The organism is Embleya sp. NPDC005971, from assembly GCF_040629175.1.
Lineage (GTDB): Bacteria > Actinomycetota > Actinomycetes > Streptomycetales > Streptomycetaceae > Embleya.
Map to the genome: position 1 here is coordinate 1 of NZ_JBEXUX010000071.1, position 49,800 is coordinate 49,800.

Genomic DNA, 49,800 nt, shown 5'->3' on the forward strand with positions numbered 1-49,800 from the left:
CTTTGTGCAATTTTTTTGGTGGAGCCGCCCGCGAGTTAAAAAAAAAGTGGCCCCTCGCGAGCCGGCGCCAAAGGCGCCCAATAAAAAGCAGCGCTGCATCGCCGAAAGCCGCCCACCCCGCTCGCTCCGCTCGCGACCCGGCCCAACCGGCCGGGTCGCCCCGCGCCACAGCCCAATCCCTCCCCACCCCCGCGACCCAGCCCACGCGGACCAGTTCCACGCACGCCGCATGCCAAGCCCCCACTCCGCGACCCAGCCCGCCCCCGCCCGTCCCGCCGAATGCCAAGCCCACCCCACCCCTCCCACGACCAGCCCCACGACCCACCCCCACCCCAAATCCCCACTCACCCAAGCCCATTGCACCCCACCCCAACCAACACCCGCCCCACGCCCACAACTCAGGCCAACACCCCCGCCCCACCCCCGCCCCAAACCCCTCCGGCGTACTCCCACCCCCTCCCATCCACCTTCCGGCCGACCCGCCCATAGCCCCCACGGCTGACGTCGCCCCCAACGCCCGTCGATAAATTAGACCGACCAGTCGATCTAATATTCCAATCCACCCATCCGCCCACCCATCCGCCCACCCACCCTCATTGCCATCCCACCCACAGCCCACCACCGGAGACCCAATGAACACCACCCCCACCGGCACCCCCACTTCCACCCCCCGCCACCCCACCCCCCGCCACGCCGCCCACCCCACCCCTCACACCCCCACCCCCCACACCACCCACACCACCACCCACACCACCCCCCACGCCGCCACAGCCCAAGCCCTCACCAAGACCTACGGCCAAGCCGACACCCAAGTCCGCGCCCTCGACAACGTGTCCGTCGGCTTCCGCCGTGGCGAGTTCACCGCGATCATGGGCCCCTCCGGCTCCGGCAAGTCGACGCTGATGCACTGCATGGCGGGTCTCGACCGGATCTCCGGCGGCTCGGTACGGCTGGGTGACGTCGAACTCGCCTCGCTCGACGACACCGCCCTCACCCACCTGCGGCGTGACCGACTCGGCTTCGTCTTCCAGGCGTTCAACCTGCTTCCGACCCTGACCGCCCTGGAGAACATCACCCTGCCGCTGGACATCGCCGGTCGACGGGCCGACCCCGAGTGGTTGGACAAGGTCATCGAGACCGTCGGCTTGGGCCACCGCCTCGACCACCGGCCCGCCCAGTTGTCCGGCGGCCAACAACAGCGCGTCGCCTGTGCCCGTGCCCTGGTCGGACGGCCCGAGATCATCTTCGCGGACGAACCGACCGGCAACCTCGACTCGCATTCGGGCACCGAGGTCCTCGAATTCCTGCGCGCCTCGGTCACCGAGGCCGGTCAGACCATCGTGATGGTGACCCACGACGCCGTCGCCGCCTCCTACGCCGACCGCGTCCTGTTCCTCGCCGACGGGCGCATCGTCGACGACATGCCCGCACCCACCACCGACCGGGTGCTGGAACGCATGCGCGCGTTCAACCGCAAGCCGACCACCCCCACCGCCACCACCTCCGTCCCCACCAAACCCGCCATCACCCCCGCTACGACCACCCCCGCCACGACCACCCCGGATCCCACCACTCCCACCGCCTCCTCCCTCCCCCTCTGAAGGACCCGACCGTGCTTCGCACTTCCCTACGCAACCTCGTCGCCTACAAGGTGCGTCTCGCCCTCACCGCGCTCGCGGTCGTCTTCGGCGTGGCGTTCGTGGCGGCCGTCCTGGTCTTCGGCGACACCCTCAAGCAGGCCATGACCGAGGCCGCGCTGCGTGATCACCGCGGTATCGCGGTCGACGTCCGCGGTACCAAGCACGCCGTCGAACACCTCCAGATACCGCCCCTGGACGAACCGCTCGCGGCCAAGCTGCGCGCGCTGCCGGGCGCCGCGTCGGTCACCGGTCACGTCACCGGCTTCACCGCCGTCGTCGACCGCGACGGCAAACTCGTCCGGAAGAAGGCGAATGCGACCGGCACCAACGCCGTACCCGGCCGCGACGGCAAGGACCCCCGCTACACACTGACCGCAGGCCGGCTGCCCGCCAAGGCGGGCGAGGTGGCGCTCGACGACGCGACCGCCAAGGCCGCCGGTTACCGGGTCGGAGACCGGATCCGGATCGTCGCCCGCGGGCCCGTCCTGGAGCAGACCGTCGTCGGCGTCTTCGGTACGGACAGCGCCGCCGTCGAGGCCGGCGGCTCGCTCACCCTCCTCGACACCGCCACCGCGCAGGGGCTCTACCTGGAGCCCGGCGTCTACGGCGAACTGCGCCTGAACGCGAAACCCGGGACCACGCAGGAACAACTGCGCGCCGCGGCGGCCCCGTTGGTCCCCTCCGGTGCCGAAGCCCTGACCGGCGACACACTGCGCCGAGACGACCGGGACAAGGTGCAGAAGGAGATCGCGTCGCTGCGCACGCTGCTCCTGGTCTTCGCGGGCATCGCGCTGTTCGTCGGCAGCTTCATCATCGCCAACACCTTCGCCATGCTCGTTGCCCAACGCACCCGCGAACTGGCCCTGTTGCGCGCCATCGGCGCCACCCGCGAGCAGGTGACCCGCTCGGTGATGTTCGAGGCCCTCGCGGTCGGCGTGGTCGCCGGACTCGCCGGATTCGTGATCGGCATCGGACTCGCGGTCGGCCTGCGCGGCATCCTCAACAACATCGGCGCCGACCTCACCCCGGGACCGACCGTCGTCACCGGCGCGACCGCCCTGTGGAGCCTGGCCGTCGGCATCGGCGTCACCCTGCTCGCCGCCTGGCTGCCGGTACGCCGAGCCGCCAAGATCCCGCCCGTCGCGGCGCTGCGCACGAACCTGCCGACCGGCGCCGCAAGTCTGCGTCGTCGTAACATCGCCGGCGTCCTGACCGTCGTGCTCGGCGGGATCGTGCTGCTCGCGGGCATCAAGGGCTCGGCGACCGGCAACGCCAAGGTGTTCACCGTGATGGGCGGCGCGGGAATCGTCCTGGTCGGCATCATCGTGCTCACCCCGCTCATCGCCACGCCGGCGGTGCGGCTGTTCGGCGCGCTGCTGCAACGCGTGCATCCGGTCGAGGGCCGGCTCGCGTACCAGAACGCGGCCCGCAACCCGCGGCGCACGGCCGCCACCGCATCCGCCCTGATGATCGGCATGGTGCTGGTGACCTCGTTGACCATCTTCGGCACGTCGCTCAAACAACTCGTGGACCGCACCCTGTCGAAGGGCATCACCGCCGAGTTCGTGCTCAGTTCGTCCTCCGACGGGCAGACGCTCACCCCGGAGATCGCCGCCACGGTCGCCAAGGTGCCGGGTGTCACCGCCGTCAGTCCGGTCCGCTCGGCGCAGGTGAGCGTCGACGGCAAGGAACACCAACTCACCGCCGTCGACCCGGCGAGCGCGTTCTCGGTGCTCACGACCAGGTTCACCCAGGGCGGCCCGCAATCCCTGGCGACGGGACTGCTGGTGTCGAAGCAGACCGCCGACGACCGCAAGTGGCGCGTCGGGACGCCGGTTTCGGTCACCTTCCCGGACGGGCGGCAGAGCCGGCTGTCGATCGGCGGCATCTACGACGAGGCGCCGCTGCTCGGTGGCCTCACGGTGTCGTTGCAGACGCTGACGCCGCATGTCGACGTCGTCGGCGACGACTTCGTACTCGCGAAGGTCGCGCCGCAGCAGCGGGACACGATGCGCGACACGCTCCGCAAGGCGGTCGGCAACAGCCCGGCGATCAACGTGCAGACGGCGAAGGAGGTCCGCAAGGACTTCAACAAGCTCTTCGACATCATGCTCAACATCGTCTACGGGCTGTTGTCGATGGCGATCGTCATCGCGGTGCTCGGCGTGGTCAACACGCTGGCCATGTCCGTCTTCGAACGTACCCGCGAGATCGGCATGATGCGTGCCATCGGGCTGGACCGGCGGCGCACCCGACGGGTGATCCGCCTGGAGTCCCTGATCATCTCGCTCTTCGGCGGCCTCCTGGGTGTGGTCCTGGGTCTGCTCGCCGGGGTCGGCGGGGTCAAGGGCATGGCCCGCTCCACGAAGGACCTGACCGTGGTGATTCCGTGGGACCGGGTGCTCGTCTTCCTGGTCCTCGCCGCGATCGTCGGTGTGCTGGCGGCGGCCTGGCCGGCCCGGCGCGCGGCCAGGCTCGACGTGCTCACCGCGCTGCGTACCGATTAGCCGGGCATCCGACCGGCGGTCCCGGCCGCGCCGTCCACGCGACCGGGACCGCCTCCCCGCATGTCATGACCCGACTGACGCCGACAGGCGGAACGACCGTGCTGCGCTGTGCCGTTCCTCGCCGAGTGCCGGTTGCCCACCAACGGCCGAGCGCCGGTCGTCCACCATCGGCCAAGTGCCGGTCGTCCACCAGCCATCGAGTCCCCGGTCGTCCACCAGCGGCCGAGTGCCGGTCATCTACCAGAGGTTGCTGCCCGGCACCGGGGGCACCGGGATTCGGTCGAGGACGGTGCGGAGTGCGGAGGCCAGGCGTGGGTCGAAGGCGTCCGCCAGGTTGGCCAGGTTGCGAGCCTGCCCCGGGTCCAGGTCGACCCGCCAGGGTCGGCCGGGCGGCGGCACGCAGCGGGCGATCGCCACCCGCAGGGCGGTGTCCGGGCCGGACTCCGCCCAGATCTTGGCTTGGGTGACGCTCTGCGGGATCGGCGAGCCCGCCTCGATGGTGACGCCGATGGTGCGGTGGTGGAGCCGGGCGGCGGCCTGCGTCTCGACGTCGAAGTGCCCACGGCACCAGGACGGACAACCTTCACGCAGGATGGGTTCGATCGGATGATCCGACATGATTTCCCTGTTCGGGCACGATGCCGCGTGCCCCGAGCGGCCCCCCGCCGTGTCGGCATGGACAGGATACGAGTGCCGGGCCCGCCCGGGAAGCCTCTCGGCTCGGGTGGATCGGGCACATACGTGAGTTGCGGGGTGCGGGCGGACGCGAAAGCGTTCGCCCGGCTCACGCTCGGGGCAGTTTCGCGACCACCGCGGCGCCGAGTCGGTCGGTGGTGGCGCACAGTTGCTCCCGGGGTTGCGCCGCGTAGACCTCGATCTGGACGAGTTCCACGATCGGGTGGGCGGCGTTGGGATATGTGCGATGCACGACACGGATCGTGCACAGGTCCCGGTCCGCTTCGCCGGGTGTCACGAACGCCCGGCGGTCCGCGATTGTTTGCGGTCGGCCGATGTCGGCCGGGAGCGGCTCGCGTTGGTAGAAGCGCAGGATGATCGCGGTCTTGTCGACGGTGCTGTGCCATCGGCATTTCCAGTCGCCGAAACCGGCGTTGGGGTGTTGGGCGTCGATCGTGGGCATCCGGGCGAGCGCGGCCGGATCGAGCAGCGCGCACGCGTCGAGTCGGATCAACGAGGCGTCCCTCGGCGCGGACGGGCGTCGGGGGATGGGACCGCGACCGAGCACGTCGATCGCGTGCGTGGTGACGGCGTCGGCCATGCCGCACAGGTCGACCGGCTCGCTCGCCAGGTTCGAGATGGTCACCTTGACCACGTAGCCGTCGGGGAGTCGGAGGATCCGGGGGCACTCCCGCGCGTCGTCGGCCCCTTCGATCAAGGTGATGTCACCGATGCGCCGGGTGCGCAGTTGTGGGCCCAACTCCTGGCCGCCCTCGGTGAACGACAGCTCCGCGTCGGCCACGCGCCGGTCCTCGGCGCCGTGTACGAGCAGGTCGCAGCGCCGGAAGCCGCCGAGCGCCGAGTCCAGCACGGTCCGGCCGAAGCGGGTCAGGGAGGCGGGATCGAGCAGCGCGCACGGATCGACGGTGCGTTCGTCGCCGACAAGGATCGTTCGGGCGGCGGCCGGCGTGGGCGCCGGTTTCGGGTCGATGAGCGGCGACCAGGCGAGAACTCCCACCGTGACCAGTGTCGTTGCCCCGACCACGAGCGGCCACGGCCGTCTCGACGACTGCGGGCGCCGGCGCGGAATGGGCAGGAACCGGAACGGCGGCCGGACGCCCGAGGTGGTGTCGGCGGCCGGCATCGGCGTGCCGAAGTCGGTCACCGGCCCGGGGACGATCCCGGTTCGCGGCCACGGCGTGGTCGTGTCGTGCGGCGAGGTCAGGGCGCGCAGTCTGGCTGCCACGTCGGCCGGCCCGGGCCGACGCCCGGGTCGTACCCGTAGCAATTCTTGCAGCAGCTCGCTCAGTTCCCCGGAGGCGACGGGTTTGTCGATGCGGCCTTCGCGGGCCCGACGCCATTGTGTGCGCGGGTCGTCGGCGCTGCCGTATGGCCCCTGCCCTTCGAGGACGGCGAACAACGACGCGCCGAGCGAGAACATGTCCGAGGCTCGACCGACTTCCCGGCCTCGGGCCACCTCGGGTGCGAGGTAGCCGGGCTTTCCGTGCAGGGCCCGGTCCCGGGGCCCGGTACCCGCCGCTCCCAACGCCCGCGAGATGCCGAAGTCGGCCAGCTTGCCCGTCCCGTCCACGGTCACCAGGATGTTCTCCGGCGTCACGTCCCCGTGCACGACGGAATGCGCGTGTACCTCCCGCAACGCCTCCGCGATCTGCCACCCGATCGACGCGACCCACGCGGGCGTCGGGCGTTGCCCGGGCCGCGCCATGCACTGCCCGAGGCTGCGTGATTCGACGTATTCCATCACCAGCCACCACGTATCGTGCTCGACCACCAGGTCGAACACCGTGACGATGTACGGACTGTCGAAGCTCGCCGCGATGGCCGCCTCGTCCCGGAGTCGTCGCACGCTCTGCGGATCGTTGACCCGCGCGCACTTGATCGCCACCGGGCGCCGCAACAACTCGTCCCACGCCCGCCAGACGATGCCCATTCCGCCGGCACCGATCCGTGCCAGGAGGCGATACCGGCCATTCCCCACTGTTTCGACACCCACCACGGGCAACCCCTGTCCCACCCTGTGCGGTTTCTTCGACACGGAGCGTACTCGCGCACTCGCGGGCCGGTGCCGCGGTTGACGGATGTGCACCCCGAAGTGCCGCCGTTCGTCACCCCCCGCACCGCACCGCACCGCACCGCACCGCACGACAGGGCACGGCACCGGATCGGAGCCTCGGCGTCGGATGATCGGTTGCAGCAGGTGAGCCCGCTGATCCGAGCCACCCGGACGGGGTTGTCGCCGGCGCTTGGGTTGCGACGGCCGGCGAGTGGGCGAAGAGTTGGTCCTGTCGATACGTGTGCACCGTTGAGTCCTGGTCTCCGGTGAACGTGCGCCGCCTCAGTGGCAGAGCCGAGCCGACAACGGCACATCAGCCCCTCGGAACACACCTGGAATGACCATGTCCAAAACCGCGCGACGACAGATCTCCCGCGTCCTGGGTACCTCCTGCCTGGCGGCCGCCCTCGCGTTGCCCACCGCTGCGGCCGCCGCGGCGGCCACGCAGGCTCCCGCCCGACAGCACACGACCGGTGTGCCCGCCCAGACCCCGCCACCGCCGCCGCCGCCGTACAAGCCGCCCGCGTCGGAGCCGAACAGCCCCGCGCCCAACACGCCCAAACCGGTGCAGCCGAACACCCCGAACACCCCGGCGTCCCCAGGTTCGCAGGCGCCGAAGTCACCCGGCACGCCGAGTTCGGGTGGGTCGAGCGGGCCCGCCACCGGGTCGCCCTCGAAGTCCCAGGCGCCCACTCAGAGCCCGGCGCCGGCGGACGCCAAGAAGGAGGCGGAGGCGAAGATCGCGGCGTTGAACGTACCGGAGGACGTGAAACAGAAGCTCAGAGACGGGTTGAACAAGGCGTTGAACGCCATTCAGGACCCGAAGACCCCAGCGGCGGACAAGGCTCAGTACACCCGCATCGTGAACGAGATCAACAACACGCTGAAGGTGATCCAGAGTCCGACGACGTCGCCGGCGGACAAGGCGACCTACACGAAGCTGGTTCGGGGCATCAACGAGGCGGTCCGGCTGAGTCAGGATCCGAAGGTCCCACCGGCGGACCGGGCGGTCTACCGGAAGCTCGCGGACGAGCTGGCCATAGCCACGAGGGCTCTGCAGAATCCGACGCTGCCGCCGGACCAGAAGGCGTTCAACACGAAGGTCCTGGAGGCGATCAGCGACGGGCTGCTGGCCATCCAGAATCCGACGACGGCGCCGAAGAAGAAGGAGGACGTGGCGCAGGTGCAGAGGGCCCTGCAGGAGAGCAGCGAGGCGCTGCGCACGATTCAGGACCCGAACGCGCCGCAGCAGGCGAAGGACGCGGCCAAGAAGACGCTGGACGACCGGGCGGCCTCGCGGCAGAACCCCAAGTACCTGGAGTTCCTGGCGGAGGTCAAGCGCTACAACCCGTCCGACGCCTGTCTCGCGGCGATCGACAGCCGTACCGCGCAGGCCGGTTGGCCGGATGGATCCCTCTGGGGTCTGACCGACGAATCGTGCTCCGACACGTTGACCACGGCGGCGAGCGACAACAGCAGCCGGTGGAACGCGCTGTTCCTGTGCGTGCGGGACAACGCGTTCTCGACGTGCTCGGTGTACATCCCGCAGGACTGACGGGGCAGCGCCGACGGGGCGGCGCCGACAGGTTCGAAATCGCGCCGCGCAAGCGTTCCGGTCTGTCCGGAACGGTGCCGGGACATGCCGCCCGACCAGGGCGGACAGTCTCGACGCTGTTCGGGACAGGCCGGAGCCGTTGTGTGTGCCGGGCGTGTTCGCCCAGGCTCGGTCGTGCCCCGCCGGTCGGGTGGGGCGCTTCCGGTTCCACCGCGTCGGCCGACGTCGACGCGGCTTCAGCGAAGGGGTACATCCATGACCAAGCTCGTGCAGGCGATCGCCGATCGCCTCGTGGAACGGTTCGTTCCCGCAGGTACGGCGAACGCGGTCGCCTGCCACAAGGCCGGCTCGAAGTGCATCAACGGCAGTTGTGCCGGTCAGAGCAAGTACACCCAGTACCGGATGAACTGCGACGACGGCAGCTACTACTACGCGTACGGCCACTGCGGCTGCTGACGCCGACCGGTCGGCCGAGTTCTCGCGCACGGTCGCGGTCTCGGCACCCACCGGAACAGTGAGGGGTGTCGGTGGTCTCCCACGCGGGTCCACCGGCACCCCTGTGTCCTCGTTCGAGTCTTCGGTGCGAAGGGAGTTCCGCGTCATGGAGTCGGCCGCGATGGCCTGCCGGGCCCTGCTCGTGGTGGTGTTCGCGGTCGCGGTGGTGAGCAAACTGCGTTCCGCGGCATTGTTCGCGGCGTTCGTGCGCTCGGTGCGGGCGTTCGTCGCGTTGTCGCCGCGCCGCGGCCGTGCGGCGGCCCGCCTGGTCGCCGGGGCGGAGGCGGCCGCGGTCGTCCTGTTGCTGTCGCCGGGACCGGCGGCGCTCGTGGGGTTCGCGCTGGCGGGCTGCCTGCTCGCCGCGTTCACCCTCGCGATGGCGGCCTCCCTGCGGCGCGGGGTCCGGGTGTCGTGCCGGTGCTTCGGGGCGTCCGCGACCGACACCGGTCCGCTGCAACTCGCCCGCAACGGCTTCCTGGTCGTGGTGGCGATCATCGGCGCCGTCGGGACCTCCCGGGGCCTGCCGGACGCGCCGGGCGCACTCGCGGTGACCGTCGGCATCGGACTGGTCGCGGGTGTCGTGGTGACCGTCCTCGACGACATATCCGAGTTGTTGCGCGACGCCTTCCCCGTCGCCGTCCGGAAAGGGCAAGGGTGACCATGCCGTATCTCATCGCGGCCGTCGTGCTCGTCGGCGCGTTGTGCCTGCTCGACCTCCTGCTGACCGTGGGCCTGGTCCGGCGACTGCGGGCCGAACAGGCCCGGGGGCCACACCCGTCCGCGCAACCGATCGACGACGACGGCATGTTGCCGCCGGGAGCGCTGGTCGGGGCTTTCGAGACCCACACCCTCGACGGCCGGCCGCTGCGCAGGCGCGACCTGGACACCGGGACCGTGGTGGTGTTCATGTCGCCCGGGTGTCCGCCGTGTCACGAGAAACTGCCGCGTGTGGCGGCGGCGTTGCGGGCGACTCGCGCGGAAGCGGCCCTGGTCGTCATCGCGGGCGGGCCGGCCACCGACCCGGATACCCGAGGGATGATCGAGGAACTGGCGCCGGTCGCCCGGGTCGTGCACGAATCGATCGACGGGCCGGTGACCGAGGCGTTCGCGGCCCGCGCCTTCCCGGTGATGTGTCGAGTACGCGCCGTGGGGGACGAACTCGTGGTCGAGGCGGTCGGCGATCGGGTATTGCCGGCCCTCGTGCCCGCGGCCTCGTGAGCACGCCGGCGACGTCGACGCCGGGCCCGCGACGGCTGGCCGCGGTGTTGCGGGCGGCGACCGGCCTCGCCTTTCGGGCGGCGCCCCGGCAACTCGCGGCGCTGACCCTGCTGACCGCCCTGGGCGCGGTGTTGCCCATCGCCGCCGCGTGGACCGTGCGGGCGGTCCTGGACCGGCTCGCCGCGGGCGGCGGAATCGATGCGGTCCTGGCGCCGGCCGCGCTGCTCGCCGCGACCGGAGTGGCCGCCGCCGCCGTGCCGCACCTGGCCCAGTACATCCAGGCCCAGACGCAACGCGCGACCGCGCTGCGCGCCCAGGACCGCCTCTACCGGGCCGTCGACGACCTGACCGGCCTGAGCAGGTTCGAGGACCCGCGCTTTCTCGACCGGTTGCGGCTGGCCCAGCAGGCCGGCGGCATGACGCCGACGCAGGCGGTCAACAGCACGTTGGGGGTGCTGGGCGGTGCGCTCACCATCGGCGGCTTCCTCGGCTCGCTCGTGGTGCTGAGCCCGCTGTTGGCGACCGCCGTGCTCCTGGCCGGAGTCCCGGTACTGCTCGGCGAGTTGGCGATGAGCCGCCGTCGGGCCGCGATGCTCTGGGAGATCGGGCCGGCGGAGCGCCGCGAGATGTTCTACTTCCAACTGTTGACCAACCTGCAGGCGGCCAAGGAGATCCGGCTGTTCGGCATCGGCGGCTTCCTGCGCGGGCGCATGCTCGCCGAACGCCGCCGAGCCGACGCGGCGAAACAGGCGGTGGACCGCCGGGAGTTGGCGATCCAACTCGGCCTCGGCGTGCTCGCCTCGGTGGTGGCCGGGCTGGGCCTGCTGTGGGCGGTTCGGGAGGCGGGACGGGGCGGCATCAGCATCGGTGGCGTCGCGCTGCTCGTGGCCGCGCTGCCCGCCGTACAGACGGCACTTGCCGCGCTGGCCAACGACATCGCCGGCGGGCATCAGGCGCTCCTGCTCTTCGACCACTACGTCGTGGTCCGGGAGACGAAGGACGACCTGCCGGTGTGCTCCCGCCCGGAGCCGGTGCCCACGCTCGGGCACGGCATCGAGCTGCACGACGTGTGGTTTCGCTACGGACCGGCCCATCCCTGGGTGCTGCGCGGGGTGAACCTCAGCATCCCCGCCGGGAGTTCCGTGGGATTGGTCGGACTCAACGGCGCGGGCAAGACGACGCTCATCAAGCTCCTGTGCCGGCTGTACGACCCGGACCGGGGCCGGGTGTCGTGGGACGGGATCGACCTGCGGGAGTTCCACCCGGCCGAGTTGCGCCGGCGGATCGGGGCCACCTTCCAGGACTACATGGAGTACGACCTCACCGCCGGCGAGAACATCGCACTCGGCGACCTGGACCGGCTGACCGAACCGGACGCCGTCGAGCGGGCCGCGCGCCTGGCCGGCATGCACGACGCGATATCGCGCCTGCCCGACGGCTACCGCACCATGCTCAGCCGGATCTTCTTCTCCGAGGAGGACCGGGACGACCCGGGCACCGGCGTGGTGCTCTCCGGTGGACAGTGGCAACGCATCGCCCTGGCCCGGTCGTTGCTGCGCGCCGACGCCGACCTGCTGATCCTGGACGAACCCAGCTCCGGGCTCGACGCCGAGGCCGAGCAGGAGATTCATCTGCGGCTGCGCGAACACCGCGCGGGCCGGACGAGCCTGTTGATCTCGCACCGGCTCGGTGCACTGCGCGACGCGGACCTGCTGGTGGTGCTCGAAGACGGCCGGATCGGCGAACAGGGCACGCACGACGAGCTGATGCGGGCCGGCGGGGCCTACGCCCGGTTGTTCACGATGCAGGCCGGCGGTTATCGGCGCGGATCCGACGACATCCCCGACTCGCTCGTCTCCTGAGGAGGTACTCCCGTGTGGCTGCCGCGCGGCAGGCTGGTGCCGGTGTTGGTCGTGGTGTTCGGGGCCGCCCTGGCGGCCCGGCGCCGGCTGATCGTGATCACCGTCGCCGGTGCCAGCATGGAACCGACGTACCGCAGCGGCGACCGGGTGTTGGTGCGCCGGCCGGGCCGGCGCGGGCACGCCGACCCGGCCGCCGGGCGGGTGGTGGTCGCCGAGTGGCGACCACCCTCCGGTGACCCGCCGGGGGAGCCGGGCCCGACGCGCGCGACGTCCGGCCGACCGGCCGTTGGTGCGCCGCCGCAGGCCCGGGGCCGGATGATCAAGCGGGTCGTGGCCGGCCCCGGCGACCCGGTTCCGCGGGGCCTGGGTCCCGCGCTCGCCGCCGAGGCCGGCCGGCCGGTACCGCCACACCGGTTCGTCCTGTTGGGCGACAACGCGGCACACAGTCACGATTCCCGCCGGCTCGGCTATCTCGAACGCGCCGACCTCCTCGGCGTGGTCGTGCGCAGACTCCACACCCGCCGCTGAGCGGCCGCCGGCTCAGCGGTGTCGGAACGACGGCGGGCGCTTCTCGGTGAACGCCGCCATGCCCTCCTTCTGGTCCGCCGTCGCGAAGGTGGCGTGGAACAGCCGCCGTTCGAAGCGCACGCCCTCGGCCAGGGTGGTCTCGAAGGCGCGGTTGACGCTCTCCTTGGCCATCATCGCGATCGGCGTGGACATGCCCGCGATGGTCGCGGCGGTGGCCAGGGCCTCGGTGAGCAGGTCGGCCGCGGGCACGATGCGCGAGACCAGGCCGGCGCGTTCGGCCTCCTCCGCGTTCATCGTGCGTCCGGTCAGACACAGGTCCATCGCCTTGGCCTTGCCGATCGCGCGGGTCAGTCGTTGCGAGCCGCCGATGCCGGGGATGACGCCGAGCTTGATCTCGGGCTGGCCGAAGACGGCGGTGTCGGCGGCGAGCAGGATGTCGCACAACATCGCCAGTTCGCACCCGCCGCCCAGCGCGTAGCCGGAGACCGCCGCGATGGTGGGCTTGCGGACGTCGCCGAGTCGGTCCCACGCGGAGAACCAGTCGGAGAGGTAGACGTCGAGATAGTCGTTGGGTTGCATCTCCTTGATGTCGGCGCCCGCGGCGAACGCCTTCGCGGACCCGGTGATCACCAGCGCGCCGACGTCGGGGTCGCGGTCGAGGGTGGTCGCGGCGTCGACCACTTCGGCCATCACCCGCAGGTTGAGGGCGTTGAGTGCCTTGGGACGGTTGAGCGTGATCAGCGCCGTGCGCTCGTGCCGCTCGACCAGGATCGTCTCGTACTCGGTCATGCGGGGTCGTTCCCTTCGGCGGTGGCGGTGGCGCCGGTCTGCTCCCGGATGGCGTGGACGACGGCGGAGAAGTCGCGGTCGGCGCCGCCGTTCTCGGCGAAGGCCGCGTATATCTCGGCCGCGTGCAGGCCCAGTTCGGCCGCCACGCCGCCGGCACGGATCGCGTTGGCGGCCAGCCGCAGGTCCTTGGCCATCAGCGCGCCGGCGAACCCGGGCCGGTAGTCGTGGTTGGCCGGACTCGCCGGAACCGGCCCGGGTACCGGGCAGTTCGTGGTCAGTGCCCAGCACTGCCCGGAGGCGGCCGAGGCGACGTCGAACAGCGCCTGGTGCGAGAGTCCGAGGTGCTCGCCCAGGACGAACGCCTCGCTCACCGCGATCATCGTGGCGCCCAGGATCATGTTGTTGCAGATCTTCGCGGCCTGTCCGGCGCCGGGCGGCCCGCAGTGCACGACCCGCCGGCCCATCGCGGTCAGCAGCGGCTCGATCGCGGCGAAGTCCGCGTCGTCGGCGCCGACCATGAAGGTGAGCGTGCCGGCGACCGCGCCGACCACACCACCGGAGACCGGCGCGTCCAGGGCGCGGCGACCGGATTCGCGCACCGCGGCGTGCGCGGCGTGCGCGTCGGCGACGTCGATCGTGGAACAGTCGACGAACACCGCGTCGGCCGGCGCGGCGGCCGGCAGCGCGTTCGGGCCCCGGTAACAGTCCAGGACGTGGGTGCCGCTGGGCAACATGGTGATCACCACGTCCGCGTCGGCGACCGCCGCCGCGGGTGACGCGGCGATCCGCACACCGTGGTCCCGGGCCGGCTCCAGCGCCTGCGGGGCCAGGTCGAAGCCGGTGACGACGTGTCCGGCGGCGACCAGGTTGGCGGCCATCGGGCCGCCCATGTTGCCCAGTCCGACAAAGGCGACGCGGGTGGTCATCGGCCGGCCTCCGCGGTCGTGAATTCCGGACCCGAGGCGCCCTCGGCCGGTGCGCGGAAGAATCGGTCCACGTCCTCGGGCCGCACGGCGTCGAGCGTCGGGGGCGACCAGCGCGGGGCGCGATCCTTGTCGATCACCTGGGCGCGGATGCCCTCGGCGAGGTCGGGCGTTCGCAGCGCCGCGCTCGACACCCGGTACTCCTGCGCCAACACGGCCTCCAGCGAACCGAGTTCGCGGGCCCGGCGCAGGCTCGCCAGGGTCACCTTGAGCGCGGTGGGCGACTTGGCGCGGATCTGCTCGGCGGCCTGCCCGGCCGCCGGATCCCCGCTGTGGTCCAGGCGATCGAGGATCTCCTCGACACTGTCGCCCGCGTAGCACGCGTCGATCCAGGCGCGCCGCTCGGCGAGTTCGCCGGTGGGGGCCGGTTCGGCGAAGCGCGCGAGGACGTCGGCCGGTTCGCCGGTGGCCAGCGCGTCGAGCATCGCGTCCAGCCGATGCGAGGGCACGAAGTGGTCGGCGAGGCCGCAGGTGATGGCGTCGCCGGGGCCGATGGCGGAGCCGGTCAGCGCCAGGTGGGTGCCCGACTCGCCCGGGGCGCGGGCGAGCAGGTGGGTGCCGCCGACGTCGGGGACGAATCCGATGCCGGTCTCGGGCATGGCGACGGTCGAGCGTTCGGTGACGATGCGCAGGCCGCCGTGCGCGGAGATGCCGACCCCGCCGCCCATCACGATGCCGTCCATGACGGCGACGTAGGTCTTGGGGTAGCGGGCGATGCGGGCGTTGAGCCGGTACTCGTCGCGCCAGAAGTCCAGACTCGCGGTGCCGCCGGAGACGGCGTCGGCGTGGATGGCGCGGATGTCGCCGCCCGCGCACAGCCCGCGCTCGCCCGCGCCGGTGATCGCCACCAGCCGTACGTCGTCGTCGTGTTCCCAGGCGGTCAGAGCGGCGTCGATCCGCGACACCATGTCGTGGGTGAGCGCGTTCAGCGCCCTGGGCCGGTTCAGCACGATCCGGCCCAGGGCCGCCTGCCGGTGGGTCAGTACCGGATCCTGGTCCGTGGTCGGGGTCATCGGGCCGCTCCGATCAGTCCGCGCGCGACGATCACGCGCATGATCTCGTTGGTTCCTTCGAGAATGCGGTGCACCCGCAGATCGCGAACGATCTTCTCGATGCCGTAGTCGGCGAGGTAGCCGTATCCGCCGTGCAGTTGCAGTGCCCGGTCGGCCACCGAGAAGGCGGTGTCGGTGGCGAACCGCTTGGCCATCGCGCACAGTTGCGAGGCCCTGGGGTCGCCCTCGTCGAGCGAGGAGGCGGCGTGCCACACCAGCGTGCGGGCGGCCTCCAGTTCGGTGGCCATGTCCGCGAGTTGGAAGCGCAGGGCCTGCGCGTCGATGAGCGCCGAGCCGAACGCCTCGCGGTCGGTGAGATGGCGCACGGCGGCATCCAGCGCGGCTTGCGCGCCACCCAACGAGCAGGCGGCGATGCCGATCCGGCCGCCGTCGAGGGCGCCCATCGCGATCTTGAACCCGTCGCCCTCGGCGCCGAGCCGGTGGCCTGCGGGCACCCGCACGCCGTCCAGGATCACCTGGCGGGTGGGCTGGGCGTGCCAGCCCATCTTGCGTTCGTTGGGCCCGAAGGACAGCCCGTCGGCGTCGCCCTGCACGACGAACGCGGAGATGCCGTCGGCGCCGTCGGCGCCGGTGCGCGCCATCACCAGGTACACCGCGGCGGAGCCGGCGCCGGAGATGAACTGCTTGACGCCGTGCAGGAGATAGTCGTCGCCGTCGCGGGTGGCGCGGGTGCGCAGCGCGGCGGCGTCGGAGCCGGCTCCCGGCTCGGTCAGGCAGTAGCCGGCCAGATCTCGCATCGAGCACAGCCCCGGGAGCCAGCGGGCGCGCTGCTCCGGCGTACCGTGCCGGTCGATGGTCGCGGCGACCATGTTGTGGATCGAGTAGTAGGCGGCGATGGTCGGGCAACCGCCCGCCAGCGCCTCGTGGATCAGCGCGGAGTCGAGCCGATCGAGCCCCGAACCGCCCGCGTCCTCGCGGACGGTGATGCCGCCGAGGCCGAGGTCGGCGCCCTTGCGCAGGACGTCGACGGGGAAGTGGCTGGTGCGATCCCATTCGATCGCGTTCGGGGCGAGGTGTTCGCGGGCGAAGTCCCGGGTGGTTTCGACGATCGCGAGCTGGTCGTCGGTGAGCGTGGTCACCGGGTCAGTCCATCGTGGGGATGTCGAAGTTCGCGCTCTCGCGCGCGGTCGAGGGCCAGCGCGAGGTGATCGTCTTGGTCCGGGTGTAGAAGCGGATCGAGTCGGGCCCGTGCTGGTTGAGGTCGCCGAATCCGGATCGTTTCCAGCCACCGAAGGTGTGATAGGCCACCGGCACCGGGATGGGCACGTTGACGCCGACCATGCCGGTGTTCACCCGGCGGCCGAAGTCGCGGGCTGTGTCGCCGTCCCGGGTGAAGATGGCCACGCCGTTGCCGTACTCGTGCTCGCTCGGCAGCCGCAGCGCGTCCTCGTAGGAGGCCGCGCGGACCACGGACAACACCGGGCCGAAGATCTCCTCGCGGTACACCCGCATCGAGGTCGTCACGTGGTCGAACAGCGACGCGCCGACGAAGTAGCCGTCCTCGTGGCCGGGTACGCGCACGTCGCGGCCGTCCACGAGCAGCTTGGCGCCCTCGGCGACGCCGATGTCCAGGTAGCCGTGCACCCGATCGAGCGCGTCCCGGCCGACCAGCGGGCCGAAGTCGGCGTCCGGGTCGTGCGAGGGGCCCACGCGCAGCGTGGCGATCCGGGCGACGAGCTTTTCCACCAGCGCGTCGGCGGTCTCCGCGCCGACCGGAACTGCCACGGAGATGGCCATGCAGCGTTCCCCGGCGGAGCCGTAGCCGGCACCGATCAGCGCCTCGACGACCTGGTCGAGGTCCGCGTCCGGCATCACGATCAGGTGGTTCTTGGCGCCGCCGAAGCACTGGGCGCGCTTGCCGTTCGCGGTGGCGGAGGTGTAGACGTACTCGGCGATCGCGGTCGAGCCGACGAAGCCCAGGGCCTGTACGCGCGGGTCGGTCAGGAGTGTGTCGACGCTCTCCTTGCCGCCGTGGACCACGTTCAGCACGCCGGGCGGCAGGCCCGCCTCGACGAAGAGTTCGGCCAGGCGCAGTGGCACCGAGGGGTCGCGCTCCGAGGGCTTGAGCACGAACGCGTTGCCGCAGGCGATGGCCGGCGCGATCTTCCACAGCGGGATCATCGCCGGGAAGTTGAACGGGGTGATGCCGGCGACCACGCCGAGGGGTTGGCGCATCGAGTGCACATCGATGCCGGAGCCCGCGTTGTCGGTGAACTCGCCCTTGAGCAGGTGCGGGATGCCGGTGGCGAACTCCACGACCTCCAGGCCGCGTTGCAGGTCGCCGTGGGCGTCGGCGATGGTCTTGCCGTGCTCGGCCGACAGCAGCCGGGCCAGCGACTCGCGTTCGGGTTCGACCAGTTGCAGGAAGCGGGCCAGGACTCGGGCGCGCCGCTGCGGGTTCCAGGCGGCCCACGCGGGTTGGGCCTGCTCGGCGTCGGCGATGGCGGCCAGGGTGTCGGCGCGATCCGCGAGCGGAACGCGTGCCTGTACTCGACCGGTGTTGGGGTCGTACACGTCGCCGAACGCGCCGGATGCGCCGGGGACGTGCTTGCCGCCGATGAAATGGGAAAGTTCGCGGACCATGAACGACCTGTCTCTCGTCGGGTGCGATCCGGAGGTCGGGGCACGACCCGGGTGCGCAACGTCGGCGCGGGTGCGCGTGGTTGCCCGGTGCGGGTCGACGTCGAAGTGGTCAGGAAAACCTGGTGGGTTCGACGTTCGCAGGATCATCCGGGGCGAGGGCGCGGACCGGTGTCATGCGTGTTTGCTCCATCCTCGTGGACAACACGGATATACCCGCGGCCGGTATCCTGACTTCCGGATCGACGCACGATGCCCGCCTTCCCGGCCTTCGCCAGTGGCTTGGTGCTGCGGCAGCGCACTCCCCGGTCACAGTGGCGGGACCATGCCGGATTCACACCGACTTCCCTGCACCGCGGACCTTGTAGTTGAAGACGATATAGTCGGACGTCCTAGTAAGTCCAGTGCCGGCCGTGACCCGACGGCCGGCGTTCGAGGGCGAGTCCGGTGACGAGTTCCGAGGTGACCCGGATCCACACCTGATCCTCGCCGAGGCCGTCGAGGTCGGGCAGCAGACGATCCAGGTGGGCGACGACGTGCGGATCGCCGACCCGGGAGGCGTGTCCGGTCACGGTGCCCGTCCAGCCGGTGCGGGTGGCCCGGTCGACGTGGTCGGCCTGGAACGCGACCACCGCGTCGTGCGCGGCCTTCGCGAGCGAGGAGTCGAGCGGGGCCCGGAACACCACACACTCGCGATCGACGGCGAACGCCACCAGGTGCACGGCCGGCAGCGCGCCCTCGCTCACCACGACGCGTCCCAGTCGGGCGTCGGCCATCAACCGCAACGCCTCATGGCGACCGAGGGGACGTTTCAGCACGGCGTCTTCGCTCATTTCCAACCCTTTGGCCCGCCCCCGACCGGGGGCCGGTCCGGCCGCTTCCCCGGGCGATGGGTGCGGCGGCCGGGCCGACCTCGGCTGCGCACGAAGCAGGTACGGCCGGGCTCGACCGCGCTCTCCGTGCGGGCCGACCCGGTGGGTCGGCCGCACCTCCGACTCTGCTCCCGGTCCGTGCGGTCGAGCAGGGCCGTTGGGCCCGGTCGGGTTCGGCGAAGGTCCTCGGCCGGCTGGGGATCGGGGAGCAGCGGTCCCCGCGGGACGTCGAGGTCGCAGGGCGTGCGCTTCGGGGGAGTGCGCCCTGCCGGTGCTTCCGTGCTCCGTCCGATGCGCGCGTCGGCGGCCGAGCGGCCGGGCACGGATGCACACGCGACACCGGGCGCCCCGCCCGCCGCCGCCCCCGGGCCCACCCACTTGATCCACCCGTCCGGCCGCCGTGCGGCTGCCGGACGCCTGCCAGGAATACGAGGAAACGATGACCGACCTCGAATCGCCGCGCGTGCGCTGCAGCGCGGCCCCCGGCGGCCGCCCCGGCCGCCGGCCGAAGCGTGGACACGGCGTTCCCGCGGGGGATTTACGCACGCCCGCGACCTACGACCCCGAATACCGGATCTGGATGGTCGCCCACCTGGCCCGCCTACTGGACCGAGGCCCCGACCCGGTACTGCTGAGCCTGGGCCGCGGCACCGGGCCCGTCGAAGCCGAACTGGCGCGCGCCGGGCACCGGGTGCTCGCCGTGGACGTGCCACCGGAGGCCGTCGACCCGGCCCGCCGCCAAGGCGTCGACGTCGTGCGTGCGGACGTCCCGGACCGGACGTTGCCGAGCGGTGCCCGGATCGTCGTCTACGCCGACGGCCTCGGCTGCCGGCCGAACCACCCGACCCGGGGCCTGCGTTCGATCCTGGAACGGGTCCGCGCCTGGTCGCCGGCCGGCACCGGCGGCCTGGTGGTGGCCGACGACCCGCCCCGGGCCGGCCGGGCCCTCGGGAAGGTCCCCGGCCTGTCCTGGCTCGCCGCCCTCGCGCTGGCCGACGAAGCCGAACTGGTCGGCTTCCGGGACGTGACCGCCGCCACGATCGGCTACCTGCACCCCCGGACCGGCCCGCGCGAGCGCGCGATCGTCACGGCCCACCACTGAACACCGCCCGGCGCGCACCATCGACACCGCAACACCGGCCCGGGGCTACCGCGACAGCGCCGCCCGATAGGGCCGGAAGAACGCGCGCAGCTCCTCCGCGTACAGCTCGGGCTCCTCGAACGCCGCGAAGTGCCCGCCGCGCGGGGGCTCGGTCACTCGCACGACGTTCGTCATGCGCTCCAGCCAGGCCCGCGGCGGGCGCACGACGTCACCGGCGAAGAGCGAGAATCCGGAGGGTACTTCCACCCGCCGGGCGTGCTGCGCGAGCGGGATCGCGGCGTTCGCCCGGTACATGCGCATCGACGAGCCGATCGTCTCGGTGAACCAGTACAGGGAGAGGTTCGTGAGGATCTCGTCCTTGGTGAAGGACCGCTCCACCTCGCCGGCGCAGTCGCTCCACCCCCGGAGCTTCTCGACGATCCACGCGGCGAGCCCGGCCGGCGAGTCGTTGAGTCCGACGGCGGCGGTCTGCGGCTTGGTGCGGTGCATCGCGGCGTAGGCGCCCTCGGTGCCGCCCCAGGCGATCGCCTCGTCGAGCCAGGCGCGTTCCTCGGGCGCCAGGTCCGCCGGGTCGCCGGTGAACACGGGCAGGCCCGCGTCCGTACGGTGGACGGCCACGACCCGGTCGGGGTGGTCGAGCGCGAGGTAGCGGCTCACGTGGCTGCCCAGGTCGCCGCCGGCCGCGCCGAAGCGCGGATAGCCCAGGATGTCCATGAGTTCGGCCCACAGGCCGGCGACGGCGATCGTGTCGAGTGCCGCGCCGGTGGGGCGGTCGGAGTATCCGAAGCCCGGCATGTCCGGCACCACCACGTCGAACGCGTCGGCGGGGTCGGCGCCGTGCGCGCCGGGATCGGTGAGGAGCGGGATCACCTTCGTGTAGCGCCAGAACGAGTCCGGCCAGCCGTGGCCGAGCACCAACGGCAACACCGGCCCGGTCGGCGCGACCGCCCGGGCGTGCACGAAGTGGGTCCGAAGACCGCCGAGCGGCACCCGGAAGCGGGGCAACCGGGCGAGTGCCGCCTCCTGCGCGGGCCAGTCGAAGCCGTCCGCCCAGTAGGCGAGGAGCTCGCGCAGGTAGTCGAGATCGGTCCCGAGCGCCCACCCGGCCTCCTCGGGCGTATCCGGCAGGCGCGTCGCGCGCAACCGCGACCGCAGGTCCTCCGACGCCGCGGGCGCGGTCTGCGAGACGAAAGGCTCGGGGCGAGGCAGGGCATCCGACATGGAACGCATGCTAACCGGGCCCGGAGCGTGAACACGCCCACCGGTGGCGCAACATCGGCCGCGCCGCCGGTGGGCCGGGTATGTCTGGGGGCCCACGCTCTCGAACGAAACGGACCCCACGTGCGCATCCGACTGTCGCGTCCGCCCCGGATCCCGAAACAACGTCCGCGCCGCACCGGGCCGGCCCGGCGCCGGGCCCGACTCGCCGCGGTGACGGCGGCGACGCTGCTGAGCCTGACGGCCGCCGCCCCGGCGCCGGGCACCTCGATCCCGACGCGATCGCCCGCTTTCGCCGACGTCGCGCAACCGGCGCCGCCCTTCGCCGAGACCCTGACCCCCGAACTGGTCGCCCTGATGCAGCGACTGCGCGTCCCCGGCGCGATCGTCTCCATCCGCACCCCCGAATGGGGCACCTGGACCACGACCCTGGGCACCGGCAACCTGGCCGACGGGACCCCCATCCGCACCGCGGACCACATGCGGGTCGGCAGTATCACGAAGACCTTCACCGGGACGATCATCCTGCAACTCGTCCAGGCGGGACGGTTGTCCCTGGAGGACCCGGTGGCCGCCTTCCGGCCGGACGTACCCGACGGGCAACACATCACCATCCGGCAACTGCTGCAAATGACCAGCGGTCTGTACAACTACAGCGAGGATCCCGGCTTCAACCGCACGCTCGACGAGCACCCGCAAACCGTGTGGACCCCGGAGGAACTGCTGGCGATCGCGTTCGCGCATCCCGCGTACTTCCCGCCCGGGGGCGGGTTCCACTACTCCAACACCAACACGATCCTGCTCGGACTGATCGCCGAGCAGCTCACCGGGCAGCCGCTCGCCGAGCTGTTCCGCCAACGCGTGTTCGAGCCGCTCGGCATGTCCGAGAGCAGCCTGGCGAACGACTCCGGGCTCCCGCTCCCACACGCGCACGGCTACGAGTTCATCGGCAACGTGGCGAGCCTGACCGCGCCGGTGCTCACCGGCAAGGACGCGGCCTGGGCGGACTGGTCGGCCGGCAACCCCAAGGACGTCACCGACGCGAACCCCTCGTGGGCCTGGTCGGCCGGCGCCGCGGTATCCACCCTCGACGACCTGCTGCGCTGGGCCCCGGCCCTGGCCACCGGCGCCCTGCTCGACGCGGAGCTGCAGCGCGAGCGGTTGACCTTCGTGCCCACCTCCGACCGACCCGGCGCGCCCGGCTACGGGCTCGCGATCGCGAACTTCGGCGGATTCCTGGGCCATGACGGCCAGTTGCCCGGCTACAACAGCTTCGTGGGGTACAACCCGCAGTCCTGCGCGACGGTCGTGGTCCTGGTCAACCTCAACCAGTCGCCGGACGGCAACGCGCCGGCCGACGAACTCACCAAACTCGTCTTCTCGAAGGTCTTCCCGGGCACGGCCACCTAGCCTCGCGCCCCCGGTGACTCGGGGGCGAAGGCGGAACCGGGTGCGGGCGCGCAGGCCCGCACCCGCGATCCGTGCGCGCGGAACCGCCCGGTTACCCGGGGTGGACGTCCAACGCGTGCTCACCCGTGCGGAGTTCGCCGTCCGCGCCGAGCAGCGCGGCGCGCGTGTCCGGTGCCGATGCCCGCCAGGTGGGGCGCAGCCCGAGCAGGAAGGCGTGTCGGTACGCGGAGGCGATCGCCGCCGCTCCCGCATCGTCCAGCACCTGCGTGTCCATCAGGTCGAACGTCACCGCGACGACGTCGTCGCTCAACGCGTTGATGCGCGCCACCAGGTCCTTGCGCAGGCGATGCGCGACGGACGCGTCCACGATCCTCGGTACCACCACCCGCGCACGGCCCTGCTCCACCAGACACTCACAGTCCCAGGTGTCGGTCACTGTCTCCCCCATCCCCATCCCACGTCGAAGAACACGCCCGCAGGGGCGGGCCGTTCCGCTTCATCGAGTCCACCGCACGCCGGGAGTCCGCGCACGGTCCGATACGCAAACGAGACAAAAACGAGGGAATCACCGGACCCGGCGACAGCCGGCCGCCCCGGCCCCGGCGCCTGCACCTCCGGTGGACGCCGAAGCGTAGCCGGAGGCGGATCACACCGCCATGCGAATCGGCCGGCAATTGTGCTGCGGGCATGTGAAATCGGCCTCGGTGCAGGCCCGTCGCCCGGTTGCCGTTCGACGCCGGTGTCACCCCGCGTGGTCCGCCGGCCACTCGTCGCCGCCCTCCCAGGCGACCCGGTCCCGGTCGGCCGGATCGAGGCCGAGCCGCGCGGCGAGGTCGTCCAGTTCCCGGCGGGTGTGCAGTTGTCGGTAGGTGCCGTCGGCGAGCATCACCAGCCGGTACGAATCACCCGGGCGATACGCCTCGACGACGAGGTCGAAGCGGCCGTGCGCCTTGTCGCTCATGCCTTCCACGGTCGCGCACCCCGGTTCGTTCGGCCACCGCCGCCGGCCCCGGGCGGCCGGCGCGGCTCCAGCGGACGCGTGATGCGATGCCCGGTGCCATCCTGAGGAGAGTGCACCTCGGGCGACACCGGGACGTTCTCCGAGCGGTGGAGGTGTCGGGGATGGGTGGAGCGGGGCGAGTGGCGCGGCTGGTCTGTGGCCGGCGCAGCAAGTGGATCATTCTCGTGCTCTGGATCCTGGTACTGGCCGCGGCCGGGCCGGCCGCGAGCAAGTTGATGGACGCGGAGAAGAACGACGCCTCCGCGTGGTTGCCCGGCAACGCCGAGTCGACCAAGGTCGTCGACCAGTCGAAGGCGTTCCTGCCGCAAAACGTCACCGCCGTCGTGGTGTTCGCCCGCGACTCGGGCCTGACCCCGGCCGACGACGCGACGATCGCCGCCGACGCCGCGCGGATGCGCACCCTCGACGACCACGGGATCCTCGGCACCCAGGTGCAGGGTCCGGTTCCCGACCGGGCCGGCGACGCGCGCGCCGCGCTGATCCTGGTGCCGATCACCTTCGGCGAAAACGGCTGGAACAGCATCGCCAAGGCCGTCGACGACCTCCGCGCGATCGTGAACGCCAACCCGGACACCGGACTTGAAACGCACATCACCGGCCCCGCCGGTGTCGCCGCCGACAGCAGCGACGCGTTCCAGGGCATCGACGGGACGTTGCTGTTCGCGGCCCTGGGCGTGGTCGTGGTGATCCTGCTGTTCACCTACCGCAGCCCGACCCTGCTCGTGATCCCGGTGGTGTGCGTGGTCGGCGCGCTGGTCGCCGCGCAGGCGGTGGTCTACGTGCTGGCCCGGCACGCGTCCCTGGTGGTCAACGCGCAGAGCGCGGGCATCCTGACCGTCCTGGTCTTCGGCGCCGGCACCGACTACGCGCTGCTGCTGGTCGCCCGTTACCGGGAGGAGTTGCGCCGACACGAGGACCGGCACGAGGCGATGGCGCTCGCCCTGCACCGCGCCGGCCCCGCGGTGATCGCCAGTGCCTCGACGGTGATCGTCGGCATGCTCTGCCTGCTCGCCGCCGAGATGAACTCGACCAACGGTCTCGGGCCGGTTGCCGCGGTCGGTGTCGCGGTGGCTCTGTCGGCGATGCTGACCCTGTTCCCGGCGGTGCTGCTGATCGTCGGGCGGTGGATCTTCTGGCCGGCCATCCCGCACCTGGGTTCGCCCGAGCCGACGGAGACCGGCCGGTGGGCCCGGATCGGGCGACGCATCGCCCGCCGGCCGCGTGCCGTGTGGATCGGTACGTCGGCGATCCTGGCCGCACTGTCCCTGGGCCTGTTGGCGCTGAACGCCACCGGGCTCACCACCGCCGAGAGCTTCACCGACAAGCCCGACTCGGTGGTCGGCCAGGAGGTCCAGGCCCGCTACTTCCCGGCGGGGACCGGGCAGCCGCTCCAGGTGATCGCCGACACCGGTGCGATGGACGGCGTTCGCGCGTCGCTGGCGGGGGTCTCCGGCGTGGTGCCCAACAGTGTGCGGGTGCCGCCGGGCGTGCCGGCGGAGCGCGACGGGCGGTCGTACGTGGAGGCGACCCTGGTCGACGCCGCCGACAGCGGCGCGGCCCGCGACACCGTCGACGACGCCCGGGCCGCCGTGCACGCGGTGCCGCAGGCCGACGCCCTCGTGGGCGGCGGTACCGCGGCCCAACTCGACAGCAACCGGGCCTCGGCCCGGGACCAGCAGTTGCTGATCCCGGTGATCCTCGCGGTGGTGCTGGTGATCCTGGCGCTGCTGCTGCGTGCCCTGGTCGCACCGGTCGTGCTGATCGCCACCGTGGTGTTGTCCTATACCGCGGCGCTGGGCGTCAGCGCGCTGGCGTTCCGGCACCTGTTCGACTTCCCCGCCGAGGACACCTCGTTCCCGCTGCTCGTCTTCGTCTTCCTGGTCGCGCTGGGGATCGACTACAACATCTTCCTGACCACCCGGGTGCGCGAGGAGAGCATCCGCGGCGACACCCGTACCGGCGCGCTGACCGGGCTCGCCGCGACCGGCGGCGTGATCACCTCGGCCGGCCTGGTCCTGGCCGGCACCTTCGCGGCCCTGGCCACGCTGCCGATCGTCGGCTTCACCGAGATCGGCTTCGCGGTGGCGCTGGGTGTCCTGCTGGACACGCTGGTGGTGCGTTCGGTCGTGGTCACCGCCCTGATCCTGGACCTGCGCGAGCGCATGTGGTGGCCGAGCGCCCTGTGGCGCAGGGACGCCCGGCGCACCTCGGCGCCGCCGAGCCACCGACGTCCGTGAGGGCTCGGCGCGCCGAGCCGGCTACCCGGCCGCCGCGATCAGGTCCGCGCCCAACTCGCCCAGTGCGGTGGCCAGCAGGTGGGTGTTGGCGCGCGGGACCGTCGGGACGACCGAGGCGTCCACGATGTGCAGTCCGCTCAGGCCGTGCACACGCAGGTCCGCGTCGACCACGCCGGCCGCCGGATCGCCGCTGATTCGGCAGGTGCCGACGCCGTGGTAGAAGGCGTAGTGCGAGTCGGCGAACGACGGACACAGCACGTCGTCGGGCGTTTCCGCCGCGGCCCGGACGCCGGCCGGGTCCAGGGCCAGGCCCGATGCGGCCACCACCCGCGCGGCCAGCCGTACCCCGATCGCCAGCCGTTCCAGGTTGTCGCGGTCGGCGGTGAACGGCCAGGAGATCAGGGCCGGCGCGTCCGGTGCGTCGCCGGTGGGGGCGACCGAGCCGAAGCCGTCGGGCAGTTGCAGGGCGACGCTGATCTCGATCTCCCTCGTGCCGTCCGGGTTGCGCCGGGCGACGGGGGTCAACTGGAGGTCGTGCACGCGTTCCCCGCCCGGACGGGCCGTCGCGCGCGCCAGGGTCTGGAGCGTCGGTCCGCCGTCGGGTACCGCGTCCGGCCGCACCGCCGCGCGATAGGACACCACCATGTGATCGCTCAAGCCGCCGCCGACGGCGGGCAGTTCGTGCACCGGCTCGATGCCCAGCGCGGATATGCCGGCGGCCGGGCCCACGCCCGAACGCCACAACAGCAGCGGATTCTGCACGACCCCGGCGGACAACACGACCCGGCCCGCGTACACCCGCTCGCCGTCGGCCAGTTCGATGCCGGTCGCGCGACCGCCGGTGAGCAGCACCCGTCGCACGTGGGCGTCGCCGCGCACCGTCAGGTTCGGCCGGTCGCGGGCGGCGTCGAGGTAGGCGACGGTGTTCGACACCCGCCGAGTGCCGCGCCGATTCATCGGGATCGGGCCGACCCCGGTGGATTCGGGGCGGCTGTGGTCGGGGCAGAACGGCAGGCCCGCCGCCACGCATCCGTCGACGAAGCCGCGCTGCAACGGCGTCCAGTCCGCCTCCGGATGCCGCACGATCGGGATCGGTCCGGCGTCGCCGTGGTGCGGCTCGTCGCCGAAGTCCAGGTCGTGCTCGATCCGGTTGAGGTAGGGCAACATGCGCTCCCACCGCAGACCTTCCGGCCACGCCGCGAAGTCGGCCGGCTCCGGACGCAGCGCCACCGCCCCGTTGGTCGCCGACGAACCCCCGACGCCGCGCCCACGCGCGTAATGGAGCGTGCGCCCGCCGGTCGAGGCGACCCGGTCGCCCCAGTTGTACGGCCAGGCCACCGGCCGGGACAGGTGCCGCAGTTCGTCCGGCAACGCGTCGGGGCGGTGGTCGGGCCCGGCCTCGACCAGCAGCACGGACCGCTCCGGGTGCTCCGACAACCGGGCGGCCAGCACACATCCGGCCGAGCCCGCGCCGACCACGATCACGTCGAACGTGCCCGGAGCGCCTCCCGAGTATCGGCGGTCGGACGCGGTCCGGTTCCCGGTATCGGGCTTCACCTGGCTGGCTGACATGCGAACTCCTCCACTTTCCTGACTACGGATCGAGCATGTTGTTCGAGGACACGACCGGTCGGCCCGGCCCGCCCGGCGTGATCCGGCGGGCGGCGGCCTACCCGGGGCCGGCCGCCGCGGTCTCCCAGGTCGCGCGGGTCGCGGCGAGGGTGGCGGCGGCGAAGATGTCCAGGTCGGCGGCCCGCCAGACGTCGGAGAGCAGTTCGACGCTCACCACGCCGTCGTACCCCTTCGCCGACAGCGCCGCGCAGAACCGGTCGAGCTCCAGGACGCCCTGCCCCGGCAACACCCGGCGGTGCATGGATTCGTGGTGCACGTCGTCCGAGATCGGCGCGGGCGCGTCCGCGAACTGCACGAAGCCGATCCGCCCGGCCGGCAGCGTGGCCAGGTCCGCCCACGTGCTCGGCCCCCGGAAGAAGTGCCAACTCTCCACGACCAGGCGCAGGTTCGGGTCCGCGACCCGATCCAGCAGCCGCATGGCGGCGGGAATCGAGTCGATGTCCCGGGTGGGCAGGAACTCCAGCGACAGGCCGATCCGCGCCGCGGCCAGGGCCCGCGCGCATCGGGCGGTATTGGCCACTACCGCGTCGTCGATCTCGCCGGTGACCACGCACAACACCTGTGCCGGGCGCAGGAACCGTGCCACCCGAAGCACCTGTTCCAGGCTGTGCAGCGTCCTCGTCGGGTCCGCGGAGATCGAGAGCGGGACCAACTCGTAGCAGGTCAGGCCGTGTTGCTTCAGGCAGGCGGCGAGATCGGCCGGGGTCAGGCCGGCGCGTTCGTGCGCCAGCACGGAGGGGAGGTCGAGGCCGATGTGGTCGTAGCCGGCCGACGCGGCGGCGGCGATCTGGTGGGGGAGGGACGGCGCGAGTCCGTAATACGTCGAATGGTTGAACGTGTTGAAGCTGTAGCGCATTGACACCTCCTTGTGAGGGCTATCATAACCATGATAGCTATGAAGCCAGGCGGCAGCCCGGAATCCGGCCGCCGCCCGGCCCGCCCGCCGCCACCCGCCAGGAGCCCCGCATGGCCGCACCCGACGACGACACCGGACTCCGGCGGATCAGCCACGTGGAACTGCTGCATCGGCCCGGTGAGCGTGCGCAGGCCCGACGGGTGCTCGAACTGCTGGGCTGCCGCGTCCTGGATCGGGGCGGCCACTTCTTCAGTGCCTTCGTCGAACCCGCGGTGAGCGACTACCGCGCCAACGTGCTCTACGCGTCGGAGGTGACTCCCGAGCAGTGGGCCTTCGAGCAGCAGTTGGGCGTCGCGAGCACCGAGGGGCCGTTGGCCCGGGCGCAGGCATCGTGGATGGCGCACATGCGGGCAAATCCTCAGTATTCCTATCATTTCGGGCTGCGGCTGCCGTCCGAGCAGGTGCTGGACGCGGCACTGGCCCGGGTCGAGGCCGCCGGGCGCCCGGGCGGAGACCTCGCGGGCCGGATCGAGGTGGTGTCCGTCTTCCGCCCCGGCGACCCCGACGCCGCGACGGACACGATGGTCCAGGCGTTCGTCCGCACCGATGTCGTCGCCTGCGGGCTGATCGCCCTCGGCCAACACATCGAACTCCAGTGGCACCTCCCCGGGCCGACCACGACGTAGCGCGTGCCGACGGGGGATCCGCGGACCCGTCCTACGGGTTCGCGGGTTCGCGAAGCCGTTCTCCCCGGCCCGGCCCGCAGGTGCCCCGGACCGCGGCGGCCTGCCCGTCGCCGGGCGACGACGCGCGGGCCGAGGCCACCGCGGTGTCGCCCGCCCTCGGTTGCGACGCGGTGGACATCGGCTCGCGCGCCGACAGTTGGCGCGGCGAGCCGGACACGCCGGTCCGCATCCGGCCCCACCTCGGCGAGGTGCCCGCCGTGGGCGTCGAGAGGTTCCTGCGCCGGACGCCGGGTACGCCCGGCATGGTCGTTTCGGCGGCGCGGGTGCGCGCGCTCGTGGACGCGGCAGCGCGTCGCTCGGCGGGCGAGGCGCTGCTCCCGAGCCGCGCCCGACCGGGATCGGGCCGACCGGGGGCCGTTCGGGACGGCCGGGTAGGTCCGTGCGGGTGGTCCTCGGGCGCCGGCGTGCGGCGGAGGTCGTCGTCGAGGTGGTCGATCGTGCCGACCTCGTGCGGGAGTTCGGTGGCGGCGGGGTGTCGCCCCGGTGGGCCCGGCGGCGGAAGACGTGGTCCGGCTCGGTTCGGGGATCGTGTATACGGTCGGCCCAAGTGGTAGATACTGGGCAAATCGGCCTCGGTGTCCGGAGGGATCGAAGGGTGACGGAAGACGGTCACGGCGCGTCCGACTTCGAGCTGCCCGCGGAGTGGACGGTCCCGCTGGCGCACGCCGTCTTCGATCAGGGGGCGATGCTCCTCGCGGCCGTCGACGCCGACCTGCGGATCATCGCCACCAACGCGAGCGTCGAGCTCTTCCCGCGCACCCCGATGAGCCGCGGGGACGACATGCGGGCCGCCCTCACCCGCCTCGGCCTCGACCAGCCGGCGTCCGCCCTGGTCGGGGCGCTGTCCCCGACGGGGCCGGCCCTGCGGGCCTGGCAACTGCTGCCCGCCCGTGCCGCCGACGGCACGCTCCTGCACCTGGGCGTGGGCATCCTGCGGGTCGAGCGCACGACGGGACACACGCTCGGGCTGCTCGTCACGATGAACGACACGACCGAGCTGGTACGCGCCGAAACCCGCTTCGACGTGGTCCGCGAAGCCTCCGAGAGCATCGGCGCCTCCCTGGACGTCGCCGAGACCGCACGACAACTCGCCGACCTGTTCGTGCCGCGCCTGGCCGACTTCGCCGCCGTACACCTGGCCGAGTCGGTCCTGGCCGGGGAGGAGCCCGCCGTCGACCCGGCGACCGGCTACACCTCCGAGGTCCGCGCCGGCGTGGCACACCCGGGCGAGGCGTGGCCCGCGACACTGGTCCAGGTCGGCGAACGACTGCCCGTCCCGCCCGACATGCCGGCGATCCGGGCGATGGAGTCCGGGGCCACCCTGTTGATCCCGCGACTCGACGTGCTCCCGGCGGACGCCGTGGGGGTGGTACCCGACAACGCCCACAGCCTGCTGGCCGTACCGCTGTTCGCCCGCGGCCACGCGCTCGGCAGTGTGCAGTTGTGGCGCACCGAGCGCCGCGAACCCTTCGACGAGGGCGATGCCCGGCTGCTCGAAGAGGTCGCCTCGCGGGCCGCGCTGAGCGTGGACAACGCCCGCCGCTACACCCGCGAACGCAACGTCGCGCTGGCCCTGCAACGCAGCCTTCTGCCCGAGGAGGGCACCGACGAACCGGCCGCCGAGACCTTCGCGGCCTACCTGCCCACGTCCTCCTCGGCCGGCATCGGCGGCGACTGGTACGACATGATCCCGCTGTCCTCGCTGCGGTTGGCCTTCGTGGTCGGCGACGTGGCCGGGCACGGCCTCCAGGCCAGTGCGACGATGGGCCGGCTGCGTACCGCCGTTCAGGCGCTCGCCGACATGGACCTGCCGCCGGACGAATTGTTGGCCCATGTGGACGACCTGGTCCAGCGTTTCCCCATCCGGCCGAGCGGTGCCGCGGAGGCGACCGGTGCCACCTGCCTGTACGCGGAATACGACCCCGTCACCGGGCGGTGCCGGATGGCCTCGGCCGGGCATCCGCCGCCGGCGGTGCTGGGGCCCGACGGGCGCGCCCGGTTCGTGGAGTTGACGGCCGGCCCGCCGCTGGGGGTCGGCGGCATGCCGTTCGAGATCGCCGAACTCGACCTGGCGCCGGGCAGCGTGCTGCTCCTGTACAGCGACGGCCTGGTCTCCGGACCCGACCACGATCTCGCCGCGGGCATGCGCCGCCTCCTGGATCGGCTCGAACACAGCGATCTCGCCCATCGGGACCTGGACAAGGTCGGGCGGGAACTGCTCGACGCCGCGACGACCGGAGCGCGCGAGGACGACACCACCCTGCTGCTGGCCCGGGTGCGGCCGTTGCCCGAGCAGGACAGCGTGGTCTGGGAGTTGCCCGCCGATCCGGAACAGGTGGCCCGGGCCCGCGAGTCGTCGACCGCGCAACTCGCGGTCTGGGGCCTGGAGCACCTGGTGTTCACCACCGAACTGGTGGTCAGCGAACTGGTCACCAACGCCATCCGATACGGCGAACACGGCCCGGTCACGCTGCGCCTGGTCCGCGGCCGGGACGTGCTGATCTGCGAGGTCTCCGATGCCGGCAACACCCAACCGCGGCTGCGCCGGGCCCGCTCCACCGACGAGGGCGGGCGCGGGCTGTTCCTGGTGGCGCAGCTCACCCGGCGTTGGGGGAGCCGTTACCAGCAGAGCGGCAAGACCATCTGGGCCGAACAGGAGATCTCGCCGGCCACGGACGTGTGGGATCTCGGCCTCGATTGACCGGGCTCGTCGCGGGTCGGGGTCGCTCGTACGGTATTCGTCGCGGATCAGGTCGAAGGGGTCGGGACGGTGGGGCGTACGGGGTGTTTGCTCATGATGGACACGCGGTTGAAGGCGTTCATGGTGATCGCCACCCAGATCACCGCGGAGATCTCGTCGTCGGTCAGGGTGGCCCGGGCCGCGGCGTACGCGACTTCCTGGGCGCCCGCGTCCGCGGGATGCGTGGTGGCCTCGGCCAGGGCCAGGGCCGCCCGCTCCCGGGCGCTGAACAACGCGGTGTCGCGCCAGGCCGGCAGCACGGCCAGGCGCTGGGCCGTCTCGCCCGCGCGCAGGGCGGTGCGGGTGTGCAGGTCGAGGCAGAACGCGCACGCGTTGAGCTGGGACACCCGGATGTTGATCAGCTCGACGAGCGGCCGGTTCAGGCCCGCCTCGGCGGCAGCCTCCCGCACGGCCTCGGCGGTGCCGGTCAACGCCTTGTACGCTCGCGGGCTTCGCTTGTCGACGAACACCCGTCCGCCGGTGGTCGCCACTGCCGCTTCCGTCACGTGCACTCCCTCGTCGCGCGATCTCTCGTCGCTCGTCCTATCATCGATTCCTTGATTGTTGAAACTGGAACTTTCTGACGGGAAAGGAAAACGCGGATGACCGATCAGGGTGTGGCGCCCGTCGTCGTACACGTGGCCGACCGGGATCGCTACGAGATTCGGATCGACGGCACGTTCGCCGGTGTCACGATGTACCACGACCGGGGTGGGCAGCGCGTCTTCTACCACACGAAGATCGACGACGCCTTCGCCGGACGAGGACTGGCCTCCGTGCTCGTGCGGGAGGCGCTGAACGACGTGCGCGCCGGCGGCCGGCGGATCGTTCCGGTCTGCCCCTACGTCAAGCAATTCCTGGGCAAGCACCAGGAGTTCGCCGACATTGCCGACCCGGTGACGCCGGAGATCCTGCAATGGCTGGACGGGGCGGCCGGCTAGCGCTGGGTCTCGGCGTCGTCGGGCGGCGTCGGCAGTGCCTGCTCCGCCCAGATGATCTTGCCGTCCGGGAGGTAGCGCGTGCCCCAGCGCGTGGCCACCTGGGCGACCAGGAACAACCCTCGGCCTCCCTCGTCCATGCCGGCCGCGTAGCGCATGTGCGGTGCGGTACTGGCGCCGTCGGTGACCTCGCAGATCAGGCAGTGGTCGCGCAACAGCCGTACCCCGATCGGCTCGGTGCCGTAGCGGATGGCGTTGGTGAGCAATTCGCTGAGGATCAGTTCGGTGCCGAACGACAGTTCCGCCAGCCGCCATTCGTCCAGCTTCGCGGAGACCGCCTCGCGCATTCCGGCGACGGCGGCCGGATCCGCGGGCACCGTCCAGTCGGCCACCCGGTCGGCTCCCAGGACCCGGGTGCGGGCGATCAGCAACGCCACGTCGTCCTTGGGGCGAGCGGGCAGGAGCGCCGCCAGTACGGCCCGGCAACTGTCCTCCGGCGACCGGCCGGCGTGCGCCAGGGCCCGGCGCAGCAGTTCCATGCCGACGTCGATGTCCCGGGTGCGGTCCTCGATCAGGCCGTCGGTGTAGAGCACGAGCGAACTGCCCCGCGCCACCTCGAACTCGGCCGTCTCGAACGGCAGGCCGCCCAGCCCCAGCGGCGGCCCGGCCGGCAGGTCGGGGAAGTGCACGCGGCCGTCGGGGTCGACCAGCGCGGGCGGTGGGTGTCCGGCCCGGGCCATCGTGCAGCGTCTGGACACCGGGTCGTAGATCGCGTACAGGCAGGTGGCACCGATGATGCCGGTGCCGACCGCGGACTCGGTCTCGTCCTGGTCGATCCGGGCCACCAGGTCGTCCAGGTGGTCCAGGAGTTCGTCCGGCGGCAGGTCGAGCGTGGCGAAGGTGTGCACGGCGGTGCGCAGCCGGCCCATGGTGGCGGCGGCGTGCAGGCCGTGCCCGACCACGTCGCCGACGACCAGCGCCACCCGGCAGCCGGAGAGCGGGATCACGTCGAACCAGTCGCCGCTGACCCCGGACTGCGCGGGCAGGTAGCGGTGGGCCACCTCCAGTGCGGCCTGCTCGGGCAGGGCACGCGGCAACAGGCTGCGTTGCAGGGCCACCGCCAGGGTGTGCTCACGGGTGTAGCGGCGGGCGTTGTCGATGCTCACCCCGGCTCGGGCGACCAGTTCCTCGGCCAGCGACAGGTCCTCCTGGTCGAACGGCTCGGGTCGCTCCAGGCGCCAGAAGTTGGCCACGCCCAGCACCGCACCCCGGGCCTGGACGGGGACGGTGATCAGCGAATGGATGCCGTACGCGACGATCGCGCCCGCCCGTTCCGGATCCTGCGCGTGCCAGCCGGTCGCGCCGGCCAGGTCGGCCACGATCTCGGGTCGGCCGCTGTCGAGCCCGCGGGCCTGCGGGGTCGAGGAGACGAAGTCGATGAGCGTGCCACGCGGGTACAGGGGGTGATCGTCGCGGACGCCGCGCACGGCGATCCGGCGCATTCTGGCGTCGCTGCCGGTCGGCTCGCCGCCCTCCAGGACCGGGTCGGCCACGTCGATGGTGGCGAAGTCGGCGAACCGGGGGACGGCGATCTCGGCGAGTTCCTCGACCGTGCGCACCACGTCGAGGGTGGTGCCGATGGATCCGCCCGCGTCGTACAGCAGCCTGAGTCGCCCGCCCGCGACCTCGACCCGGCCGGCGAGCGCGGTCAGCTCGGTCGAGTCGCGAATGGTCGCCACCGTGCTCCCGTGGCCGCCGTGACGGTCCGTGGCGCGTTGGTTGACCGCGAGCAACCTGCCGCCGGCCAGGTGCACCTCGTCGGTGATCGGGCGGCCGGAGGCCAGCAGCCGGGCCATCTCCGGGTCGAGATCGGGCAGGTCGGTGATCCGTCGACCCTCGGCGTCGGGCGGCAGTTCCAGCAGCCGGGTGGCCTCGTCGTTGGCCAGCACCAGGCGCCCGTCGTCGCCGACGATCAGCACGCCTTCGCGGACCGCGTGCAGCACCGAGTCGTGATGTTCGTACATTCGGGTCATCTCGGCCGGGTCCAGGCCGTGGGTCTGGCGCCGCAGCCGCCGGGTCACCAGCGCGGTTCCGCCGGTGGCCACCGCCAGGCCGGCCGCGGCGGTGCCCAGGATGATCGGCAGTTGCCGGTCGAGCACGCCGCTCACGTTCTCCACCTTGAGCCCGGCGATGACCAGACCCCGGACCGTGCCGCCGGCGTCGATGACGGGCACGACCGCCTGTTCCTCGTGGCCGAGCGGGCCGTAGACGCTTTCCACGATGGTGCGGCCGGCCAGGCCCGGGGCGATGGTGGCGACGACACGCTGCCCGATCAGTTCCGGTCTGGGGTGCGTGTAGCGAATCCCCTCGGGGCTGGTCACCACGATGAAGTCGACGCCGGCCTCCCGGCGGGCGGCCTCGGTCAGCGGTTGCAGCACGGTGCTGGGGTCGGGGCTTTGGAGTACGGCCGGCAGGCCGGGAGCGTGGGCGAACGTCTGCGCGACGGAGAGCGCCCGCTGCCGGGCCTCCTGGTCGTTGTCGTACCGGGATTGCAGGACGAGCGCGAGCACCGCGCCGGCCACGAGCAGCACCACGATGACCACTTGCAGTACGAAAACCTGCCCGGCGACGCTTCTCGGGCGCCTGTCGGGCGGTGGCTGAACCGATGCGCCCCGGAATCGGCCGAAACCGTCGGCCATGTCTATCGTTCTACCCCGCTCGGCGGGGTCTGACCAAAACGGGATGTCACGCCCGTCGAGGCGGTCGCGGGTGGTTGCTCGCGCGGTCGCCGGGCCTGCTCCGGCCGCGTGGGCGACGGGAGCAGGCTCGGTGCCGGCCGGGGTCAGGCCGGGGCCGCGCCGAGGGCGGCGGAGACCGCTTCGTCGGACAGGGCGGCCACGCGGAGATGGATGTGGGCGACCCGGTCCAGGCGGTCGGGGGTGCTCTCGTGGGCGCGCAGGTGGGTGGCCAGGGCGGCGATGGTGCGGGACGTGAAGATCGCGCGCACGGTGGCCTTGTCGGAACCGAGGGTCTCGCGCAGCCGGCCGACGATGGTGGTGGCCAGGATCGAGTCGCCGCCGAGGGCGAAGTAGTCGTCGTCGCGGCCGAGTTCGCGGGTGCCGGCGGGCAGGGACTGCTGCCAGATCGAGGCGATCAGGCGTTCCAGGTCGGTGCGCGGCGGTTCGGGCGGGGGGCCTGCGGGGCGACGTCCCCAGAGGGGGGCCAGGGCGCGACGGTCGACCTTCCCGTTGGCGGTCAGCGGCAGTTCGTCGACCAGGACGATGTGTTCGGGGATCATGTGCGCGGGCAGCGACTTCTCGGCCGCCGCGCGCAACCGGTCCGCACGCACCTCCGGTTCGGCGACGACCGCGGCGACCAGGGCGCCCTCGTGCACGCCGGCCACCGCGCGCCGCACTCCCGCGACGGCGTCGAGCGCGGTCTCGATCTCGCCGGGTTCGATCCGGAAGCCGCGCAGCTTGACCTGATGGTCCGCGCGGCCGAGGAACTCCAGGGTGCCGTCCGGCAGTCGCCGGGCCAGGTCGCCGGTGCGGTACCAGCGGTGTCCGGCGACCTCGTGGAAGCGGTCCGCGGTGCGCTCGGGGTCGCCGCGATAGCCGGCGGCCACGCCGGCGCCGCCGATCCACAGTTCGCCGGGGACCCGGTCGGGGCTGTCCCGGCCGACCGCGTCCACGACCCGACAGCGCACGTTGCGCAGTGGGGTGCCGTACGGGACGGCCCGCCAGTGCGGCGGGAGTTCGGTGCCCGCGGGCACCTCGTACACGGTGGAGTGGATGGCCGTCTCGGTGGTGCCGCCGAGGGCGACAAAGCGGCAGTCGGGGGTTTGTGCGTGCAGTCGGCTCGGGAGGTCGACGGTGACCCAGTCGCCGCCGAGCAGCACCACGCGCAGGTCGGTGCCCAGGCCCGCCGAGTCGGCCGCGGCGCCCGCGGTGAGCAGCATGTCGAGCAGGGCCGGTACGCAGTTGACGACGGTGACGTGCCGCTCGCGGACCAGGTCGACCCAGCGGTCGGCCTCGCGTCGGTCCTCGTCGGCGGGCAGGACCACCGCGCCGCCGACCGAGAGCAGGCCGAAGATGTCGAACACGGACAGGTCGAAGTCGAGTGCGGACAGGCCCAGCGCCCGATCGTCCGGGCCCAGCGCGAACCGCTCGACCAGGTCGTCGATGGTGTTCATCGCGGCGCGGTGCGGGACCTCCACGCCCTTGGGCTCGCCGGTGGATCCGGAGGTGAACAGCACGTAGGCGATGCTCTCCTCGTCGACGGTCGGCGGTGCGGGGACCGCGTCGGCGTCGGCGGCCGGGCCTGCGGTCGGGAGGGGTTCGGCGGGGACCTCGGCGAGAGCCTCGGGGAGGGCGAGTGCGGCGGCGTGCGGCGATCCGCCGGTGTTGCCGTCGGCGTCCAGGACCAGTCGGGCGCGGGCGGTGCGGTGGATGCGCTCGCGGCGGGCGGGCGGTTGTTCGACGCCGATCGGGACGTACGCGGCGCCGACGGAGAGCACGCCCAGGGCCGCCACGATCTGGTCCGGGCCCTTGGGCAGGGTGATCGCGACGGTGTCGCCGGCCCCGACGCCCCGCGTGCGCAGGGCGCCGGCCACCCGTCGGGCCCGCTCGGCGAGTTCGCCGTAGGTCAGGGTGCCGCCGTCGTCGTCCGCGCGGCCCCAGACGAGCGCGGGGGCGTGCGGCCGGGTCGCGGCGTGCGCGAAGAAGCCGTCGTGCAGGGCGCGGTGCGAACGCGCGGTGTCGGTGGCGTTCACCCGGTCCAGGACGGCCCGTTGCGCGGCGGGCAGCAGTTCGGGGACCGGCGCGCGCCAGTCGGCGTCCGCGTTGCCCAGCCGGGTGAGCAACTCCCGGTAGGCGCCGAACATCGCGTCCGCGACCCCGTCCGGGAAGGCGTCCTCACGCACGTCCCAGTTGACCAGCAGGCCGCCGCGCACCTCGGTGATCTGCGCGTCGAGCAGCACCTGCGGGCCCTGCGAGACGATCCAGGACGGTTCGCCGAACAGGCCGCGTACCTCGGCGTCGAAGAGTTCGCCCAGGCCCAGCGCGCTGGTGTAGACGATGGGCGCCAGCACCTGTTCGCCGCGGGCGCGGGCCACGTCGCGCAGCACGTGCAGGCCCGAGTGGTCGGCGTGCGCGGCGTCGTGGTGCATCCGCGTCTGTATCGCGCGGGCGTGGTCGAGGAAGGAGCGCGGCTGGGACATGTCGACGTCCAGGAGCACGGACCCGGTGAAGTCGCCGACCAGGCGCGGCACGTCCGGGTGCAGGTCCTCGCGGTCGAACAGGGGCACGTTCAGCAGGAATCGGGGGGTGGCGCTCCAGGCGGCCAGCACGGCGGCGAAGGCGGTCGCGAAGGCCATCGCGGGGGTGACCCCGTGCGCGTGCGCGCGGCCCGACCAGTGGCCGCGCTCCTCGGGGCTCAACCACAGGTGGCGCCGGGTCACCCGGGTCAGGTCGGCCGGTAGCGGGTTGCGCAGCGGGAGTTCGGGTGCGCCGGGCAGGTCGGGCAGGCGCTCGTGCCAGTACGCGGCGGCTCGTTCGGCGGCGGCGCGGCGCAGTGGGGGACGGGCCGCGAGGTAGCTGCGGTAGTCGTAGTCGAGTGCGGGCGGGGCCGGTTCGGGGTGGGTGTAGAGCAGCGCGAGGTCGGCGAGCAACACCCGGTAGCTGAGCGCGTCGGCGGCGACCATGTCCACGTCCAGATGCAACCGGCTGCGGTCGCCGGGCAGCAGGGTCACCCGCAGGTCGAACACCCGGCCGGACTCGATGTCGAGCATCTGGTGCGAACATTCGTCGCGGATGCGTTCCAGGCGGCCGGCGACGCTGTCCGGGTCCGCGTCGCGCAGGTCCAACACCCGCAGCAGCGCGTCGGGTCCGGCGGGCAGGATCTCCTGCCGGCCGTCGTCGGTGACGCGTACGCGCAGCATGGGGTGGCGCGCGACCAGGGCGCGGGCGGCGACTTCCAGGCGGGCCGGGTCCACCGCGCCGCCGGGTTCGGTGTCGAACTCGGTGTACAGGTGCGCGGCGACCCCGCCCAGCGTCTGTCCCTCGGAGCGGCCGATCCAGTAGGCGTGTTGCATCAACGCGAGCGGAAACGGGCCGGACTCCGGTGTGCGTTCGGGCGTGGGCTCGGGTCGCGGTGCGGGCGGCGGTGTGGTCGGCGCCGCGGCCGGCGGGAGTTCGGTGTCGCCGGTGAGGAGCGTGATCCACGCCGCGACGGTCGGGACGGTCGCCAGGTCGGCGAAGGTGACCCGGGCGCCGCTGCGGCGCCAGCCCCCGGCCAGCCGCATCAGCCGCAGCGAGTCGAGCCCCAGCGCGATCAGGTCGTCCTCGTCGCGCAGGGACTCCGGTGCCACCTCCAGCAGTTGCGCCACGTCGCGCCGGACGTCCTCGACGGTCAGCCGCACGCCGTTCTCCTTCGATCGCGAATGGGTCCACAGGACACGAGTGCCGGCGTCGCCCGGGCGACTCGTTCTTGACACTCACCTCGAGCGTCACAAATATAGGGTAGGCAAACCTAAGTCAGGCAAGGCTTTTCGACTGTTCAGACCGTTCGCCGCTCCGCGGAGCCGGCGCCGAAGGGGCCACGCCTTGACGAGTGCGAACCCGGCCGACGAACGCCGCCGCGAACTGATCCGGCGGCTGCTGGCCGAAGCCGGCATGCAACCGGACACCCCCACCGACGGCGTCCGCCCCCGCGACCGGAGCGCACCCGCACCGTTGTCCGCCGTGCAGCACAGCCTGTGGCTGCACCAACAGGCCGACCCCGACAGCACGTCCTACAACGGCTGCCTGCTCATCCGCCTTCGCGGCCCGCTCGACGTCGCCGCGCTGCGGGTGGCCACGCGCGAACTGCTGCGCGTCCACGAGGTCCTGCGCACCACGTACCACGCCGACGAGGCCGGCGTGCCGTACCAGACGATCGCCGACCCGCCGGAGAACCCGCTGTCGGTCCGCGACCTGACCCACCTGCCGGTCGACGCGCGCGACGCCGAGGCCGAGCGGATCGCGCGGCGCCTGGCGGCCCGCCCGTTCGACCTGGCCCGCGAACGCTCCGTGCGCTACGAACTGCTCGCCCTGGGGCCCGCGGACCACGCACTCGTCCAGGTCGTGCACCACATCGCCTGGGACGGCGGCACGTGGGGCGTGCTCGCGCGCGACCTCGCCGCGTTCTACCGGCGCGCGGCCGGGCCGGACGGCGCGTTCACCGCGACCGCGCCGGGCGTACAGTACGCCGACCTCGCCGCGTGGGCGCATACCCGGCCGGTCGACGAGGCGGGTGCCAAGTTCTGGCGGGCCCGCCTGACCCCGCCGCCGATCCCGCCCGACCTGCCCGCCGACGGCCCCAGAACGGCGGCGTCCGACGAGCGCGGCGGCCGGCACGTGCACCGCATGGCCCCGGAACTGCCGGTCCGGATCCGCGAGTTCGCCGCCGACTGCGGCGTCACCACGTTCACCGTCGTGCTCACCGCGTTCGCGGCCGTGCTCCGGCGCCACACCGGAGCCGTCGACCTGCCGATCGGCACGCTCGTGATGGACCGCGCCGACCCGCACGCCGCCGACCTGATCGGCAACTTCGGCAACACCGTCGTGCTGCGCGCCGATCTCGCCGACGACGCCCGACCATTGACCTTCCGTCAGGCCACCGCCCGGCTCGGCGACGTGTGCACCGACGCGTTCGAGCACGGGAACGTGCCCTTCGACCGGGTCCTGGACGCGGTCCGCCCGCCCCGCCGACCCGGCCGACCACCGCTGTTCGACGTGATGTTCGGCCTGCTCACCCGCGAACTCGGCGACCTCGATCTGCCCGGCCTGGAAACCTCCTGGCGCCATGTGCACAACGGCACCACCCAGTTCGACCTCGCCCTGGAGGGCTTCCTCCGGGACGACGAGCTGCTCGTGGAGGCCACCTACCGCACCCCCCTGTTCGCGCCCGACACGATCGAGCGCCTGCTCGGCCACCTGGAACGCCTGCTCGGCGCCGCGCTGGACCGGCCGGACGCACCGCTGGCCCTGCTCGACATGCTTCCGCCGGCCGAGATACCCGGACAACCCGACGACGACGCCGAGGACTTCCCCGCCGGGGGCGTCGCCGAACTCGTCCGGGCCGTCGTCCGCGAGCACCCGCACGCCCTCGCCGTCCACGCCGGCGACACCGCCTGGACCTACGCCGACCTGGACGCCCGCGCCGATCGGATCGCCGCCGGCCTCACCCTCGCCCTGCGCACCGTCGGTACCCGCACCGTCGGCACCCGTACCGTCGGCACCCGTACCGAACCCGTCGTCGCCCTGGCCCTGCCGCGCACCGCCGACCTGGTCGCGACCCTGCTCGCGATCCTGCGCATCGGCGCCGCCTACCTGCCCCTGGATCGCACCCACCCGCCCGAGCGGGTCGCCGCGATGCTCGCCGACGCCGCACCCGACCTGCTCGTCTGCGACGCCGACTACACCCCACCCGGCGAGATCGCCCGCGTGCTGCGCCTCGACGACCTCCCGGCCACCACCGCCGCCGACCCGGCCCACCCGCCGATCCACCCGCTCACCCCCGCCTACGTCGTCTTCACCTCCGGCTCCACCGGCCGCCCCAAGGCCGTCGTCGGCACCCAACGCGCCCTGGTCAACCGACTGCGCTGGGGCCGCACCGCACTGCCGGCCGAGCCCGGTCCGGGCGTGCGCCTGGCCAAGAGCGCGCTCGCCTTCATCGACGGCAGCACCGAACTCCTGGGCGCCCTCGTCGCCGGCGACACCCTCGTCCTGGCCGACGACACCACCGCCCGAGACGCGCTGCGCCTGACCGAGCTGGCCGAACGCAGCCGTGCCGGCGTACTCACCGTCGTCCCCAGCCTGCTGGCGACCCTCCTCGACACCGCCCCGCCCGGCGCGCTGGACGGCGTGCACACCTGGATCTGCTCCGGCGAAACCCTGCCCACGGCCCTGGCCGACGCGGTCACCACCCGACTGCCGCACGCCACCGTGGTCAACCTGTACGGCTGCTCCGAAGCCGCCGGCGACAGCCTCGCCCACCTCCACCGGGCCGGCGCCGGCGGCGGGTCGTCCACCGTGCCGATCGGCCGGCCGATCGCCCGCACCCGGGCCCACGTCCTGGACACCGCGCTGCGTCGGGTGCCCATCGGCGTCCCGGGCGAGCTCTACCTCGCCGGCGACGGCCTCGCCCGCGGCTACCTCGGCCGCCCCGGTGCCACCGCCGAACGATTCGTCGCCGACCCCTACGGGCCGCCGGGCAGCCGGCTCTACCGCACCGGCGACCTGGTGCGACGGCGCGCGAACGGCGAACTGGAGTTCGTGGGCCGGGCCGACCACCAGCTCAAGATCAGGGGCGTGCGGATCGAACCCGGCGAGATCGAGCACCACCTGCTGCGCCACGAGGGCATCGCCCGGGCGCTGGTGACGGCCTACCGCTCCGGCACCGCCCTGTGTGCCTACCTGGTGCCCACCCCGGGTGCCCGCGTCGACGTCGACGCGGTGCGCGCCGACCTGGCCCGTACCCTGCCCGGCCCGCTGCGGCCCGACGCGTACGTGCTCCTGGACGCGTTTCCGCTCAACCCCAACGGCAAGCTCGACCGCAACGCGCTGCCGGTCCCGCAGGCGATCGCCGCGCCCACCCGCGCGCCGGCCGACGAACGCGAACGCGCCCTGTGCGCGATCTTCGCCGAATTCCTCGACCTGGCACCGGAACACGTCGGCCCGGACCAGGACTTCTTCGCGCTCGGCGGGCACTCGCTGCTCGCGGCCCGGCTGGCGAATCGGCTGCGCCTGACCTTCGCGGTCGACATCGCCGTGCCCGACGTCTTCCACGCGCCCACCCCCGCGGCCCTGGCCCGACTGGTGGACACGGCCGAGCCGGTGCGCCCGCGGGTACGCGAGATCGCCGTACCGCGGCCGGCACCCGCGTCGTTCGCCCAGGTCGGCCTGTGGTTCGAGGAACAGGTGCGCGGGCCGTCCGCGGCCTACAACCTGCCGCTGGGCCTGCGGCTGCGCGGCCGGGTGGCGCCGGAGGCGATCCGCGCGGCGGTGCACGACGTGGTCGCGCGGCACGAGAGCCTGCGCACCCTCCTGGTACCCGGCGCCGACGGCGCACCCCGGCGCGAGGTGCTCACGCCCGAAGCCGCGCAGGCCCGGCTGCACTGCGCCGTCGTGCCGGCACACACCCGGTCGCCCGAACAGGTCGATGCCGAGGTGGCCGCGCTCGCGGCGCGGCCGTTCGACGTCGGCGTCGATCCGCCGCTGCGGGCCGCGCTGTTCGTCGGCGCCCCCGACGGGGAGAGCGTCCTGATCCTGGTGCTGCACCACAGTGCCGCCGACCGCTGGTCGTTCGGACCGCTGCTGGCCGACCTGTCCGCCGCCTACACCGCGCGCACCGCCGGAACGGCGCCGCCGCCGCGTCCCGAACCGGTCGCCGGACACGGCGCGTACGCGGCCTGGCAGCGCACGATCCTGGGCGGACGGGACACGCCCACCGACCTGACCAGGCGTCAACTCGAATACTGGTCCGCCACGTTGCGCGACGCGCCGGAGGAACTGGCGCTGCCCGCCGACCGCTCGCGACCGAGCGAACGCAGCCACCGGGGCGCGAGCGCCGAACACACCCTGCCCGCCGACCTCGCCGACGCTCTGCGCGACCTCGCGCGCAGCACCGGCGCAAGCGTGTTCACCACGCTGCACGCGGCCGTCGTCGCGGTCCTGCACCACCTCGGGGCGGGCGAGGACATCCTCCTGGGCGCACCGGTCACGGGCCGCGCCGACGAGGATCTCGACGCCGTGGTGGGCCTGTTCGTCAACACCGTCGTGCTGCGCACCGGGGTCGGCGGCGACCCCACCTTCGTCGAACTCCTCGACCGCACCCGAACCGGCGACCTGGCCGCCTTCGCGCACGCCGACGTGCCCTTCGACTGGGTCGTGGACCGACTCCGGCCCACCCGCACCCTGTCCCGGCACCCGCTGATCCAGGCCACCCTCACCCACCACCGCGCCGAGGAGATCGACCTCGCCCTGCCCGGAACCCACGCCGAACCGTTCGCCCCGAGCACGGGCGCGGCGATGTTCGACCTCGACCTGCGCTTCGTGGAGACGGCCGGCGACGGCATCCGGGTGCACGCCGGCTACGCGTGCGACCTGTTCGAACACGCCACCGTCGTCGCACTGCTGGAGCGGCTGCACCGGCTGCTCGCGCAGGTGCTCGCCGACCCGCACGCGCGCCTGAGCAGCCTGGACCTGCTCGCCGACGCCGAACGCCGACAGCTCGTGCACGAGTTCAACGCCACCGCACACCAGGTGCCCGCCGACACCGTGGTCGAGCGTTTCCGTGCCCAGGCCCGCCGCACCCCGCTCGCCCCCGCCGTGATCGCCACCGACGGCACGGTGACCACGTACGAACGGCTGGGCGCCCGGATCCGGGCGAGCGCCCGACGGCTGGTCGACGCCGGCGCCGGGCCCGGCGCCCTGGTCGCCGTGGCGCTGCCGCGCTCGCCCGACCTGGTGGTCGCCCTGCACGCGGTGCTCGCGAGCGGCGCGGCCTACCTGGCGCTCGACCCCGAGGACCCACCCGCCCGCCTGGCCGAGACGCTCTCCGACGCCCGACCCACGCTGGTGCTCACCGATGCCGGGCACGCGGAACCGTCCTGGGGGCGGCCGGTGATGGTGATCGACGACGACACGGACGCCGCCGCCCCGGTCGTCGCACCGCCGCTCGCCGCGCAGCCCGCGTACGTGCTCTACACCTCCGGCTCGACCGGCCGGCCCAAGGGCGTGCTCGTCTTGCACGGCGCGTTGGCGAACCAACTGGCCTGGGTCCAGGGCGAGTACCGGCTCGGCCCCGCCGACCGGGTGCTGCACAAGGCACCGATCGGGTTCGACGTGTCGCTGTGGGAGCTGTTCTGGCCACTGGGCGAGGGCGCCGCCGTCGTGTTGGCCGCCGCCGAGGGGCACCGCGACCCCGCGCACCTGGCCGCGCTCCTGGCCACCCACGCGGTCACCGCGGCGCACTTCGTGCCGCCGATGCTGGACGCGGTACTCGACACCGTCGAGGCCGGATCCGCGCCCCGCCCCCCGTCGTTGCGGCTGCTCCTGTGCGGCGGCGAGGTGTTGCCGCCGGCCACCGCGGCGCGCAGCGCCCGAGTACTCGGCCTGATGCCGCACAACACGTACGGGCCCACCGAGGCCACCATCACCGCAACCGCGTGGAATCCGGCCGCACCGGGCGCCGGCTCGGACACGGACGCGGTACCGATCGGCCGCCCGGTGTGGAACACCGGTGCCCTGGTCCTGGACGCCCGACTGCGCCCCACGCCGATCGGCCTGCCCGGCGAGCTGTATCTGACCGGCGCCCAACTCGCCGACGGATACCTGCATCGGCCCGGACAGACCGCCGAACGTTTCGTCGCCGACCCCTACGGCCCCGCCGGCACTCGGATGTATCGCACCGGCGACCTGGTGCGCCGGCGCGCCGACGGCGTCCTGGTCTATCTGGGCCGCACCGACCGGCAGGTCAAACTGCGCGGGGTGCGCGTCGAGTTCGGCGAGATCGAAGCGCACCTGAACCGTCGGACCGACCTCGCGACCGCCGTCGTCGGCGCCCGACCCGGGCCGACCGGCGCGCCGATCCTGGTCGCCCACGTGGTGCCCGCCGCGGCGGCCGACGTGGACCCCGAGGCGCTGCGCGCCGAACTGGCCGAGCACCTGCCGGAACACCTGGTCCCGGCCGCGATCGTGGTGCTGTCCGCGCTTCCGCTGATGCCCAACGGCAAGCTCGATCGGGCGGCGCTGCCCGATCCGGTGGTCGCGCCGAGCACTCCGGACACCGTGCCGAGCGACGGAGCGCAGGCCGAACTGGCCCGGATCTTCGCCGAGGTGTTGCGGGTGGACCGGGTCGGCGCGCGGGACGGGTTCTTCGCACTGGGCGGCGACAGCATCGGCGCCACCCTCGTGGCGACCAGGGCCCGGTCGATCGGGCTGCGGTTCACGGTCAAGGACGTCTTCCGACACCAGAGCGCCGCCGCGCTCGCCCGGGTCGCCCGACGCGAGGACCCGAAGGCGGCGGTGTCGGCCGCACCGGCCCCGCCCGCATCGGTGCCGGCCGCGCCGGTGCCGCTCGCCGATCCGCCGCTGTCGCACGTGTTCCGCGACGGCGGGACCGGGCCGAACGGCCACCACGTGTGCGCCGTGCGCCCGATCGCGGCCGGCCGGGACGAGTTCCCGACCGGGGCAGTGACCGAACTCGTCGGTCGATACCCGGCCTTGCGGCTGCGGATCGAAACGGTCGGCAAACGGCTGTGGCGCACCACCTCGGTCGCCGAGGCGGACCCCACCGTGCGCGTCGTCGCGAGCACGACGGCGGACCCCGCGGGGGAACCGGGCCGGATGGCCGCCGAGTTGGATGTGACGCGCGGACCGACGCTGGCGGTGACCCTGACGCCGGAGCGCCTGTTCGTGGTCGCGCACGCGCTCGCGCTCGACGCGGCGGCGGTCGAACGGGTCGCGGACGAACTGGCCGCCGTGTTGGCGGAGGAGTCGCCGGGGACACCGTCGCCGCCCACGGCCGGGCCGCTCGACGCGGACCCGGACGAGGTGGCGCGCGCCGACGCGGACGAGAGCACCTGGGCCGAGGAACTGCGCGACGCGGCACCGGCACCCGCCGTACAGGGCACGGCTTCGGGCCGCCCCCTGTTTCTGGCGGCCGTCGTCGCCCGCGCCGGCGGAGCCGGCCCGGACGAAGCCGTCCGGGCCGCCGCCTGCGCGGCGTTCCTGAGCGCCCTACAGGCACGCACCCCCGACGTGGAGAAGTTGCTGATCGACCGGCTCGTGGATCCGTTCCGCCGCCGAGCGCCCGAATCGGCGCCCCCGGTCGGCTCGTTCGCCTACGTCTACCCCCTCACCGTCACCCGGGGCGGCCCCGCGCCGGAACCGCGCGCCGCCGACCTGCGCGGGGCCGGCTACACCCGGGTGCGCTACGCGAGCCGGTCCGGCGCACGGGTGCTGGGCCGGGGCGCCCGCGCGGAGATCGTGCTGCGGGACGCGCCCGCCCGAGGGTGGGCCGACGACATGCCGTCGGCGGTGAGTACGCGCTGGCCCCTGGACGCGGCGATCGCCGTGGCGGCGGGCGAGGACGGCACCCGATGCCGGCTCACGCTGTGCGCCGGGCCGAGCGTCGACGCGGACGACGCCCGCCGCCTGCTCGCGGCCTGGGCCGCGGAGACGGCCGCGCGCATCCCGGGCGCCACGATCACCACCGGCACCACGACGACGACAGCGAACACGAACTCGGGGCGGACGACGTGAGCGACCTCAAACCTTCGAACGACCACCCGGTGCACACCCCCGTGGCGCTGTGGCGGCGCGAGGCGTTCGAGCACGCCCCGCCCACGGTGCGCGCGCTGATCGCCCCGCCCGAACTCACCGCCGAGACCGCACATCTGCGGGCGACCGCGGTGCTGGCCCGCCACCAACGCCTGCGCACCGAGCAGCCCACGGCGTGGTGCGGCACCTTCAGCGTCGGCGCGGACGCCCGGCGCTCCACCGCCCGGGTGGCCCGCGTGGACGCGACTCCCGCGACCGCGTGGGTGGATCGCGGCCCCACCCGGCCGGGGCTGCTGGTCGTCGCGGTGCCCGGCGGCCTGCTCGACGGGACGTCGTGGCGCATCCTCGCCGAGGAACTGCGCGCCGGACTGCGCGGCGAACCGCTGGGGCCCGAGCCCGCGACGCCCGCGGACTACGCCGCCGCCGTCGCTCGGGACGCCGCCGACCCGGACCTGCTCGACCGCGCCATCCGCTGGTTCACCCTGATGGACCGGGTGGACGAGCTGGAGACACCCGCGCCGTGGGACACGAACGAACCCGGGATCGCCGACACACCCCCCGCCGTCGTCGCCGACGTTCTCGAACTCCCGCCGGGGACGGTCGCGTTGACCCCGGACACGCCACTGCGGGCGATCCTGGCGGCGACCGTGGCGAAGGTGCTGGGCGAGTCGGCCGCCGGACCGCTGTTCCTCGACATCGCCGAGGACGACCGGGACCGGCACGGCGATCGATTCGCGCACACCGTCGGCGACCTGCGACGGGTCTTCCCCGCGCTGCTGGAACCCGGATTCGGCGATGCCGGTGTATCGGCCGCCGACGCGCTGCCCGCCGATCCGCGCGGCGCGGCGGACTTCGGCATGGCGCTGCATCTGGTCGAGCAGATCGCCGGTGCGCTCGCCGATGCACCCGAGGCCGGCGTGCTGCTGGCCTACGGGCACACCGACCTGGGTGACGAACCCCTGCTCGCCCACGACCGGGACAGCGACGGGCACTCGCTCTCGCGCTATCCGCTGCGCCTGGACCTGTGGGTCGACCACTCGCCCTCCGGCGCGGGCCGACGCATCGCGCTGCGGGTGGTCGCCGACCCCAAGACGCTGCCCGAACTCGACATCGCGGCCCTGCTCCGGTCCTGGCGCGCGGCCCTGCTCCCGGCCCTGCCCGACGCGGGCTCGGCCGGGAACGCGGAGGGCGGCCGGGTCGACGAGGCCGCGCTCGATCGCGCGCTCGGCGGCGCGGGCGTTGCCGAGGTGCTGCCGCTGTCCCCGTTGCAGGAGGGGCTGCTCTTCCACCTCATGCTCGACGGCGCGGCCCGCGACATCTACGTACAGCAGGCCGTGTTGTTCCTGGACGGCCCGGTGGACGTCGAGCGGCTCGCGGACGCGGCTCGCCGGGTCCTGGAGAAGTACCCGAACCTGCGGGCCGGCTTCGTCGGCACCGAGGACGGACCCGTGCAGGTGGTGCCCCGACGGTTCACCGTGCCGTTCACCCACACCGACCTCACCGCAGCCGATCCCGCGGCCGGACCCGGTGACGGACCCGTCGACGTCGAGGCCGCGTTCGAGGCGTTCGCCGACCGCCGGCGCGAGATCCCGTTCGACCCCGCTCGCCCACCGCTGATCCGCTTCGCCCTGGCCCGTACCTCCGCCACCGGCCACCGGCTCCTGCTCACTTCACAGGTGGCCCTGCTCGACGGCTGGTCCGGCGGCCTCGCGCTGACCTCGCTCCTGGAGTTCTACACCGACGCCGCAGCCGAGGACGCGCGGTCCGCCACCCCCTTCCGGGTCTTCCTGCGCTGGTTGGGCACCCGCGATCACGACGCGGCCCGCGCCGCGTGGTACGCCTATCTGGGCGACGTCACCGAACCCACACTCCTGGCCGGCCCACGCCCGCCCGGCGACGACGCCACCCCGGACTCGGCCGGAGAGATCCACCGCGAGGTGCCCGCCGCCCTGGCCGGCCGCCTGGCCGCCCGCGCCCGTGCGGCCGGGGTCACCGTCGGCACGCTCTACGAAAGCGCCTGGGGCCTGCTGCTGGGCCGGCTCACCGGACGCGACGACACCGTCTTCGGCGCCCTCGTCTCCGGCCGGCATCCGGACGTCGATGGCATCGACACCACCGTCGGCGTGCTGTTCAACACCGTCCCGGTACGCGTGCGTTCGGCGCCCCACGAGTCGATCGCCGAGCTGTGGCGGCGCACCCAGGACGACAAGGCGGACCTGCACGACCATCCGTACCTGGGCCTGAGCGAACTCCAGGCCATGGTGGGCGCGGGCCCGCTCTTCGACACCTTCTTCGTCTTCCAGAACCTGCCGCTGCCGGACAAGAACCGCGGGTTCGGCCCCGACGGGGCACTGCGCGTGCTGGGCCACGCGGTCCGCGACGCCACCCACTATCCGGTGTCGGTGGTGGTCACCCCGGGCGAGGTGACCCGCCTGCGGGCGATGTACCACGACGACGCCTTCACCCGCGCCGACGTCGAAGTGCTCACCGAACGCTACCTGCGGATCCTGGAAGCCTTCGCCGACGACCCGACGCGCGGCTGCGCCCGGATCGACGTACTCGCCCCCGCCGAACGCGGCCGGCTGGTCGCCGGCTGGAACGACACCACCCACCCGGTACCCGAACTGACCGTGGCCGATCTGCTGGAGGAGCGTGCGGCGCTGGTCCCGGATGCGGTGGCGGTGGTGCAGGATCCGGAGGGTGTCGCGCCGTTGGTGTGGTCGTA

General features: G+C 72.9%; 33 protein-coding genes and 1 riboswitch. Of the genes, 16 read left to right on the forward strand and 17 right to left on the reverse strand.

The genetic code is table 11. The annotated features are described in order from the left end of the window. Window positions 1–632 precede the first annotated feature (632 nt). Together ABZ374_RS39720 and ABZ374_RS39725 are read left to right on the forward strand one after the other, a co-directional pair. A complete protein-coding gene (locus ABZ374_RS39720; RefSeq protein ID WP_360321417.1) occupies window positions 633–1,601 on the forward strand; it encodes an ABC transporter ATP-binding protein in 969 nt (322 codons plus the stop codon). Between the two features lie 11 nt (window positions 1,602–1,612). Continuing rightward, window positions 1,613–4,147 carry an FtsX-like permease family protein gene (locus ABZ374_RS39725; RefSeq protein WP_360321420.1) on the forward strand — a complete coding sequence of 845 codons (2,535 nt, stop codon included), beginning with the start codon at window positions 1,613–1,615 and terminating at the stop codon, window positions 4,145–4,147. Between the two features lie 237 nt (window positions 4,148–4,384). On the opposite strand, the gene ABZ374_RS39730 is transcribed toward ABZ374_RS39725, so the two are convergent. Next, a complete protein-coding gene (locus ABZ374_RS39730) occupies window positions 4,385–4,765 on the reverse strand; it encodes a hypothetical protein (RefSeq protein ID WP_360321423.1) in 381 nt (126 codons plus the stop codon). A gap of 166 nt (window positions 4,766–4,931) precedes the next feature. Beyond that, on the reverse strand, window positions 4,932–7,001 hold the full coding sequence (locus ABZ374_RS39735; protein WP_360321426.1) for a serine/threonine-protein kinase: 2,070 nt from the start codon (window positions 6,999–7,001) through the stop codon (window positions 4,932–4,934). 232 nt (window positions 7,002–7,233) lie between these two features. On the opposite strand from ABZ374_RS39735, the gene ABZ374_RS39740 reads away from it, so the two are divergent. From ABZ374_RS39740 to ABZ374_RS39765, 6 genes are all read left to right on the forward strand, one after another. Then, a complete protein-coding gene (locus ABZ374_RS39740; RefSeq protein WP_360321429.1) occupies window positions 7,234–8,451 on the forward strand; it encodes a hypothetical protein in 1,218 nt (405 codons plus the stop codon). 255 nt (window positions 8,452–8,706) lie between these two features. After that, entirely contained in the window at window positions 8,707–8,907 is a 201-nt protein-coding gene (locus ABZ374_RS39745; protein ID WP_360321432.1) for a hypothetical protein, read from the forward strand. Between the two features lie 145 nt (window positions 8,908–9,052). Then, the gene (locus tag ABZ374_RS39750) at window positions 9,053–9,604 is read left to right on the forward strand and encodes a MauE/DoxX family redox-associated membrane protein (RefSeq protein WP_360321435.1); all 552 of its coding nucleotides are present in this window, start codon (window positions 9,053–9,055) and stop codon (window positions 9,602–9,604) included. 2 nt (window positions 9,605–9,606) lie between these two features. Further along, entirely contained in the window at window positions 9,607–10,164 is a 558-nt protein-coding gene (locus tag ABZ374_RS39755) for a hypothetical protein (RefSeq protein WP_360321438.1), read from the forward strand. Continuing rightward, window positions 10,161–12,026 (forward strand): ABC transporter ATP-binding protein, encoded by a 1,866-nt coding sequence (locus tag ABZ374_RS39760; RefSeq protein ID WP_360321441.1) that lies wholly within the window; start codon window positions 10,161–10,163, stop codon window positions 12,024–12,026. Before ABZ374_RS39755 ends, ABZ374_RS39760 begins: the two co-directional genes overlap by 4 nt. A gap of 12 nt (window positions 12,027–12,038) precedes the next feature. Beyond that, complete coding sequence (locus tag ABZ374_RS39765) at window positions 12,039–12,554, forward strand: S26 family signal peptidase (protein ID WP_360321444.1); 516 nt, start codon at window positions 12,039–12,041, stop codon at window positions 12,552–12,554. 12 nt (window positions 12,555–12,566) lie between these two features. Here ABZ374_RS39765 and ABZ374_RS39770 read toward each other — a convergent pair whose 3' ends face one another. The 6 genes from ABZ374_RS39770 to ABZ374_RS39795 form a co-directional block, all read right to left on the reverse strand. After that, on the reverse strand, window positions 12,567–13,343 hold the full coding sequence (locus ABZ374_RS39770) for an enoyl-CoA hydratase (RefSeq protein WP_360321447.1): 777 nt from the start codon (window positions 13,341–13,343) through the stop codon (window positions 12,567–12,569). Further along, window positions 13,340–14,269, reverse strand: a complete 930-nt coding sequence (gene mmsB / locus ABZ374_RS39775) for a 3-hydroxyisobutyrate dehydrogenase (protein ID WP_360321450.1) — start codon at window positions 14,267–14,269, stop codon at window positions 13,340–13,342. The genes ABZ374_RS39770 and mmsB overlap by 4 nt, the downstream gene beginning before the upstream one ends. After that, entirely contained in the window at window positions 14,266–15,339 is a 1,074-nt protein-coding gene (locus ABZ374_RS39780; protein WP_360321453.1) for an enoyl-CoA hydratase/isomerase family protein, read from the reverse strand. Before ABZ374_RS39780 ends, mmsB begins: the two co-directional genes overlap by 4 nt. Beyond that, window positions 15,336–16,478 carry an acyl-CoA dehydrogenase family protein gene (locus ABZ374_RS39785; protein ID WP_360321456.1) on the reverse strand — a complete coding sequence of 381 codons (1,143 nt, stop codon included), beginning with the start codon at window positions 16,476–16,478 and terminating at the stop codon, window positions 15,336–15,338. The genes ABZ374_RS39780 and ABZ374_RS39785 overlap by 4 nt, the downstream gene beginning before the upstream one ends. Before the next feature lie 4 nt (window positions 16,479–16,482). After that, complete coding sequence (locus ABZ374_RS39790) at window positions 16,483–17,982, reverse strand: CoA-acylating methylmalonate-semialdehyde dehydrogenase (protein WP_360321459.1); 1,500 nt, start codon at window positions 17,980–17,982, stop codon at window positions 16,483–16,485. A 199-nt stretch (window positions 17,983–18,181) separates the two neighbouring features. Then, window positions 18,182–18,352: riboswitch (cobalamin riboswitch) on the reverse strand. A gap of 19 nt (window positions 18,353–18,371) precedes the next feature. Further along, a complete protein-coding gene (locus tag ABZ374_RS39795) occupies window positions 18,372–18,812 on the reverse strand; it encodes a pyridoxamine 5'-phosphate oxidase family protein (RefSeq protein ID WP_360321462.1) in 441 nt (146 codons plus the stop codon). A gap of 478 nt (window positions 18,813–19,290) precedes the next feature. Here ABZ374_RS39795 and ABZ374_RS39800 point away from each other — a divergent pair, with 478 nt between their 5' ends. After that, window positions 19,291–19,953 (forward strand): hypothetical protein, encoded by a 663-nt coding sequence (locus ABZ374_RS39800; RefSeq protein WP_360321465.1) that lies wholly within the window; start codon window positions 19,291–19,293, stop codon window positions 19,951–19,953. A 45-nt stretch (window positions 19,954–19,998) separates the two neighbouring features. Here ABZ374_RS39800 and ABZ374_RS39805 read toward each other — a convergent pair whose 3' ends face one another. Beyond that, window positions 19,999–21,174 (reverse strand): epoxide hydrolase family protein, encoded by a 1,176-nt coding sequence (locus tag ABZ374_RS39805; RefSeq protein ID WP_360321468.1) that lies wholly within the window; start codon window positions 21,172–21,174, stop codon window positions 19,999–20,001. Between the two features lie 120 nt (window positions 21,175–21,294). On the opposite strand from ABZ374_RS39805, the gene ABZ374_RS39810 reads away from it, so the two are divergent. Continuing rightward, on the forward strand, window positions 21,295–22,581 hold the full coding sequence (locus tag ABZ374_RS39810; protein ID WP_360321471.1) for a serine hydrolase domain-containing protein: 1,287 nt from the start codon (window positions 21,295–21,297) through the stop codon (window positions 22,579–22,581). Window positions 22,582–22,672: 91 nt separating this feature from the next. Here the strand turns inward: ABZ374_RS39810 and ABZ374_RS39815 are convergent, their stop codons facing one another. Continuing rightward, the gene (locus tag ABZ374_RS39815) at window positions 22,673–23,029 is read right to left on the reverse strand and encodes a hypothetical protein (protein ID WP_360321474.1); all 357 of its coding nucleotides are present in this window, start codon (window positions 23,027–23,029) and stop codon (window positions 22,673–22,675) included. Window positions 23,030–23,323: 294 nt separating this feature from the next. Beyond that, window positions 23,324–23,542 (reverse strand): hypothetical protein, encoded by a 219-nt coding sequence (locus ABZ374_RS39820; RefSeq protein ID WP_360321477.1) that lies wholly within the window; start codon window positions 23,540–23,542, stop codon window positions 23,324–23,326. Between the two features lie 161 nt (window positions 23,543–23,703). On the opposite strand from ABZ374_RS39820, the gene ABZ374_RS39825 reads away from it, so the two are divergent. Beyond that, window positions 23,704–25,839 carry an MMPL family transporter gene (locus tag ABZ374_RS39825; RefSeq protein ID WP_360321480.1) on the forward strand — a complete coding sequence of 712 codons (2,136 nt, stop codon included), beginning with the start codon at window positions 23,704–23,706 and terminating at the stop codon, window positions 25,837–25,839. 21 nt (window positions 25,840–25,860) lie between these two features. Here the strand turns inward: ABZ374_RS39825 and ABZ374_RS39830 are convergent, their stop codons facing one another. Together ABZ374_RS39830 and ABZ374_RS39835 are read right to left on the reverse strand one after the other, a co-directional pair. Further along, window positions 25,861–27,411, reverse strand: coding sequence for a GMC family oxidoreductase N-terminal domain-containing protein (locus tag ABZ374_RS39830; protein WP_360321483.1), 1,551 nt, complete (start codon window positions 27,409–27,411; stop codon window positions 25,861–25,863). A gap of 97 nt (window positions 27,412–27,508) precedes the next feature. Next, window positions 27,509–28,327: a sugar phosphate isomerase/epimerase gene (locus tag ABZ374_RS39835; RefSeq protein WP_360321486.1), complete on the reverse strand. Its 819-nt coding sequence runs from the start codon at window positions 28,325–28,327 to the stop codon at window positions 27,509–27,511. Between the two features lie 110 nt (window positions 28,328–28,437). Between ABZ374_RS39835 and ABZ374_RS39840 the strand changes: the two genes are divergently transcribed. Next, window positions 28,438–29,013: a hypothetical protein gene (locus ABZ374_RS39840; RefSeq protein WP_360321489.1), complete on the forward strand. Its 576-nt coding sequence runs from the start codon at window positions 28,438–28,440 to the stop codon at window positions 29,011–29,013. A gap of 31 nt (window positions 29,014–29,044) precedes the next feature. On the opposite strand, the gene ABZ374_RS39845 is transcribed toward ABZ374_RS39840, so the two are convergent. Beyond that, window positions 29,045–29,242, reverse strand: coding sequence for a hypothetical protein (locus ABZ374_RS39845; RefSeq protein WP_360321492.1), 198 nt, complete (start codon window positions 29,240–29,242; stop codon window positions 29,045–29,047). Between the two features lie 426 nt (window positions 29,243–29,668). On the opposite strand from ABZ374_RS39845, the gene ABZ374_RS39850 reads away from it, so the two are divergent. Continuing rightward, window positions 29,669–31,774: a SpoIIE family protein phosphatase gene (locus ABZ374_RS39850; RefSeq protein ID WP_360321495.1), complete on the forward strand. Its 2,106-nt coding sequence runs from the start codon at window positions 29,669–29,671 to the stop codon at window positions 31,772–31,774. Window positions 31,775–31,821: 47 nt separating this feature from the next. Here ABZ374_RS39850 and ABZ374_RS39855 read toward each other — a convergent pair whose 3' ends face one another. Further along, on the reverse strand, window positions 31,822–32,319 hold the full coding sequence (locus ABZ374_RS39855) for a carboxymuconolactone decarboxylase family protein (protein ID WP_360321498.1): 498 nt from the start codon (window positions 32,317–32,319) through the stop codon (window positions 31,822–31,824). 96 nt (window positions 32,320–32,415) lie between these two features. Between ABZ374_RS39855 and ABZ374_RS39860 the strand changes: the two genes are divergently transcribed. Next, on the forward strand, window positions 32,416–32,754 hold the full coding sequence (locus ABZ374_RS39860) for a GNAT family N-acetyltransferase (protein ID WP_360321501.1): 339 nt from the start codon (window positions 32,416–32,418) through the stop codon (window positions 32,752–32,754). Here the strand turns inward: ABZ374_RS39860 and ABZ374_RS39865 are convergent. Together ABZ374_RS39865 and ABZ374_RS39870 are read right to left on the reverse strand one after the other, a co-directional pair. Then, a complete protein-coding gene (locus ABZ374_RS39865; protein WP_360321504.1) occupies window positions 32,751–35,450 on the reverse strand; it encodes a SpoIIE family protein phosphatase in 2,700 nt (899 codons plus the stop codon). The genes ABZ374_RS39860 and ABZ374_RS39865 overlap by 4 nt on opposite strands. A gap of 143 nt (window positions 35,451–35,593) precedes the next feature. After that, entirely contained in the window at window positions 35,594–39,169 is a 3,576-nt protein-coding gene (locus ABZ374_RS39870) for an amino acid adenylation domain-containing protein (RefSeq protein ID WP_360321507.1), read from the reverse strand. A 184-nt stretch (window positions 39,170–39,353) separates the two neighbouring features. Between ABZ374_RS39870 and ABZ374_RS39875 the strand changes: the two genes are divergently transcribed. After that, window positions 39,354–47,057 (forward strand): amino acid adenylation domain-containing protein, encoded by a 7,704-nt coding sequence (locus ABZ374_RS39875; protein ID WP_360321510.1) that lies wholly within the window; start codon window positions 39,354–39,356, stop codon window positions 47,055–47,057. Beyond that, the coding region (locus ABZ374_RS39880) for a condensation domain-containing protein (protein WP_360321513.1) at window positions 47,054–49,800 on the forward strand (2,747 nt) is incomplete at its 3' end. The genes ABZ374_RS39875 and ABZ374_RS39880, both read left to right, overlap by 4 nt.

What these genes read in the sequence shown, in the direction of transcription:
- ABZ374_RS39800 (WP_360321465.1), top strand. Translation starts at nt 19,291, where the DNA reads ATGACCGACCTCGAATCGCCGCGCGTGCGCTGCAGCGCGGCCCCCGGC.
- ABZ374_RS39750 (WP_360321435.1), top strand. Translation starts at nt 9,053, where the DNA reads ATGGAGTCGGCCGCGATGGCCTGCCGGGCCCTGCTCGTGGTGGTGTTC.
- ABZ374_RS39835 (WP_360321486.1), bottom strand. Translation starts at nt 28,327, where the DNA reads ATGCGCTACAGCTTCAACACGTTCAACCATTCGACGTATTACGGACTC.
- ABZ374_RS39820 (WP_360321477.1), bottom strand. Translation starts at nt 23,542, where the DNA reads ATGAGCGACAAGGCGCACGGCCGCTTCGACCTCGTCGTCGAGGCGTAT.
- ABZ374_RS39805 (WP_360321468.1), bottom strand. Translation starts at nt 21,174, where the DNA reads ATGTCGGATGCCCTGCCTCGCCCCGAGCCTTTCGTCTCGCAGACCGCG.
- ABZ374_RS39730 (WP_360321423.1), bottom strand. Translation starts at nt 4,765, where the DNA reads ATGTCGGATCATCCGATCGAACCCATCCTGCGTGAAGGTTGTCCGTCC.
- ABZ374_RS39830 (WP_360321483.1), bottom strand. Translation starts at nt 27,411, where the DNA reads ATGTCAGCCAGCCAGGTGAAGCCCGATACCGGGAACCGGACCGCGTCC.
- ABZ374_RS39865 (WP_360321504.1), bottom strand. Translation starts at nt 35,450, where the DNA reads ATGGCCGACGGTTTCGGCCGATTCCGGGGCGCATCGGTTCAGCCACCG.
- ABZ374_RS39720 (WP_360321417.1), top strand. Translation starts at nt 633, where the DNA reads ATGAACACCACCCCCACCGGCACCCCCACTTCCACCCCCCGCCACCCC.
- ABZ374_RS39860 (WP_360321501.1), top strand. Translation starts at nt 32,416, where the DNA reads ATGACCGATCAGGGTGTGGCGCCCGTCGTCGTACACGTGGCCGACCGG.
- ABZ374_RS39840 (WP_360321489.1), top strand. Translation starts at nt 28,438, where the DNA reads ATGGCCGCACCCGACGACGACACCGGACTCCGGCGGATCAGCCACGTG.
- ABZ374_RS39780 (WP_360321453.1), bottom strand. Translation starts at nt 15,339, where the DNA reads ATGACCCCGACCACGGACCAGGATCCGGTACTGACCCACCGGCAGGCG.
- ABZ374_RS39815 (WP_360321474.1), bottom strand. Translation starts at nt 23,029, where the DNA reads ATGGGGGAGACAGTGACCGACACCTGGGACTGTGAGTGTCTGGTGGAG.
- ABZ374_RS39795 (WP_360321462.1), bottom strand. Translation starts at nt 18,812, where the DNA reads ATGAGCGAAGACGCCGTGCTGAAACGTCCCCTCGGTCGCCATGAGGCG.
- ABZ374_RS39755 (WP_360321438.1), top strand. Translation starts at nt 9,607, where the DNA reads ATGCCGTATCTCATCGCGGCCGTCGTGCTCGTCGGCGCGTTGTGCCTG.
- ABZ374_RS39740 (WP_360321429.1), top strand. Translation starts at nt 7,234, where the DNA reads ATGACCATGTCCAAAACCGCGCGACGACAGATCTCCCGCGTCCTGGGT.
- ABZ374_RS39825 (WP_360321480.1), top strand. Translation starts at nt 23,704, where the DNA reads ATGGGTGGAGCGGGGCGAGTGGCGCGGCTGGTCTGTGGCCGGCGCAGC.
- ABZ374_RS39745 (WP_360321432.1), top strand. Translation starts at nt 8,707, where the DNA reads ATGACCAAGCTCGTGCAGGCGATCGCCGATCGCCTCGTGGAACGGTTC.
- ABZ374_RS39845 (WP_360321492.1), bottom strand. Translation starts at nt 29,242, where the DNA reads ATGCGGACCGGCGTGTCCGGCTCGCCGCGCCAACTGTCGGCGCGCGAG.
- ABZ374_RS39770 (WP_360321447.1), bottom strand. Translation starts at nt 13,343, where the DNA reads ATGACCGAGTACGAGACGATCCTGGTCGAGCGGCACGAGCGCACGGCG.
- mmsB (WP_360321450.1), bottom strand. Translation starts at nt 14,269, where the DNA reads ATGACCACCCGCGTCGCCTTTGTCGGACTGGGCAACATGGGCGGCCCG.
- ABZ374_RS39790 (WP_360321459.1), bottom strand. Translation starts at nt 17,982, where the DNA reads ATGGTCCGCGAACTTTCCCATTTCATCGGCGGCAAGCACGTCCCCGGC.